A 57,671-nucleotide genomic window follows, 5' to 3' on the forward strand; every position below is an offset into this window, starting at 1 on the left:
AGTGGCGCCCCACCCTGCGGCCAACCACGAAATCCGGAGCACGCAGACGCCACTGCTCATCACAGACCTGTTGGGCACTGGCAGGCGTCCACCCGGTCCCCGGAGCACGCAGATGATGACGCAGAAAGGCCAGAGTAAAGGCGCGGCGCTGGGCTGGTGTTTCCAGCGCAAACCACTCATTGAGGGTAGCACCGTCTTCATCATGGTAGGTCACCTTGAGCCGCGGCAGACCTCGCCCATTGACGACGGCTTCAAGCTGCATACCCGACACGCGCAACACCCGGGCATCCTTGAGCTTCAGTGCATCCCGTAGTTTGTCGTCGGCATCCACCAACAGTACCTGGCAACCATGACAGCGACGCGCGGCGATATCATTCTCGGCACCGCAGTCACCACAGGTCTTGAAGCGAAAACGAAAGCTGCACTGCTGCCCACTCTTGCCGGGACTATCGAGTGGGTCACCGTGATCATCGACCAGCCCCTGACAGCGGCGACCATAGTGCTCGATCACCACCTCGCCATCACGTTTGCCCCAGAACAGGTTGGCGTGACCACAGGTGGGACACTCGACCTGTACCGGCTCGCTATCTGAATCCGGCTTCGGGCTACCCACTTCCGGTGCGTACAGATCCCAGGGGTTGCCGGCATAGTCGAGAATCAGGCAGTCCTGCTTGCCCTCAGCCAGTCGCAGGCCTCGTCCAACGATCTGTTGATAGAGCCCCACCGATTCGGTGGGGCGCAGAATGGCAATCAGGTCGACATGGGGAGCATCGAAGCCAGTGGTCAGCACCGAGACGTTGACCAGGTACTTGAGCTGGCGAGCCTTGAACGCCTCGACCAACCGGTAACGCTCATCACTGGCCGTATCGCCGGTCACCAGGGCCGCCTGTTCGGCGGGCAGATAGCCAAGAACCTCCTCGGCGTGGGCAACGGTGGCAGCGAAAATCATCACTCCGCGGCGATCCCGGGCCCGCTCGATCACCTCGGCAATGATGCCGGGGGTGGCGCGGCTGGCGGCCACCACCCGATTCAGTTCCTCTTCCCGAAACAAACCACCGCTGCCGGTAGTCACTCGGGAGAAGTCATAACGTTCGACGGCGGCATCCACCTTGAGGGGCCGGGCCAGGTAGTCCTGCTTGACCATCAACCGCAGGGGCTGCTCGAACACGCAATCACGGAAGAAACAGTCCTCGGCACCACGCACCATGCCGTGGTAGTGGCGATGATAGATAAAGCCCTGCCCCAGGCGATAAGGCGTTGCAGTCAGCCCCAGTACCTTCAGGTGTGGGTTGCGCTGTCGCAGATGGTCGATGACACGGCGATAGCTGGAATCCGCTTCCAGTGACACTCGATGACACTCATCGATCACCAGCAACGTGAAGGGCCCGTGCGCCGATTCACTATCACTGACTGTGGCCAGATGGCGAACCACCGACTGTACCGAGCCGAATACCACCTGGCGGGCACTTTCGCGGCGGCCCAACCCGGCACTGAAGATGTCGGCCTCGAGCCCATAGGCAAGATACTTGGCGTGGTTCTGCTCGACCAGTTCACGCACATGCGCCAGCACCAGCACCCGGCCTCTTGCCAGGCGTGCCAGTTCAGCGATCACCAGTGACTTGCCACTGCCGGTAGGCAAGACCACCACCGCGGGTTCATCACTGCTACGGAAGTACTCCACCACCCGCGACACCGCCTCGCGTTGATAGGTGCGCAGACTCGGTGGCACCGATAAGGGCGTCGCGGTGGTCGGGAAGGTTGTCGCGTGTTCTGTCATCCACCACATCATCGACAGGAAGGAACAGCGCGCACTCTACGTCACCCCCTCAGCGAATGCGAGTCAGCGCTGGAAACGCGGCGGGCGCCCTTCCAGCCTGGCCCTTGTCGCCTCACGCTGCTCGGGGCCACCCAATAGATTGCGCTGCAACTCGGATTCCCGAGCCAGTCGCTGTGGTTCACTGAGGCCAGGCGCTTCGCGCAGCAGACGACGCGCCGCCGACACCGCCCGCGGCGAACGACGGGCAATGGCCTGAGCCAACTCGATTGCCGCCAGCAACGGCTCATCATCCAGTCGGCTGGCAAGCCCCAGTATCACCGCTTCCTCGCCACTGAGGTGGCGGCCGGTCAGCATCAGGTCACGAATCACGTCCTGACGCAGTGCCGCCGAAGTGACCGTGATCCCCATGTCCGACATCAGCCCCCACTCGACTTCCGGTAGCGCCAGGTTGGCCTCGGGATGCATGATGCGGATATCCGCCGCCAGTGCCATCTGCAACCCAGCACCATAGACATGACCGTGCAAGGCCGCCACGACCGGGGCCGAAAGGTCGCGCCAGCCCAGCGCCAGACGTTGGGCCGGGTTCATGGTGGAACCTTCCGCCGTCAACAGCCAGCCGACGCGTTCGGGGCTTGATACGATGCCGGCGACGTCCAGCCCCGAACAGAAGCTCTCGCCTTCGCCACAGAGCACCACCGCCCGCACACCAACCTGCTCGCCAAGCCAGGTCTGAGCCTCCAGCAACGCATCAATCATCGGTGCGTCCATGGCGTTATGGCGGTCAGCACGTTGCAGGGTCACCTCCGCGACATGCTCCTCCAGTACCACCTGAAGCCGGTCGTGAAAGGTCCTCGTTATGGCAGGCATGGCGAACTCCATTGGCAAAGGCGCTACATCGGCAGGAACACTGGACCGACGGGAACATCAGGTCGACAGGAACACAGGGCCGATGAAAAAGATTATCTCTATCACACTAGAGCAAAGAGATGCCTGCCTCCAGCTCAAGGTGAACGCTGTTTCATTACGGCGTAGTCTCGGCTGACATGCCTATTTCACTCGATGTACATAAACCATACACAGCTGTACACTCAGTCCGTTCAGGCACATCCGTTCTGATGTTCCTCTGACCGGAGAAACTGTTTCGATGCAAACCGATGATAGTCGCCATACCCGGGGCTCCCGTGACGCCTGGTTGGAAGCCGCCTTCGAATTACTGCTCGAGTCCGGTGTCGACAGCGTGCGCATCCTGCCATTGGCCAAGCGATTGAACTTGTCGAGAACCAGCTTCTACTGGTTCTTCAAGGATCGGGAAGCACTGCTGGCGGCTCTGGTCGAGCGCTGGCGAGAGAAGAACACGCTGGGGTTGGCTGGGCAGACCGAAGCCTATGCCGAGACCATCAGCGAGGCGATTCTCAATGTCTTCGACTGCTGGCTGAATCCTGCACTATTCGACTCGCAGCTGGAATTCGCCATGCGTAGCTGGGCGTTGCAATCAAACGAGGTATCACATGAGATCGAGACAGCCGACAAGACCCGCATTGATGCCCTGACCCGGATGTTCACACGCTTCGGTCATGATGAGCTTGCCGCCAATGTCCGCGGGCGTACCATCTACCTCACCCAGATCGGTTATATCTCGATGAACAGCCAGGAGTCTCTGGAAGTTCGCATGCAGCGCATTCCTTCCTATGTAGAGATCTTTACCGGTCAGGTCCCTCAACAGCGCGAACTGCGCCGCTTCTATTCCCGGCATGACTATCAGCTCCCGGGGGGTTAGTGACAGGCCTCCCCCTGCTGTCATTGCTACGGCGCTGCGTCATGGAAATTCCAGGATTCATTTCCGCGGCGAACATGCCGCCCGATGGGCCGCATCGAGACCATGCTTGACCACATCACTGAGCCTTCCGTTGATCATCTCGCTCAGCCCTTTCGCTGTCGTACCGTCATAATTGATCAGGCGTTCCACCATATCGCCTGGATCGCTACCCAGGTGCTCCAGCAATTGACTCCCTCCGACCAGGGTCTGCATCACCGCTTCAAGAGCGATGTCATCGGGAATTCCATTAGTCTGCGCATGTTCCAGCATGGCCTTGGCAAGCAGGGCCGGCCAGGCTGGACCGGCGCCACTCAGTGCCGTTAGATAGTCGATGTCGCGCTCCGCAGGCAGTTCCCGGGCCATACCGCAACTTTCCAACAACTCCTGCACCAACTGCCTCTCCGATGGATTCACTCCTTCTGCAGCAAACCAGGGAAACCAGGCGCGGCGAATCTTTGCGGCTGCATTGGGCATGGCACGCACGACCCGGTCGCTTCCGAGCTGGTGAGCGACCTGCTTGACTGAAGCCATCGCCAGCAGCGAGATAATCAGCTTGCCCTTGCCTGCATCACCAATATCAATACCGGCAAGATCCTGTGGCCGAACCGACAGTACAATGACATCCGCGAGTGCAGCCAGCTCACGATTGTCCCGGACACAGCGGACATCAGGCCAGTTGCAGTAAGCATCACTGGCCCCGGAGCGGGATGAAACCACCAACTGGTCGGCGGACAAGATATTCCGCTCCAACAGGGCAATGCCCAATGACCGCCCCATCCAGCCATGACCACCAACAATTCCCAGCACCATCTTCTGACTCACCTGCCTGTCCTCCTGGAGAATGCGAAACAGGTTTTCGCGTCCCTTGTGGTATCTCTGCCATTCCCACGACCTTGCCTACATGCCATGTTCCGGGCAGCTGAAGAATGGCGCTATTTCAAATAGCTCATCCTGATCGATTTGATTCTCGTCCGCACCACACTGGCGCAGATGCGCGGATCTGCTGGGGTGGTGCGGTCTCGCGTCGGCCTGATGGCCGACGGCGGCACGTCCCTGTGCCGCCATTGACCCAACATGAAAGCATGCCGGGTTAATAAGCCGGCCCTTACCCAATGCAGGACAGCGCCGGAACCAATGCAGTCCTCTCGTCTTTTCCTTCACACAAAATGTACATCAATGAACTCATAATTGACATCAATGTACATTCGCGACTAGCGTTGTCAGGAACACAACAAGATGGAGGCCCGACCGTGACTAACGACCCACTGCTGCAACCCTTCCAGCTCAAGCATCTCACCTTGCGGAACCGTCTCATGATGACGGCGCACGAGCCGGCCTATCCCGAGGGTGGGATGCCCACCGAGCTCTACCGCGCCTATCACGTCGAACGCGCCCGAGCGGGAATCGGCTTGACCATGACCGCAGGGTCCGCGGCGGTAGCCAGGGACAGCCCTCCGGTGTTCAACAATATCCTTGCCTACAAGGACGAAGTGGTTCCCTGGATGCGCGAGCTGACCGACGCCTGTCATGAGCATGGCACCGCTGTCATGATCCAGTTGACCCACCTCGGTCGACGTACTCGCTGGGACAAGGGGGACTGGTTACCGGCGGTATCCCCCTCCCATCGTCGCGAAGCCTCTCACCGCGCCTTTCCCAAACAGGCTGAGGACTGGGATATCGAGCGCCTGATCCGCGACTACGCCGATGCCGCCGAGCGCATGCATGCGGCCGGGCTGGATGGCATCGAGCTGCAGGCCTATGGCCATTTGATGGACCAATTCTGGTCACCGCTGACCAATACCCTCGATGCCCCCTATGGCGGCAACCTCGATAACCGCTTGCGCTTCACCTTCGAAGTATTGCGCGCCATCCGCCAACGCGTCGGTAACGAATTCATCGTTGGTGTCCGCTATACCGGTGACGAGATGCTGGAAGGTGGCCTGAACGCCAGCGACGGAATGGAAATCTCGCAGCGTTTGAAGGACAGCGGCTTGATCGACTTTCTCAACGTGGTTCGCGGTCATATCGACACCGACCCCGGACTGACAGATGTCATTCCCATTCAGGGGATGCCGAGTGCTCCGCATCTGGAGTTCGCGGGCGAGATCCGTCGCAAGGTCGACTTTCCCACCTTCCATGGTGCAAAGATCCAGGATGTCGCCACGGCCCGCTATGCGATTTCCTCGGGTGCCGTCGACATGATCGGCATGACCCGGGCGCATATGGCCGACCCGCATATCGTGCGCAAGATCGTTGAAGGTCGCGAAGAAGAGATTCGTCCCTGTGTGGGTGCCAACTACTGCCTGGATCGCATCTATCAGGGCGGCGCTGCCTACTGTATTCACAACGCCGCAACCGGTCGTGAAACCAGCATGCCGCACTCCATCCCGAAAGCAGTACAGCTCCGCCGCGTAGTCATCGTCGGCGCCGGTCCCGCGGGACTGGAAGCAGCACGGGTGGCTGGAGAGCGAGGCCATGACGTGCTGGTGCTGGAAGCCTCCAGCGATGCCGGCGGCCAGGTACGCCTCACCGCCCAGAGCGAACGGCGTCGGGAAATGATGGGCATCATCGATTGGCGCCTGGCTCGCTGCGAGGCATTGGGCGTCGAGATTCGCTACAACGTCTGGGCCGAGGCCGAGGATGTGCTGGCGGAGAAGCCAGATGTGGTCATCGTGGCCACGGGCGGTTACCCCATGGATGAGCAGCCCGCCATCGGCAGCCAACTAGTGGTCAACACCTGGGACGTATTTTCCGGCCATGTCACTCCCGGCCAGAAGGTATTGCTGTTCGATGATGCTGGTGACCATGCCGCCATGCAGGCGGCCGAGATCATCGCTGCCACTGGTGCAGAACTCGAGATCATGACCCCCGATCGAACCTTCGCGGCAGACATCATGGCCATGAACCTCGTACCCTACATGCGCTCCCTGCAGCGCCCCAATGTCACCTTTACCCCCACTTACCGCCTCAAGTCAGTGGAACAGGATGGCGATGCCCTGTTGGCACGCATAACAAGTGACTACGCACCTCAGGATCAGTTGGAGCTGGATCAGCAGCGACGTATCGACCAGGTGGTGGTCAATTACGGTATCACGCCGATGGCTGACATCTACTTCGACTTGAAGCCTCATGCCAGCAATGGCGGGGAAGTGAACTACGATGACCTGATTGTCGGCAGACCACAGTCGGTCGTCCGCCACCCCGAAGGAGGCTTTCAGTTGTTCCGCATCGGCGATGCCGTGGAATCACGCAATACTCACGCCGCCATCTACGATGCACTACGGCTGGTCAAGGACATCTGAAACGTATGCTTTCGATACCAATGTCGAGGTTGCTGTAAAGCCTTCATCCGACCGCATCGCCCCCTTCGTTGCGGTCAATGGGTGGGTCGAATATCGCAGAGCGGGTAGAGGGATCACCTCAATAGATGGCGTAGCCATCATTATTTCAACACAGGGGCCCAAAGTGCAGAAATGCACAATAACGTGCATGAGTCGCGCCTATTACAGCATAGACATCGGCATGGAGATACCAGGCATCCACCAAGGCCAACCTTACCGAAACACTACTATAATCCTATAAATTCATTGAACAAATATGCAGGCTCATGCGCGACAGGATTCGCCATCAATGCCCCTCCTATGCCAATTCGACATTATTCTCGCCGCAACATTCCGCCAACATTGCACTGACATAATCTTCCGTACGAGACTACAACACTCCTGGTAGCAACCAAGACACCCAAAAACCAGAGAGCATCAATAAATACTTATAATTCCCAGCTCCTGGACCAGTGGTATTCGCCAAGCGGCACCAAGGAAATGTTCGCGAAAAAAGCAACTCAACTACGGAAGCCAAACCATGGAAAACCCCGCGAGTATGGAAGGCGGAAATGAGGATCTTCGCAGACCAGAGGGACCCACTACAACGGTAGATACCGACTATGTTATCGGTCAGGACAACATTTACCCCAAGGTGTTTGGGTTGAAGTTTGACCTCCATGGTAGTGTATTCACCATATCCTCTCTGGTTATCCTTGCCTTTGTTCTCCTGACTCTTGCCCTTCATGATCAAGTAGAGCCTCTCCTCAATGGCATCCGGGATTGGCTGACAGGAAATCTGACCTGGTTCTTCATTCTTGCCGGAAATATCTTTGTGGTCGTTGCTCTGGCGCTGATCGTAACGCCATTGGGCAAGATCCGTATTGGCGGGCCTGATGCAAAACCTGACTATTCCTATGCCGGTTGGTTCGCGATGCTGTTCGCCGCCGGGATGGGCATCGGTCTGGTGTTCTATGGTGTCTCGGAGCCGATGAGCCATTTCAGCAGCTCTCTCGCCGGCACCACAGTCGGAGAAAGTGGACTACGCACCGACTGGGCACCGCTGGGTGGCGCTCAAGGTGACCAGGCCGCGGCACTGTCGCTGGGCATGGCAGCCACCATCTATCATTGGGGCCTGCACCCCTGGGCCGCCTACGCGCTGGTTGCACTGTCACTGGCCATCTTTGCCTACAACAAGGGGCTGCCGCTGACCATGCGCTCGGTGTTCTACCCCATCCTGGGTGAGCGTGTATGGGGCTGGCCGGGACACGTCATCGACATCCTCGCGGTCTTCTCCACTCTGTTCGGCCTGGCTACCTCGCTGGGGTTCGGCGCCAAACAGGCGGCAACCGGCCTCAACTACCTGTTTGATATCCCCAATAACGACGCCTCACTGGTTATTCTCATCGCCGGCATCACCGCCGTCGCGCTGTGCTCGGTCATGGCTGGTCTGGACAAGGGCGTGCAGCGGCTGTCGATGATCAACATGGCCCTGGCCTTCCTGCTGCTGTTCTTCATCATCGCCGTAGGGCCAACATTGGCCATTGCCACCGGGTTCTTCGACAATATCGTCTCCTATCTGGAGTACATACCTGCCCTGTCGATGCCCTTCGGCCGTGAAGATGCCAACTACAGCCAAGGCTGGACGGCCGTATACTGGGCCTGGTGGATTTCCTGGTCACCGTTCGTGGGTATGTTCATCGCACGCGTCAGCCGTGGCCGCACCGTGCGCGAGTTCCTGATATCCGTATTGCTGGTACCGACGCTGGTCTCCATCCTGTGGATGACAGCCTTCGGCGGAACCGCTATCGAACAACTCGTCAGCACCGGCTTCACCGGTGTTCAGGATGCGGCGCTGGAACTGAAGCTGTTCGAGATGCTGAACCAGCTTCCTCTCGCAGCGATCACCTCAAGTGTCGGCATCGTGCTGGTCATCGTATTCTTTGTGACTTCTTCTGATTCCGGATCACTGGTCATCGACTCGATCACCGCCGGCGGCAAGATGAATGCACCTAAACCACAGCGGATCTTCTGGTGCATCATCGAAGGCGCCATCGCCATTGCCCTGCTGCTGGGCGGTGGGCTCGGTGGACTCCAGGCCGCCACGGTATCGACGGGGCTACCGTTCACCCTGGTACTGTTGATTGCCTGCTACGCCATCATCAAGGGGTTGATGTCCGAACCTACCGAGGGTCGATTGGTCCGCAGGACACGCACCTGAATGGTGTCAGTACATCCTCCTCGTTCGTACTCATGAAAAACGCCGCCCCGAGGGGCGGCGCTTTCGTCTACAAGGGTGTGACTGATCCCGTTCGTCTATCCCAGCCAGACGCGTGCATTACGGAACAGACGCAACCAGGCACCGTCCTGCTGCCATTCTGCCGGACGCCAGGAGTTGGTGACGGCCCGTACTACACGCTCCGGGTGCGGCATCATGATGGTGACGCGGCCATCCGGCGTGGTCAGGCCGGTGATGCCCGAAGGTGAGCCATTGGGGTTGTACGGATAACGCGTGGTGCTTTGCCCATAGTTGTCCAGGTAGCGCAAAGCTATCTGACCGGAGCTCTGCATGCTACGCAGGTGAGCGCTGTCGCGGAACTCGGCACGACCTTCCCCATGGGCCACAGCGATAGGCAGCTGTGAACCTTCCATGCCGGCCAGCAGCACCGAGGGCGACTTCTCGACGCTGACCATGGCCACGCGGGCCTCGAACTGTTCAGATTCGTTGCGTACAAACCTCGGCCAGCTATCGGCACCGGGAATCAGCTCCTTGAGCTGCGACAGCATCTGGCAACCGTTGCATACCCCCAGGGAGAAGCTGTCGTCACGGGCAAAGAAGTCAGCAAACTGCTCCCGAGCCCGCGTATTGAACAACACCGACTTGGCCCAGCCACCACCGGCGCCCAGTACATCGCCGTAGGAGAAGCCACCGCAGGCAGCCAGTCCCTTGAACTCCTCGAGGCTGACGCGGCCTTCGAGAATATCGCTCATGTGTACGTCAACTGCCTCGAAGCCTGCCTTGTCGAAGGCCCAGGCCATTTCCAGATGGCCATTGACCCCCTGCTCTCGCAGGATGGCAGCGCGAGGACGAGCGACGTTGACGAAGGGCGCAGAGATATCCTCATCGACATCGAACGTTGTGGTCGCCGACAGACCGGGGTCACGAGTGTCCAGCAGATTGTCGAACTCGTTCTTGGCACAGTCGGCGTTGTCACGCAGAGCCTGCAGGCGATAACTGGTTTCCGCCCAGGTACGCTGGGTCAGCTGGCGGGTAGTCTCCAGCAGCGGCTCTTCAAACAGGGTCACCCGGATCTGATCATCGTAACGCGGGCGCGCGATGACGCCACAGGTCTCGATACCAGCGGCCGCAAACTGCGCCAGCACTTCCTCGGTGTCGACGCGATTGACCTGGATGACCGCCCCCAGCTCTTCGTTGAACAGCACCCGGAAGGCATCCGCCGCCTCGTCCACCAGCCAGTCCAGTTTGATCTCCAGGCCGGCGCGAGCGGCAAAGGCCATTTCCAGCAGGGTCACCAGCAGGCCGCCATCGCTGCGGTCATGGTAGGCCAACAGCTTGCCGTCGGCATTCAGGCCCTGGATGACACTGAAGAACGCCTTGATATCCTCGGCGTCATCAACATCGGGGCACTCATCACCCACCTGGCCATAGACCTGAGTCAGCGCCGAGCCACCAAGGCGATTGCGACCGCCACCCAGATCGATCAGCAGCAGATCGCTCTCGTCTTGAGCCAGGTCGATCTGCGGGGTCAGGGTACGCATGGCATCCACCACCGGTGCAAACCCGGTGATATTGAGGGTCAGCGGTGAAGTGATCGACTTCTGCTCGCCGTCTTCCTGCCAGGCAGTCCGCATGGACATGGAGTCCTTGCCGACCGGAATGGCGATACCCAGATCGGGACACAATTCCATGCCAATGGCATGGACCGCTTCAAACAGCGCCTGGTTCTCGCCCGGGTGGTCTGCCGCGCTCATCCAGTTGGCCGACATCTTGATGTCACTGATGTCGGCAATCGGCGCAGCGGCCATGTTGGTGATCGCCTCGGCGACCGCCAGACGTGCACTGGCAGCGGGATTGATCAGCGCCACCGGAGCTCGTTCGCCCATGGCCATGGCTTCGCCAGCGTGGGTGTCGAAGCTCGCCGTGGTCACAGCGACATCGGCAACCGGGACCTGCCAGGGGCCAACCATCTGGTCGCGCGCCACCATGCCGGTAATCGAGCGGTCACCGATGGTGATCAGGAAACTCTTCGAGGCCACAGTCGGCAGACGCAGGACACGATCCAGTGCCTCGCGCAGATCCAGGTTGTCGAGCATCACGCCCGGCATTTCCAGTGACTGTCGCTGGAACTCGCGCTGCATCTTCGGGGGTTTGCCGAACAGCACGCTCATCGGCAGGTCGACGGGCTTGCTGTCGAAATGACCGTCCACCACCTGCAGGTGATGGGCCTCCTGGGCCTCGCCGACTACCGCGTAGGGGCAGCGTTCACGCCGGCAGAGGGCATCGAAGATTTCCAGCTGCTCCGGTGCCACCGCCAGTACATAGCGCTCCTGAGCCTCGTTGCACCAGATTTCCAGCGGGCTCATGCCCGGCTCGGCGTTGGGAACCGCGCGCAGATCAAACAGCCCTCCACGCTCGCCGTCCTTGACCAGTTCCGGCAACGCATTGGACAGGCCACCTGCTCCCACATCGTGGATAAAGCAGATCGGATTGTTGTCGCCCAGCGACCAGCAGCGGTCGATAACCTCCTGGGCACGGCGCTCGATCTCGGGGTTGTCACGCTGTACCGAGGCAAAGTCGAGGTCAGCACTGGAGGAGCCAGAAGCCATGGACGAGGCCGCACCACCCCCAAGGCCAATCAGCATGGCCGGGCCGCCCATGACGATCAGTTTGCCACCCACCGGTATGGTGCCCTTGGCGACGTGATCCTCGCGGATGTTGCCATAGCCACCGGCCACCATGACCGGCTTGTGGTAGCCACGCCTCTCGATGCCGTTGACGCCGAGTGCATCCTGCTCGTAGGTCCGGAAGTAGCCGGTCAGGTTGGGGCGACCGAACTCATTGTTGAAGGCGGCGCCCCCGATGGGGCCCTCCAGCATGATGTCCAGTGCACTGACAATGCGCTCGGGTTTGCCATAGTCGAAGGCTTCCCAGGGTTGGACGAACTCGGGAATCCGCAGATTGGATACGGTGAAGCCGGTCAGGCCCGCCTTGGGCTTGCCACCGATGCCGGTCGCGCCTTCATCACGAATTTCACCACCAGCCCCTGTTGCAGCCCCCGGATGCGGTGCAATTGCCGTGGGGTGGTTATGGGTCTCGACCTTGGTCAGGATGTGAATCGGCTCGACATCGCCACCATAGGTGGCCTTCTCACCCTCCTTGCCGACCAGTGGCGTCGGAAAGAAGCGGCGTGCCTCGGAGCCTGCGATGACAGCCGCATTGTCGCTGTAGGCAGAGAGAATATTGTTCGGCGATGCCTGGTAGGTATTCTTGATCATCTTGAACAGCGAATGGCTCTGGGCCTCGCCGTCGATCACCCAATCGGCATTGAAGATCTTGTGTCGGCAATGCTCGGAGTTCGCCTGGGCGAACATCATCAGCTCGACATCGGAGGGATTGCGACCCAGCTCGGTGAAGGCCTCGACCAGGTAATCAATCTCGTCCTCGGCCAGCGCCAGTCCCAACTCGTCATTGGCCGTGGCCAGCGCCTGGCGGCCACCACCCAGGATATCCACCTGGCCCAGCGGCGCCGGGTCATGATGGGCGAACAGTTGCACGGCATCGGTACTGTTTGTCAGTACCGTTTCGGTCATGCGGTCATGCAGTGCGGCCACGATCGCATCAAAGTGAGCTTCCTTCAGAGAGCCTCTCACACCGACGCGCCAGGCAATGCCACGCTCGAGTCTCTTGATCCGGGTCAATCCACAGTTGTGGGCAATGTCGGTAGCCTTGGAGGACCAGGGCGACTGAGTGCCGATACGCGGCACGACAAGCAGCAACAGCCCTTCCGACGACGATGCCTCGCGAGCAGGGCCGTAGTCCAGCAGTTGTTCGAGCAGGGACAGTTCTGCATCATCGAGATCGCCATCCACGTCCGCGAAATGCACATACTCGGCATGCAGAGTATCGATCTCGGGCACGGATTCGCGCAGGGTGGCCAGCAGCCTGGCATGACGGAAGGCAGATAGGGCGGGCGCACCTCGCAGTTCGAGCATAGCCTGGAGCCTCTGAATTTCAGCGATGGAAGATGGGCCGCGACGAGCGACGAAGACGGCATATGATACTGGAAACAGGCTGGGTCGAGAAATCGACATGGATGACAGCCAGGCATCCTCTGGTTAAGGTGTCGACTTTGTCGTTGACGACAAGGGGTCCATGACCACGTCTCCTCCTCTCCTCAAGCGCTGGCGTCGCACCCTGCTGGCACTCTCGGGTACCGCATTGGCGCTGTGGCCGATCGACCCGACGCCCCCGCCAGGCAAGGCCATGGAGGGCGTTCTGTCACGCGACTTCATTACCATCCACACGCGCAACACTCCTCTGACCTATTATGAAGGGCGCCAGGGCCCGACCGGGTTCGAGTATCAACTGATGCGTCGGTTCGCCGACTCCCTGGGCGTCAGCCTCAACCTTGATGATGATCACTTCGTCCCCACCGTACTGGATGCTGTGCGCCAGCAAGGCGACCTGGGTGCTGCCGCATTGCCACTGGAGTCCGACGAACCCGGTCTGATCTACTCCCGCTCGATCATGCCCATGCAGCCGATCGTGGTCTATCGGCGCGGCCTGCAACCACCCGACAATATCGACGATCTGGTCGGCCTGCAGGTCGGCATTCTGCAAGGCGCGGGTATCAGTCGCATCATGCACGAGCTACAACTCCAGCAACCAGCATTGAGCTGGAAGGAAGCCAGCGACCTGGAAGCCTCAGCGTTGTTGCGACGTATCGAGAGCGGAGAGCTTGACGCTGCTGTCGTGTTCGAGCACCAGTTCCGCCTCAATCGCCTGTTCTTTCCGGAAGTCGAGGATGGCTTCAAGGTTGGCGACCCATTGTCCATGGCCTGGGCCTTCCCGGCCAATCAGGGGCTGGGGTTGATCAATGCCGCCAATGCTTTTCTCGATGAGCTCAAGGCCAATGGCGAACTCGACCAATTGATCACACGCTATTTTGGTCATGATGATTATCTTGAATACGTCGGTGCACGAGTGTTCATCCATCATGTTCACCAGCGCCTACCTCGCTACGACGCCATGTTTCGCGAGGCTGCCCGGCGTGAACAGTTTGACTGGAAGCTGTTGGCCGCGATCGGCTATCAGGAGTCGCACTGGAACCCGACAGCAACCTCTCCCACAGGTGTGCGTGGCATGATGATGCTGACCAATGTCACTGCCGATGAAGTCGGAGTCGCCGATCGCCTCAATCCGGCAGAGAGTATTGAGGGTGGTGCACGTTACCTGCGCAGCATCGAACAACGACTGCCGGAGAGCATTACCGGTGAGGATCGACTGTTCATGGCCCTGGCAGCCTACAACGTTGGCCTCGGCCATCTGTATGATGCTCGTGATATCGCCCGCTTGCAGGGCTCCGATGCCGACAGCTGGGAGGCGGTCCGTGAAGCCCTGCCACTACTCCAGGAAAGCGAGTGGTACAGCAAGACCCGCCACGGCTATGCTCGAGGTGGCGAGCCAGTGATTTACGTACGCAATATTCGACGATACCTGGAGATCCTCGAATACGTTGATCGTAGTCAGCAACAGTTTCATCAATTGAATGCCAGACTGGCTGATTACCCGGAGAGCGAGACCTTCGAGGTCGTCCCTCCCAAGCCATAACCAGTTGCACATAACCAGGTCCGGGGATGATTCGAACAGCCCTTCTGCTCAGTCTGCTCGCCGCAGTGCTTGCTTGTGTCGTCCCGCTGGCGGAGCCCTCCCTCCTTGCACAGGAGGCTCATGCCAGTTGGGCCATGCTGGTCGCACTCGCCCTGTGCCAACTGCTGTGGTACTGGCGAGGTAATCGCCTGGCGCGAGTGACCACACTGCCGCTGGCGCTGATTCTGGGCGCCATGCTCACCAGCTACCTGATGCCCGAGCACTGGATTTCCGTGGCTACCTTCAACAACTGGGCCGATCACCTGGTTCCGGGCAGCGACATCGACAACTGGCGGCCACCACTGCTGGAGCTGGCAGCATTGATGACACTGACGCTTGGCCTGCTGTCACGTACCCGGGCCAATCTTGGTGTGCCACTGCTGCAGGTGCTGGCAGCGCTGTTGCTGTTGGCCGATACCAGCCTGCAGGTAGTGGGTAACGACTTTGCCCCGCTGGTTCGTCGTGGCAGTTTCTATACCGGCTCGCTGCTGGCACTGCTGCTGCTGGCACAGTTCATCGGCGTCGTGCAGGGTTGGCGCCATACCCACCAAAGCCTGACACGCGCCCTGTGGCCATCGGCTATCCTGGCCGTGGTCACTATCGCCTTCTGGTATCAACAGAGCCATCTGGCCGATACCAAGCTGCATCAGAGCGTCGATGTGCGTTACGAGCGTATGGCCGAGCGGTTGACCACCGAGATCAATGCCCACGTGACCGCCATGCGTCGCTTTGCCGACTTCTGGGGCATTCTCGACCGCCCTCCAGAGGATGAAGAGTGGCGGGCACAGGCCGAGCGCTACTACCGTGATTTCCGTTACTTCCTCAATATTGCCTATATCAACGAGGGCGGAGAGATCGCCTATGTCTATCCAAGAGATCCTGCCAATACCAGCCTGATCGGCATGAATATCGAGGAGTCGCAGCGCCCCTACTCGGATCGGCTTGCCCGCGCGCTCAAACAGCGCACCGAGGAACAGACCGGGGTACTGCCGCTGCTGCAGAATGTGCCCGGGCTGATCTACTACCTGCCCATCAACTCACACCAAGGCGGCAACGCCCTGGGGGTTGCCGTCATGGTGGTAGGACTGCCGTTGCTGGCCGATACCCTGTATCACGAAGGTCACTTCGATAGGGTGCGACTCTACCTGGGCCTGTTGAACGGCGATGCTCCCCTCAAGGAATGGCACGTCAGCGGTACACCAGGGCCATGGCGAGTGGAAAGTGACGTTATCTTCGGCCATGTCACCCTGACCCTGGTAGCTCAACCGAATCGCGAACTGCTACTGAGCGAGCGCTCACGTCAGCCGTCCGTGAGCCTGACGATGGGTCTGATCCTCACCTACCTCTTGTACCTGGTACTGTTCGGGCGTCATCAGATGGCACTGCAACACCGCTCTGTTCATCGCTCCAATGAGGAACTGCGACGCGAAGTACGCAAGCGTACCCAGCTCCAGAGCGAGATCGAGTGGCTGGCGGGACATGATGAATTGACTGGCGCCCCCAATCGCCGCCACTTCCTGAGAGCTGTTCAGGAGCGAGCCGAGCAGACGCCACTGACCGTTCTGCTGTGTGACATTGATCACTTCAAGAGCATCAATGATCAATTGGGGCACCAGGCAGGAGATCACACCCTGGTCCGCCTGGCCAGCATCGGGCAGCAACTGACACCATCAGAAGGGCTATTTGCACGCTATGGCGGCGAAGAGTTCGTGGTACTGCTGCCCCGCACCAACGAGCACCGCGGTATGGCCATCGCCGAACGACTACGCGAGGGAGTTCTCACCTCAGGGCTGGAGCATGCGGATGGTCGGCCGGTGACCATCAGCATCGGGGTTGCCGTCCACAGCGAAGGTACACTCAAGGTCGAGGAACTGCTGCACAAGGCAGACCTCGCGCTCTACGAAGCGAAACACGCCGGACGTAATCAGGCACGACTCGCGTCTACCGACGCAATGCCAGACAGCTGAAGGACGCCAGCCCCGGCTCAAGGGCAGCGACTGGGGCAATGATGAGGCAGCTAGTCGCTGGAACGACGCTCGGAGAAGAACTGCTTGAGCAGACGAGAAGCGCGACTTGCCAGTACCCCGCCACAGACTTCGACTCGATGAAAATGCCAGGGCTGGGCAAGAAGGTTGGCCTTCGACTCCACCATACCGGTTCGCGGTTCTGGCGCCCCGTAGACCACCCGCTTGAGCCGTGCATGCACGATCGCCCCGCTGCACATCATGCAAGGCTCCAGCGTGACGAACAGTGTGCACTGTTCGAGGCGATAGTTGCCGAGATGAGCGGCGGCATCGCGTAGTGCCTGGACCTCGGCATGGGCGCTGGGGTCATGGAGTGAGATGGGCGCGTTGAAACCCTGGCCAATAATCTCTCCCGCCGCATCCACCACCACTGCGCCCACCGGAACCTCCCCGGCCTCGGCAGCCTGATGAGCGAGTTCCAGGGCTCGGTGCATGTAGAATTCATCGCTGCGCAAGATTGAAGGCTCCCCAGCAGACAAGATTGATGGCTTTCCAACAGAGAACGCTGATGGCTATTCAACAGATCAACAGAGAACGCTGATGGCTCACCAACAACGGGTGAAACGGGCGTACAATACACTGAAACGCTCGTATGATAGCCGGTCATCCAAGGATACCGGCAACAGTTTCCTGCAACCATTCTTGTGCAATCACCATCTGCCACCGGGAGGATACCCCAATGTCGGACGCCCTTGACGGCCTGGTCGATCTACTCGGCCTGGAAATGCTTGAGGAAAACCTGTTCCGGGGCCGCAGCCAGGACCTTGGATTGCCCCAGTTGTTCGGTGGCCAGGTATTGGGACAGGCCCTGTCCGCTGCCACTCAGACCGTTCCGGAAGAGCGCCAGGTGCACTCGCTGCACGGCTACTTCCTGCGTCCCGGCGATGCCAGCATGCCGGTAGTCTACCAGGTCGACCGCGTGCGCGACGGCGGAAGTTTCACCACTCGCCGCATCACGGCCATCCAGAAGGGTCGTCCAATCTTCTTCTGCAGTGCCTCCTTTCATGGCGAGGAGAATAGCTTCAGCCATGAGGTACAGATGCCAACACTGCCTGGCCCCGGCTCTCTCGATAGCGGTGCGAACATCCGGCGTTTTGATGGCCACCCCATCGAGTTCCTGCATCTCGAGGACACCGCCGAACCCGGACAACCCGCCCGCAAGCGGCTGTGGTTCCGTCTCAACGGCGAGCTCCCCGATAACCCCGCCCTGCATCGCTATCTACTGGCCTACAGTTCCGACTTCAATCTGCTGACCACCGCTCTGGTGCCCCATGGCATTCGCTTCGGCGACCCGGCCCTGCAGATCGCCAGCCTTGACCATTCGCTGTGGTTCCACCGTGATGTCAGCGTCAATGACTGGTTGCTGTACGACATGGATAGTCCCTGGGCAGGCGGCGCCAGAGGTCTAGCTCGCGGTAGTATCTATAACCGCCAGGGGCAATTGGTGGCCTCCAGCGCTCAGGAAGGCCTGACACGCATCCGCGAGCGTCCTGCGGAGTCTTGATTCCTGACCGATCCACCGCCGACCGCACTGCGGTCGGCCTCAGGGTTCATTCTGCCCTGTAGCGACTCCGACGGGCTACTGGATGACTTGCAGCCAAGGCGCACACGGAGCATTCACTCACTACTGATATCCGTCTTTCCATACTCCCGTTCGACCCGGCAGATACGCGTACGGAAGGCCTTGTACCAGCGCTCATGTCCCTGACGTTGAGCCTCACGGTGCTCGATATTGGCCTTCCACGCGGCGATGGCTTCACGACTGGACCAGTAGGACACCGTAATCCCCAGTTGCTCCCGCGCCGACTCCACCCCGAGAAACCCCGGTTGCTGAGCGGCCAGTTCCAGCATGCGCTCGGCCATTTCACCATACCCCTCGTCATCCTCAGCCTTGAGAGAGCTGAAGATCACCGCGTAGTAAGGAGGTTGCGGCGTCAGTGCCAGATAGTCCGTTGCCGTTTCCCCACCTTCCATTGTGTCGCCTCGAGTCATCGAACATTCCCCGGTCAGATAACGAGCCATGCAGTTCACGAGCCACGGTCAGGCTCATGGTTCAGTGTCTGCTTCGGTCCTCCCGGTCTATCCATGCTGTCGGCAAACACGCCCGATCAGCCGGCCTGGCCTAGATGAACCGCCAACGCTTCAACAGTATCACTTCAATCGCCACCAGCCCCACCAGACTGCTGGAGAAGACGGTAAAGGCCAGCGGGTTATCGATGCCCGGCATACCGGCGATGTTGATGCCGAACAGACCGGTCAGGAAGCTGATCGGCAGGAAGACTCCCGACAGGATCGACAACAGATAGGTGTTGCGATTGACCTTCTCGGAATGCCAGCGCGCCTGATACTGGCCGACAAGAGCGATATGCTCGAGGTAGAAATCAATCGACTCGTTGATGCGCGCCGCGGTATCCCTGGCATTGGCCAGCGCCAGGCGCTTGTCGAGCAACAGTGCGGGAAGCGTCTCGAGCATGTCCTCCAACGCGAAGCGCTGCGGCTTGAGAAAGCGCCGCAGTTTTATCAGGCGCTTGTTGAGCGGCATCAGCTCGCTCTCCTCGGTACTGTGCTCATCTTCCTGTTCGGCGATGAGCGTCTCGGCAGGCTCGACAAAGTCCTCGATACGCTGATGCAGCTTGTCGATGATCGCCACCAACACCTCGGCCAGATCGCGGGGCCCAAGGCCCTCGGCCAGCTCACTGCGAATATCGGAAATCGCCCGTGACGGAAACTTGCGTGTTGAAATCAATACGCCGTTATAGAACAGGATACGAATACTGAGCATGTCATCCGGCGTTTCTCCTTCATTGAGATTGACACCACGCAGATTCAACAGAAAGTTGCCGTCATCGAGCAGCTCGAATCGTGGTCGTGTGTCCTCGGCCAACACACTGCAAATGGCCGATAACGGTATCCCCGCCAAGCGAAGGCGCAACTCCGTATCTTGCGCATCACGCTGAAAATGGTACCAACAGCCCGCTGCCAGGGGACCAGGAGAAGGTTCCGGCAATTCGCGAACACCATCGACAAAGGACCAGCCGGCGATAAAGAAGGGTAGATTCATTCAGGTTCCCTACAGCAGCATTCCAGAAGCAGCTTACGTTCCGTTGTGCCTCATCACCAAGCCCTCAGCGCAGAGCAGGAATGCCATCATCCAGCGGCACCGGGGCCCCGAACAGATAGCCCTGGAAGCGTAGGCAACCATGCTGCAGCAACCAGGCACGCTGCTCTTCGGTCTCGACACCTTCAGCGATCACTTCCAGCTCAAGGGTCTGTGCCAGGGCAATGGTGCTGGCCACAATGGCTGAGCTGGTTGAGTTGTCGAGCAGATCGCGCACAAAGGATTGATCCACCTTGATCTGATCGAGAGGTAGGCGCTTCAGGTACGACAGAGAGGAATATCCCGTACCAAAATCGTCAAGCGAGAAGGTGACACCCAGGCTCTTGAGCTCTTCCATCATTCGGCGAATATCATCACGGTCATCGACAAACAGGGATTCCGTCACCTCCAGCTTGAGTTGTGACGCAGGAGCCCCGGTACGCGCCAGGATCTCTCGCACCTGCTCCACGAAAGAGGGCTCCTGAAACTGTCGTGGACTGACGTTGACCGACAACGTCAGCTCGGTCAACGCAGGCTGCTGCGCCCAGCTCACCAGCAATCCACAGACCGACTCGATCACCCAGAGACCGATCTCGTGAATCAACTCTCGTCCTTCCGCCAGAGGGATGAACTCTACCGGAGAGACCAGGCCACGTTCTGGATGCCTCCAACGCAACAGAGCTTCGGCACCAACAACGTCCCCATGTTCATCGACCTGGCGCTGATAGACCAGGAACAACTGACGTTTCTCCAACGCCAGGCTGAGGTCATTTTCCAGTTGCGTTCGCTCGATAAGTCGGGCCTGCAGCTCCGGATCGAAGAAACACACCTGGTTACTGCCCAGAGATTTAGCCTGGTAAAGCGCCATCTCGGCCTGACTCTGTAGCGCATCAGTGGACACCTGATCGCGAAACAGCGCGATACCAATACAGGCACTCAACGAAAAGCTGCTCTGATTCTGGACGAGCGGAGTCGCCAGTGCGCTCAGCAACTTCTGGGCCTTACGCTGGGCCACCACTCCCGCTCCCCGTTCATCACTACCCTGTTCACGGATCAGGGTTACGAACTCATCGCCCCCCAGGCGGGCGAGCATGTCACTATCATCCAGCGCCGATGATATTCGCCGGGCCGCCGCCAGCAGAATGTCGTCCCCACCATGATGCCCGAGGCTGTCGTTGACCTGCTTGAAGTTATCCAGGTCGAGCAGCAATAGCGCACCGTATTCCCCGCTCTGCTCACTGCTGATCAAGGCCTGCTCCAGGCGATCAAGCATCAACCGTCGGTTGGCCAGGCCAGTAAGCGGGTCATAGAACGCCAGTTGATGGATCTCGCGCTCGGCAGCCTTGCTTTCAGTGAGGTCACTGAGTGTCCCGACATAATGTGTCAGGATGCCCCGGTCATCACGAACGGCGCTGATCGTCAGCCACTGAGGATAGATCTCACCGTTCTTGCGACGATTCCAGATTTCCCCCTGCCATGACCCACGAGTGTCGACCTGCTGCCAGAGACGCTGATAAAAGGCAGCATCGTGGCGTCCTGCGCTGAGCATTCGAGGATTCTGGCCAAACACTTCGGCTTCGGTGTAGCCCGTGATCTGGGTGAAGGTACGATTGACCTTGAGAATAGCCCGACTCTCATCCGTGATCATCATTCCCAGGTGAGTCTCGAACGCCGTGGCAGCAATACTCAACTGCACCTGCTGAGCACGGTCCTCGGTAATATCGCGGACCACCGCTAGAATCGACCCCATCCTGCCACTGGCATCAAGCACCGGTGTCAGTAACGCAGAAAACCACGCAGGAGCGGACTCGAGCTCCAGCCGATAATCGACGCGCTGAGGCTCCCCCGATGCCGCCAATCGCTCCACCGCCTCACCGATATACTGACTGACAGGCTCAGGAAGCAGGTCACGATAGTGGCTGCCGATCATTTCTTCAGGAGGCACCAGCAAGAGCGACTCGTCACCGGCATGAGCATAGGAGAAGCGTCCATCCACCGTGAGCACAAAGACCATGTCCTGCATCGAGTTGATCAACGCCTGCAACTGCGCCTCCTCCCTCTGCGCGTCCTGCTCCGCTTTCTGCCGCTCGACAACTTCCCTACGCAAGACCTGCTCGATGCGCCACTGAGCCAACAGGTGACGCAACAACAGCCATCCAAGCAGAGACAGCAGGAGACTGGTCAACAATAACGGCCACAATCGCTCCACGAGGCCGGTCAACAGCTCGCTCGTGCTCTGTCCCAGCACGACCCAGAGCGGGAGACCACCCACCCTTCTTGTCACGTACAGACGGCGCTGGTCATCAACGGGAGAGTTGACCGTGAACTGATGCTCCAGGGCGCCATCACGCAGAAACTCAATGGTACCAGTCGCCTCTATGACATCGCCCAGATGAAAGCTCGACGCTGGACGCCTCGCCAATAGCTGAGCTCGCTCATCGATAATGGCAACGCTTTCGCCTGCCCCCAACTCCAATTGCTCAACCAGCTTGATGAGCATATGCGGATCAATGCGTGCCATACCAACAGCCACGACCTGTCCCGTAGGTCCCTTCAGCCAACGGGCAATCAACATCCGATAGTCTGCCGCACTCTCCGACCAGAACAACGGCGTCACCACAAAGTCGTGCTGGGTTTTCAGCAGACGCTGATAGAGTTGAGACTCGCGTATCGTGAGCGGTTGGCCAACACGTGGATCGGATCGAGCCACAATTCGGCCTGAAAGGTCGGCGATGATCAGGTCATCAATGTAGGGCAGGGTTCGGTCATGATCACCGAGTCGTTCGCTGAGGGCCGTCTGCTCGGGGAGTTCGCCGGAGGCCAGCATATCGGATAGCCCGAACAGCGACTGTCCGCGAGTGGAAAACGTGCTCTCGACCAGATCCACCACCAGCGCGGCCTTGGATTCCAGGCGTTGCTCGGCGACTCGAAACTCCGCCTGGTATTGAGCCCGGATCACCGAGGCGATACCCAGCAGCAGCAGGAGCAACGACAGCCCGTACAGTAGAACTGCCTTCCAGCGCCGTCTCGATACCGAGCCAGCCGAGTTCGGCATGCTGTCATCGCCAGCGGGCATAGCAGGTCCTCAAGGTGGTGCGGATCACGTAGAAAGGCCGCCATGGCCTTTTGATCGATCGGTATGGGCATGCACGGCGGCCCAGGCAAGCAAGACCCCTGAGCGAACCGCATGACCCAGCGCACCAGGATGATAATAACAATACTCGATATACTGACCTGTATCGGCCATGGTCGCGACGTTTCGGGTCACTGCATTCTGGGTCGCCACTATCCACCAATTACCACACCATAATATTGTCACCGCTCAAGGATGAAGATCAGTGATGACAGCAGGAACCAGCCTTTTCCTACAGACACTTCCGATATCTCACCGAGCAACACACTTCGGCTCGCAGCGAATCGTCTTGAGTGCGCTCCAGACCGAAAATCACAACGATGACCCCGTGTATATCACCATAGCGCAAACGCTGTGATCCCGAGCAGGACTGCGTGGATCAACCGCCCCGATGGCATGGAGTGAGCTGGCGATGGCGTGTCACACGATATTTCACCGTCATGCACTATCAACATGGCAATCAAATAGCTCATCCTGATCGATTTGATTGTCGTCCGCACCACACTGGCGCAGATGCGCGGATCTGCTGGTGTGGCGCGGTCTCGCGTCGGCCTGATGGCCGACGGCGGCACGCCCCTGTGCCGCCATTAACCCAACAAGAAAGCATGCCGGGTTAATAAAAGCAGACCGACAAGCAGCCCCCAGGTCACACTTTCGTCGATAACGGCACCAGATCTCGACCCCAGAACGGAAATAAGGCTGTTCGCTCCCCGCTGGGTTTCGTAGAATCCTGTCTCGTGTTTCTACGCTACAGGACAATGCAATGGGTAGGGCCTTCCAGAACCGCAAGGAATCCATGGCCAAGACGGCCGCCGCCAAGACCAAGGTGTACAGCAAGTACGGGCGCGAGATCTATGTCTGCGCCAAGTCAGGTGGCTCCGACCCCAACGGCAATCTTTCCCTGCGCGGTCTGCTGGATCGTGCCAAGAAGGACCAGGTGCCATCTCATGTCATCGACAAGGCGCTGGAGAAGGCTGCCGGTGTCGGCGGCGAGGACTATTCGGCAGCGCGCTACGAGGGATTCGGCCCCGGCAACGCCATGGTGATCGTCGAGTGCCTGACCGACAACCCGAACCGCACCTTCGGCGACGTACGCGCCTGCTTCACCAAGACCAAGAGCAAGATCGGTACGCCCGGCAGTGTCAGCCATATGTTTGATCACCTGGCGATCTTTGCCTTCGCGGGTGACGATGAAGAGGCGACGCTGGAAGCACTGATGGAGGCGGAGGTCGATGTCACTGACATCGAGAGTGAAGGTGGGCAGATTACCGTCTTTTCCCCCCCGACCGACTTTGCCCGGACTCGCCAGGCACTGCATGATGCCTTTGGCGATATCGATTTCGAGGTCGAGGAAATCCAGTTCCTCCCCCAGGCAACAACACCGATCGAAGGTGATGACGTTGCGCTGTTCGAGAAGCTACTGGACATGCTCAACGACCTGGATGACGTGCAGAATGTCTACCACAGCGCAGAGCTTCCCTGATCACGACACTGCCCGGCCCCACGACAGGCGCCGGGCACACGTCAGTTCGCTCTTCCCGCCCTTCAACCATGCGTTACCTGGCTCTTCTCACCCACCCGGGCCTCCTGACGCCGGGTATGTGACGCACAGTTTGCGTGGTATCTCGCGCCCTCCAGGTTGATCGTCATCTGCTAGATTAATGACTGAAACTATCTTCTAATATTACCTCATGCGCATGGCTGCACTCTGTACCATCATCGCGCGAAGCCTGCACCGCCCGAGGAGTCCTGTTCCCTGAACGACGGAAACCGGAGCCAGTCCACAACCAGAGCGACCATGCATGCGTGAGACTTTATTTGCCGCCCACATTTCCCGAGACAAGCCACAACGGGTTCGCAGTCAGGACTACCTCAAGTTCTTCCTGATCCACTGGTCAAGCATTCTCGGAGCCATTACTCACCTCAGCTTCATCGCTCTGTTCCTGGCCTATGATCACCCCTGGCTTGCCGCTCTCAACGTTATCAGTGTGCTTATGTGGCTGGGTGCACTGGTTGCCAACTATCGAGGAAATCACAACCAGGCCGTCTATCTGATCGCCAGTGAAGCCGGTGTTCACGCAGCCATCATGGCCATGACACTGGGCACCGGCGCCGGCTTCCACTACTACCTGTTGCCGCTGTCCTGCCTGGTCACCCTGAGTCCCAACATGCCCAGGTGGCGGTCGGTACTGATTGGTCTGCTCGGCATGTGCGAGTTCATGGTGCTCGAGCGCCTGCCTGTCGATGCAGTACCGCTGGCCACAGCCTCCAATCTGCCACCACTGGCCGCCACCGTGAACCTTGCCGTGGCGCTGACGGTGATGGTGCTGTTTGCAATGCTGGTACGTAGCGTCTATGAGATGCAGTCGCGCAGCCTGACTTCCATGGCCACCCGCGATGCATTGACAGGGCTGTTCAACCGCCGCTTTGCCAGCGACTATCTGCGTCAGACTTCCATGCAGCAGCAACGCAACAAGTCACCGTGCAGCGTTGCCCTGCTGGATATTGATCACTTCAAACACATCAATGATCGTTATGGGCACAAGGTAGGAGATGCTTGCCTGGTACAAGTCGCCAGCAAGCTGTCGAAACACTTTCGCAGTTCGGATGTACTCTGTCGCTGGGGAGGTGAAGAGTTTCTGCTGATCTTCCCCGATGCCAGCGTCGACGAAATCCTGCCGGTCATCGAAAGCTTCCGCCAGTATCTGCATAATCACCCGATACAACACTACGGGGCACTGATTCCGCTGACCATGAGCATCGGCGTCACCAACCTGCCCCCCGGGGTACCCTTTGATGTAGTCATCAACCGCGCGGACCGTCTGCTTTACCGTGCCAAGGCTACAGGTCGTAACCGCATCATCAGCCAGCATGTTGATGCCCGGCAGGAAATCGTCGAGACCAACCCGGATCAGTCTCTGGCCGCGGGCGACCAGGTTCACTGAAACACTCTCCAGACGACCAGACCGGTTTATGGGTGAGTCGGCTAGAAGTGGACAACCTCAAGGCTTGCCACCACATCCCCGGCTTCATTGCGCAATTCGAGATGATTGGCCAGTATCCGCCAGCTTGAGGTGGAGTACAGCGCCTTCTCGAACGCCTGGGCCATGTCCGCCACTTCAGGGTGACAGGCACGGCGAGTCGAGGCCAGCTCACCAAAATCGATGCGTGCCCCTTCCCCGAGGCTGTATGTTCCCATCAATCGATTGCAACCATTGCTGCCCGCTACACGCAGTTCACTGGAGTGCAGTACCAGGTGAGGTTCCCGAGTGAAGGCTTCACTGACTTCCACCGCCCGACCACCAACCTCCAGCAGGCGCCAGTAACGATCTTCCAGTGGTTCGCCGAGATACTGTGGAAGCCGCACCAGACGTATCGCGTCCTCACTGCCATCAGTGGCGGGCATCAACAGATCGCCATTCTCGGCGACCTGCCAGTCACTGACCAATTGGCCAGCAGCATCGTGCAATGACAGGCGGCGAGCATCGTTCAACAGCCAACTACCCCGGATGGAATCACGGCGAGTTTCGCCCGGGCCAAGATAGACCCGTTCCAGCACCAGCGCGCCATCCGCGAACAAGGCAAGCTCTTCGCGGATGGCATTGCAATCGGCACAGGGAGTGTTGCCACGATAGCTGGCCGGCAATTCGCCGAGCATGTTCTCATCACCAGCATCCGACGCAGGTGAGCAACCTGCCAGCCACAACAGAGGCGCTACCAGAGCGACCAGTCGAATCATCCCTTTCATTTCAGTCCTCTTGATTCACTGGCCCGGCCTACTGGTCACCTTGCCAGCTACTCCACAGTGATCGTGATGACATCCGATGCCAGCGGCGGGTCGAAGCTGACATGACGGTAATCGTTGAACAGCAGCTGGAGCTGGTGTTCGCCCGGTTCCAGTTCGATGCTGGTTTCGGTCTGCCCACCACCGAAGTGGACCATATTATCGGTTGCCGGCAATGCCTCGGACAAATCGACTTCATCCAGGGGAGTATCGATGAGCAGGTGATGATGTCCGGTGGCTTCTGCCTCGACTCCGGCGGGTGCGACACCCATGCCCTCGAGCCCCATGCGTATCGTCACGGGGCTCGACACGACAGCGCCGTCCTGCGGTGAAATCATGTACACACTGGCACCCTCCGGTGCCGTCAGACGTTCGAGTTCCGCTGCCTGCGTCAGGGCAGGCAAGACCAGAGCGGTCCCCAGTACCACTGGAAGAATCCTTGTCGTGAATCGCATGATGATACCTCCTTATCGCTCATGGATGTTGCCGCCCCGCCAGGAGCACAGCAACACATTGAACCTGGAGTGTAGCAACATCATGCGCCGTCCATCAGCAAAGTCTTCTGGACTCCCTTTCCAGTAACGTAGCCCCCGTGCTACGAAGGCCCAAGCCCACTCACTCGAGCGGTATTCCTCGGCCGCCCTGGCGCATATCCGCTCAACTGCATATTGCGCGATGGCCTGCCTATACTTTACATGCTGATGTTGATTCCCTGCCGATACCTCTGGATAGATATCAGCGCCCCCACCTTCGAGGGCTGGCTACGACACGAGACATGCATAAGCTGAAGTCAGAGCAACACGAGGACACACATCACCGGAGACTCTGGAGGGCACTCCCATGAAGGTGTATCGACCCCAGTGGCGCTGTACGCTCAGCATCAGCGCCAGAGCGCTGGCCTCAGCACGATGGTCAGAACGCCTGGCGTGGTGGCTACGCAGCCTGGCGGATCGTCTGGATGGCAGTACCTGTACTCTGGCAGTCGCACTCAACGTCCGTCCTGCCCTCAGCTCGGACGACATTGATACCTGCCTGGCAAAGGGGTTCGCCCTGTCTCAGGGACTGATGACCTCTCTCGCCCAGCAGGCTGCCTGTGAGAGCGTTCTTCGTGAAGCCAGATCCGAACTGTTCGACAGCAAGTCCTGAGCCTCATTACGCGTGGTCTGCCCAAAGTCGTCCCTGGTGCCATGCCGTAAAGCCGGTCATGCGCCTATCACCGCAGGATCGACCATGATCTATCAATGGCGTCGTCTGGATGAGCCCGGTCTGGAAACACTCAGGCTGGAACACAGCTCCCACGGATACCGTGCAGTCTCGATCGTTGCGACCTTTGGTGCCGTGCCATTCACGCTCTGTTACCAGTGGCAGCTTGATCGCCGATGGCGCACTCAGCGGCTGATGCTCCAACTACTGAAACCGCATGCCGAAGATATGCAGATCGAGCGCCATGGCAGTGACTGGTGGATCAACGGACACCAACGCAAGGACCTGTCGCACTGCGAGGAAATTGACCTTTCGGTGACGCCATTCTGCAACTCGGTAGCCATCCAGCAACTACGCGAAAGTGCCACACTGACAGCGCTGTTCATTGATGCCCCGACAATGGAAATCCTGCCGTCCCGTCAACGTTATCAACGCCATGACGACGATAACTGGCACTACATCGATGAAGGTGTCGCCTGCGGCTTCGAGGCCAGTCTCAAGCTCGACCATCATGGCCTTGTCACCCACTACGAAGGACTATTCGAGGTCATCCAATGAAAGGGTTACAGGAACTGCTGCAACTTCTGGATACTCGCTTGTTGACCGGGCAACCACCAGCCAACGATGCACGGACACTCAGACCCGCACCTCATCCCCCGCGGCAGGGAGTATGCTGCCCACCCTGTGTGCGCCACCACCAGCGGCGACGTCATCCGGCACCGCGTTATCCAGCGCCCAGACAGTGCGAATGAGAGCGTCCGGAAAGAGAAGTCCGGAACGGGTATCGGACAGAACAGGAGCCCGCCCGAATGCTCGAGCAGGCCGGGACATTACATCTGCGCCTGAAGATAATTGGACAGACCCAGCATCCTGATCAGGCGAAGCTGCTGCTCCAGCCAGTATGCGTGGTCTTCCTCGGTATCCGTCAGCAAGGGCATCAGCACATTACGTGTCTGGTAGTCCTGTTCCTGTTCGCACAGGGCAATCGCATCCTTCAGCGCATCACGCACTTCGTACTCAAGCTGCAGGTCGAAGCCCAGCATCTCTTCCACATCCTGACCAACACGCACTTCTGTACGAGTACGGATGTCAGGCTTGCCTTCCAGAAACAGGATACGCTCGATCAGGACCTTGGCATGTCCCTTCTCATCATCGAACTCGTGGGCGATACGCTCGTGCAACTTGCTCAGCCCCCAGTCAGCGTACATCTCGGAATGAATGAAGTACTGATCCATGGCGGCAAGCTCCGCTGCCAATAGACCGTTGAGGGCATCGATGATGTGCTGTTTGCCTTGCATATGAATGCGTCCATGAGTCGTGGATAGAAAGACGGAAAGACATCCTATAACCGAACTCATGGAATATCAATTTTTTCAATAAATTCAGCTATTTGAGATAAATCCTGCGTACGATTCGCATTAGTTTTTCGTTCCGGTCGGAGCGCTGGACACCTGATCTCCCCCACAGACCCACGGAGGCTCTCCCGGCTGGACCTGTCGGGAGAGCCGTCTACCTTACCTTGTCCTCAGTCAGCCGCGACCAGCGACTTGAGGAACTGACCAACATTGGAGTGATGCTGGATCGAGGATACCGGCAGGATTGTCTCCGCCGGCCCCCAGGCAAAGACATTCACCGGCGTATGGGTATGGGTTCCAGTGCCCCAGACGACATTCTGTGAGGTCCCGAGGATACGTCCCAGAACATCACCGCGATCGTTGTAGGGATAGAACGCATCGACATCCGCGATGGCGGGAACTTCCTCTGCATCGAGATAGCTGTGTCCCTCCACATGATGGGGGTTCGGCTTGTCGGTCAGTACCGCTTCTGCCTGGGCTTCGTCGATCTGGAAGTCACTGTTGGCATTGACCATTTCCATCAGGCGAGCGGGTGTCTGCTGCTCCTTCTCGAGAGCCTCGAATTCATTCAGCAACACCCAGAAACTATTCTTCTGCTGATAGATCGAGTCGAGCAGTCCAAAGCCACCAAAGTTGAAGTTGGGAGCATAATCCCGCTCGGCGAAGGCCGGACCTGTCCTGGCCTGGGGCTCCGGCAGATTGGCTGCAGAATAGCTGAGCCCGAACGAGCCCGTTTCATGGTCAGCAGTGACCAGAATCACGGTATCCTCACGCCCTTTGGCCCAGTCGTAAACGCCTTGAATGGCCTCGTCGAACTTGACCAGCTCATTGAGCATGGTGCCAGCATCATTGGAGTGTGCTGCCCAGTCGATCTGACCGCCCTCGACCATCAGGAAGAAGCCGTCTTCATCCTGTTCGAGAATACTCAGAGCCTTCTGGGTCATCTCGTGCAGCGATGGCTCCTGGCGTTCGGGGTCATCCTTCGTATTGCGATAGGTGATGCCATCGGCCATCCCGGAGTTGGCAAACAGGCCCAGCAGCTTGTTGCCTTCGTAGGCATCGAGTTGGTCGCGACTGAAAGCCAGGCCGTAACCACTGTCGGCCGCCTCCTGGAGCAGATTGCGATCATCCTCGCGTTTCGAGGCCGGCTCGAAGGCCCCGCCCATCAACGTCTCGACCTGCCCGGCCACCTCACTGTCCTCGCTCACGGACTGTGGTACCCAGTAGCGCAAGCCTCCGGAGAGCATGACATCAGGACCGGTCGCCAGCATATCCTCAGCGATCGCATTCTCCAGTGAGCGATGTGGCTGATGAGCAGCAAAGGCCGCCGGAGTGGCATGCGTCAGACGAGTGTCCGATACCAGCCCCGTGGCCTTGCCCTGAGACTGGGCCAGCTCCAGTACGGTTTCGACCGGGTTGCCATCGGCATCGATACCAATCACTTCGCTACCGGTGTAGATCCCCGTCGCCAGCTGAGTGGCAGAACAGGCAGAGTCCACCACCACGGCATCCGCAGGGTGCGTCAGGGAAAAGCCCACCACACCTTCGTCAGCCAGTTGGTGAAACGCCGTGGGCTGACCATCGTAGATGGAGTCTGGCGCCTGATTGGCATAGGTTTCCAGCAGCCCTACCTGCTGAGGTCCCATGCCATCGCCTATCATCAGGATCACATTCCTGATTTCAGCGGCACTGGCAGGTGCCGCGGCGCCGACAAGCAACAGACCGCCGAAAAGCGCGCCGATAGCCGGTGTTTGCTTCATGCAATATCTCATTGTTCCATCCTTATTGTTGTCACCATTCTGTCGATGGCCATCAAGGGGGAAGGCTCATCCTGCGCAGGTCTCCCCCAGCCATCGTTTCCTGCAGCCACCGCTTCCTCAACGTCAAGGGCATGTCTGAACCGTCCTGAATATTCAGACACTTGACTGGCCTACCCAAGCAGGAGACAGCCAGCCTTCAAGCCGGTTGCCTCGCCACAGTATCAAACCCGGTGGATAACGAATCGCAATTCATGAATATTTTATTTCATTTTTGTGACGTCGAGAAAACGAGCGACACCTCTACGCCTCTGATACCACTGCGCTCTCCCCCGCTCCAGGTGCAGCATCAGATGGTCGACACAACAGAACGCCGCATACCACAGGAAAGAAGAACGGCACATATCAAGGCCACTGCCGCGGTGACATGAAAGACATGGTTAGTGCCCCAGGCAGCCGCCACGATGCCGCCCATCATCGGGCCTGCCACCTGGCCGATATACTGAAAGGACGTCGACAGTCCCATGACGCGTCCAAGACTACCGGCATCGGTATAGGCATGCTTGAGCGCTGATTTCAGGCAAGGCAGCACACCACCCAGCGCCAGACCCATGGCGAAACGCAGCAACGTCAATACATAGACGTCCGTCACAAGAGCCTGAGGAATGATCAGCAAGGCACCGATACCGAAGCCATATACGGCAACGCGCATGGCACCATAGCGATCGGCCAGACTACCGAGCATCAACGATGACAGCAGGCTACCCAATGCCGTGGCAGAAAGGACGATGCCTGCCGCCGATGTCGTCTCGAACGGATGGTGACTCAAGCTCTCGACCACGCTATAGATGATCGGCTCGATCGACAGGTTGGCCACCAGCAATCCCATGGTCGCAATCAGCAACGTCCAGATCCTGAAATCGAATGGCACGACAATTGGTTGCAACTCTCCACGTGACCTCGGCGGAACATGGTCTTCGCTGACCAGAAAGACGGTTGCCAGAACATTGAAGAGGATCATGCCACCGGAAATGAAGAAGGCCTCGCGCATGCCGACATGAGCGGAGATGAAGCCACCCAGCACGGGGCCAGCCAGACTACCGCCAAGAATGCAGGCAAAAAGCACCCCTTGCGCCTGTCCCGAGCGGGATTCGGGAGCTTCCTTCGCCATGAGAATGGTCGCGCCCGAGGTATAGCCGCCGGCAATGCCCGCCAACAGGCGCAGTATTACCATCTGCCAGGCGCTGGTCGCCAGGCCCATCAAGGTCATGCAGATCAGCATGCCGACGCTGGCACGCACCAGGTTGACCTTGCATCCATAGCGGTCGGATAACCGTCCCCAGAGGGGCGCAAACAGCGCTGCGGTGATGAAGGTCGAGGCATAGACCAGGCTTGACCACAGCCAGGTCTCCCCTTCCGAGTAGTCACCCAGGCTACCGAGATAGTGGGGAAGGAAAGGCAACATGATCGTCATGGCGATCATGTTGATGAATGACCCTGACCCCGTAACCCAGAGGTTCACCTTCCATGCAGCGATTTGTCCCGGCATCCTCTTCTCCATTGAGGGAATGGTTCCAGCAGGCGACAGGAGCAGAGCTGACTGCTCCCAGCCAACGCCGGGAGGCGATGTTAGAGGAAGGATATTGATAAAAACAATTCATATACTTTATGAAATACATTCCATAAAGTTATTAACAAACACACCGTGAAACCATCTGAGTTTATTGATCCCTGAATTGACTCACTGAAAGTAAGCTCACCGCTGACAAGCTGGTGCGTCAGTTGATCCGTGAATGGCAAGCTGGCAAGTCGCGCCCTCGCAATCGCCTCTTTCCTCGGCGAGAACTGGCTTTTCTGCAGAAATGCCTTATCCACGCATCATCCTCCATCATGATGGCGCAGGAGTTATTGATGCAATTGGCGGGACGTGCCAACCATACAAACGCAGGGTCTATGCCACCACCCAAGCCTTGGCCAGTACCTGGACCAATCCTGATCATGATCAGGTGGCGCTGATAATGACCAGCAACAGCCAACGCAAACCCTTCATGAAGGCCCGGGTCGACTCAGTGCATGACGACCATCACCGCCAGCACCACCGTCAGCAATAGTAGGTACACCCCGGCATGAATGCGATCGGGGATGCGCCCGATCCATAGCGACCCCAGACGGATACCGAGCCATGACCCCACCGCCAGCGCCAGCAAGGCGCGCAGATCCACATACCCCGCATACCAGGCGCCCAGAGCGGTATTGCTGGCCGACAGCAACACATAAGTTGCGGTGCCACTTACCGCCATCGGCAACGACAACGGATTGGCCATCGCCGTGGCCGTGGTCATGCTGGCCCCTCTGCGGCGCATCAGCGGCACAGTCATCACGCTCCCGCCCACACCCAGCAAGGCGGCGACTGTGCCGATGAACGTGCCTGTCATCGCTGTCACCAGGCGGGGCATGGGACGTACATCGCCACCCGCCTGGTGCAGGAAACCGGGCCTCAGGATGGCATCCGCAATGGTGATCGCCAGATAGCCGATAAACGCCCAACGCACCCAGTCCCCACTCAGCGATACTGCCGCTGCCGCGCCAAGCACGGCACCGATAGCGATATAGCCGACCAGCGGACGTACCAGATGCCATTGCACTGTCCGTCGTCGATGGTGACGCCACGTCGACAGGGAAGCGGCGAAGATCATCAGCGCGGTCGAGGTGGCAACCGCGATATGCATGGCCTCCAGACCGGCTGCGCTATCCGGCCCATGGACGGAAATCAGCAAGGTATACATCAAGGGAACAACGACGAAACCGCCACCAAAGCCGAACAACACGGTGGTGACTCCGGCCACCCCGCCGCAGAGAAGCAATACGCTATACACCGGAACTCTCCTGTTGGAACTCAACGACAGGAACGATATTCCGATATGAGCTGGCCGACATTCGCCGCTTGGACAATAATCGTTGTATTTCGGCCAGGCTGACGACAATGCTTAATATTTCTCTATCAGACGTGGACCATGTGGCACGGCCCATCGTAGCCATCGGTACTGACTACAGCCTCGGTACTTTGCTCGACTTTCATACCCATCGCCGTGCCCAGTTTCTCTATGGCATGACGGGCTTGATGGAAGTCGACACCGATGACGGAACCTGGGTAGTGCCTCCCTACAGCGGTGTCTGGTTGCCTGCAGGCAAGCGTCACCGGGTGCGCATGAACGGCGTAAGCACCCGCAGTCTGTATATCGAGTCCCACGCGGCCCCACGTTCCTCCCCCAGCTGTGAAGTGCTGGTTGTCACACCTCTCCTGCATCACCTGCTGCTGGCCTCAGCCAACATGCCCGCGCTTTATGACGAGACCGGTCGCGATGGCGCCCTCGCCCAACTGCTGCTGTACGAACTGCAACTGGCTCCGGCGCTGCCGCTGTTTGCTCCTCTGCCCCGGGATCCCCAATTGGCCAGCCTGTGCAGAGACTTTCTCGGCCAACCGCACATCCACAGTCTTCCCGAGAGCTGGGCCCGGCAACTGCATCGCAGTCAACGCACCTTCAATCGCCTGTTCCGTCAGCAGACCGGTATGTCCTTCGCAGTATGGCGCCAACAGGCCTGTCTCATGGCAGCCCTCCCGAGACTGCTGTCCGGTAGTTCCGTTACCCGAACTGCACTGGAACTCGGCTACGACAGTCCGGGTGCCTTCTCCAACATGTTTCGCAAGGTGCTCGGCCAGTCCCCCACATCCTTCGTCCGGTCGGCGACCCGATTGGCGGGAGAATTGCCTAACCACAGTCCGTAGATATTGATTGGCCTGTCATTCACTTACTGTGATTTTCGCTGTCGTTCGACTTACTCATTGAAGTAGGCGTTAAGAGCATCGACGAAGCCTGGCGACCAGGCCGGCAACAAGCTCTTCCGACTTATTTGCTCACAACAGTCTTCATGGGCATATCTCATCTTCATGAAAAGTAACAGGATCGAAGCTCCTGTTCATTTCCTTCACCTGGACGAGCCACCATGAAGCGCTGCATTCCCCCAGCTGTGCAGAGTATTCTGCTTGATGCTTGATATTTTCCATTCACTTTCTATCTTACCGAGAAGGAACTGATAGCTTCCGCATGAATGAAAGAAGTCCTTTTCCGCTGTTGAAAACTCTCGAGATAGTGCAAACCTCATAATCAGATAGTTGCACCTTGCACTGACAACCTTTTCATCTGGTTGTGGGGTAATGAGCAGATTGGAAAAACCATGCTGTTTGCTCAAACTATCGACGGCATTCTGCCGGCGTCTGACGAAGTCATCACCACTCATCGTAGAAGGTGGTTCTCGCCCCGAAGAGGAGTAATCGATGGTGACCTGAGGCGCCAGGCACTCGGCCATGGTTGGCCAATCCCGCTGGTCAAAGGAAAGAAAAAAGCGGCAAAGGACATCATTGATCTGTACGAAGACATCCGGATCGACGGTTCTCACAATACACTCCCATGGATTGAGCGGATCGCTCAATGAGTTACAGGGCTACAAGGCTCATGCAGGCCCCCACCAGGAGCGCTGCACCAGCCGCCCACAGTGAACCACTGAAGCCATGACCAACTGAGTAGAGGCTACTCGCCACCAGGGGGCCGGCAATCTGACCGAGACTATAGATCACAGTCATGGTGGCGAGCAGGTTGCCACGAGCGTGACGTGCCATCCGTTGCGCTGTCGGCATGGCAATCGTCACCGTTCCCATGAAGGAGCTCCCCACCAGTAGTGCGCTGCTCAGATAACCCGTGCCATTGGGGAGAATGATGGGCAGCACCACACCGAGAGCTTGAACGCCCAGGTTCAACGCCAATGACTTTCGCGTTCCCAGCCGCAGGCATATCCGGTGCCAGAGGAAACACGAGGGAGCCGCTCCCAATCCGAAGACTGCCCACACATGCGCGGAGTCCATATCCGGAAGTGCAGTCTTGACCAACAACGGAAGATAGGTCGCGGTAATGATGTAGCCGAAACCTGCCAGACCATAAATCATCACCAGAGGAACCGACCTGACAGTATCGTCACCTCTCGATGTGGTAGGCACCTGAACGAGGTCAGCCTCACCACTTGATTTCAAGCCGGGCACTGCGAGTCCCGCCAGCGCGAGGCTGCTGATGCCGAGCATCAACCAGAGCTCATGACTGTTCAGGCCCAAATGTGCCGCAAGGACAACCAACTCGGCAGATAGAGCAATGCCAGCCCCTACCCCAGCGTACAGCAGCGGCGCGCCATGCAAATGCTTGCGGTGCTCAAGCAACCAGAGCGAAGCGGCAACCATGGAAATCGCACTGAAGGCACCGGCAATACCACGTACCGCGACAATGGCCCAGGTCGCATGGAGAAATGCCAGAACCGCCAGACATGCCACGGTGCCGGCTATCGCCCAAAGACAGAAACGGTACGAGTTGGATGGCCTGGCCTTGATCGCCAGGAGCGCCCCGATGAGATAACCCGCGTAGTTGGCGGAGGCCGCCAGGCTACCTCCGCTCAAGCTGAGCACGCCTTCCTCTACCATATGCGGATAGAGCGCCGTATAGGCGAAGCGACCGACCCCCATGCCTATAGCCATGACAAGTGCTGCCTCAATGGCAGAGCGTGTTCCCGAGGTGAGGGACTTCATGCATCCCCCTGAATGAATAGCTGGCCAAATTTCTGAAATGCCGGGATCTCATAACCGCTGCGCCAGATGAGATGGGTACTTATCGATCCCAGGTCCAGCGTCGCCAGATCAGCCGGAGCACGACTCAGTTCCAGCACACTGTGCGGCAGCAGGGTCACACACGAGCCAGCCGCAACAGCCGCAACCATCGCGTGATAAGAGCCCAGTTCCTGAATCTTCCATTCGCCTCCGGCCACTATACCAAGCCGTTCCTCGGCAATAGTCCGGTAGGTGCACCCCAATCGGAATGCTGCCAATGAGCGAGTACGTACTTGCTCAGGTGTCGTTGCGGCGACGTCCGTGGCTGGTAGCAGCAACAAGAGCTCCTCGTGCCAGACCGGGACGCCCTGCAGTCCCATCTCGGCCAGGCTTGATGGGTCCTTTATCGTTGCGGGAAGTGCTACGAATGCGCAATCCAGCTGCCCGTTGCGCACTTGCTCGACAAGCTGCCCCGTCGGACCTGTGTTGACCTCCAGCCGGGTTGTGGGATTGGCCTGGTGGTATGACGCCAAGGGCGCAGGAAGCCGACTTGCCGCCGTGGATTCCATACTACCGATGCGCAACGTGCCACCACTATTGCCTCCACCGACTACGTGCCGAGCCTCATCCTCCAGGGCAAGCATGCGTTGCGCGTACTCCAGGAAACGCTGCCCCGCAGTAGAAAGCGTGATGCGTTTCCCCATGCGGATGAAGAGCTCCGCTCCCAACTCCGCTTCCAGGTGCTGTATGCGCGTCGTGATGTTGGAAGGCACTCGTCCAAGCCTGGACGCGGCTCGAGTGATACTCAATTCAGCGGCGACTGCATCGAATATCTTCAAGGTTTCCAGATCCACTGCATTCACCTTTTGAAAACGATAGACATAGTATATTCTCAAAAACAGAACAATTCATACCCATTGTTCTCGATACGTTCCTCGATCCGTCAGTGGAGTCATCTGAAATGAGCACCTCAAGCCCGCTTGCAGCCCGGCTGCGTATATTCCCCATCATTCAGGCACCGATGGCTGGCGTGGCTACGCCCGAACTGGCCGCCACCGTATCGAATGCTGGAGGACTGGGTTCTCTGGGCATCGGCGCCAGCAGCGTGGTCCAGGCCAGGCAGATGATCGAACGGACGCGCGAGCTGACGACACGTCCCTTCAACGTCAACGTCTTCTGCCATGAACCTGCCTTGCGAGACGAAGGGCGAGAGGCAGCCTGGCTTGAGCACCTGAAACCGCTATTCCAGGAATGCGGGGCGGACTTGCCAACCTCACTCGACGAAATCTACAAGAGCTTTGTCGATGATGATGAAGCGTTCGAGATGCTGCTCGAGACTCGACCAGCCGTGGTCAGCTTTCACTTCGGATTACCCACCGTGGAACAGGTACGTGCCCTGCAGGACGCCAACATCTATACGCTTGCGACGGCAACCAGCCTCGACGAGGCAATGCAGATTCAGCAACGAGGTATCGATGCGATTGTGGCCCAGGGCATTGAAGCGGGTGGACATCGCGGTATCTTCAACCCCGATGCGGTTGATGAACAGCTGAGTACGTCCGTACTCGTTCGGCTGCTCGTCGAGAAGCTTGACCTACCGATCATCGCCGCTGGTGGCATCATGGATGGTCAAGGAATCAAGGCAGCTCTGGAACTGGGCGCAGCAGCAGCCCAGCTTGGTACTGCTTTCATACTGTGTCCCGAATCGGCTGCCAACGAGGGTTATCGATCAAACCTCAAGAGCGAGCGAGCAGCTGTGACTCGCTTGACCTCAACGCTGTCAGGGCGACCGGCACGTGGCATCCTGAACCGATTCATCGACCACGCAGATCTCGCCACAGGGGTAGAACCGGCTGCCTACCCCGTAGCCTATGACGCGGCCAAGCAATTGAACGCCGCGGCTGCCAGACTCGGCAGCCATGAATTCGCAGCGCATTGGGCAGGCCAGGGCGCATTGATGGCACGCGAACTCACCGCTGACGAGCTGATGCGTCAGTTGATCCGTGAATGGCAAGCTGGCGAGTAGCGTCCCTCCATCGCAGCCGCCCTTTACCCGGCGAGTCTTGCTGGGCTTATCCAGACCTTCTGGTTGCCGACCTCACCCCAGCTTCATTCCCCCAATGGCACGCCGAGTTCATCTTCAGCTCATCTTCTCGAGCGACGCTAGCGCGTCAGCTTATTCAGGAGAGAAGGAATGCGAGCGAGACATAGATGGCAACGCGGCCTTGCTTCATCAGCACTGATGATCGGCGTGCTTCTCGTTGCCAGCGTTGCCTCGGCCCAGAGCCTCTTCGGGCAGCAGCAGGATTTCCTGTCGCCCGATCAGGCCTTCAAGCCGACAGTGAGCCAGGACGGTCAAAACCTCGAGGTCAATTGGGAGATCGAGCCCGGTTATTACCTCTATCGTCACAGCCTCAACGCAGAAGCCGAGGGTCGTGAGCTGACGCTCGACCTCCCCGAAGGGGAGATGATCGAGGACGAGTATTTCGGAAGCTCCGAGGTATATCGCTACGCCCTCAGCATGACGACACCCGTCGATGGCGCTGATCACATCACGTTGAGCTGGCAGGGCTGTGCTGATGCAGGGCTCTGCTACCCGCCACAGACACGCACCTTCGATCTGAACAACGTTTCAGCAGACTCGGATACTTCCGTAGAGTCCGCCCTACTGGACACGGACACTGATGCGGATACGGATACGGATACGAGCGCAGCATCTTCTCCCTCATCTTCCGCCGACGTAGATCTGGCCGACGATCAGCGTCTCGCCGCACAGCTCGCCGAAGGAAATGGGCTCTGGACGCTAGCGGCCTTCTTCGGCATGGGTCTGTTACTCACCTTCACGCCCTGCGTGCTACCGATGATCCCTATCCTGTCGAGTCTGATCATGGGACAGCAGCAACGGGAAGGTAAACGATGGACGACGGGGCTTGTGCTTTCGCTTGCCTATGTCCTGCCCATGGCCGCCACCTACGCATTGCTGGGCGTTGCCGCCGCCATGGCCGGGGCCAATCTGCAGATGCTGTTTCAGAATGTCTGGTTCATCGGCCTGTTCTCGGCGCTCTTCGTACTTCTCGCCCTGGCCATGTTCGGCGTGTTCAACCTGGAGTTGCCGAACGCTCTGCGCCAACGCCTGGATAGCTGGATGGCCCACCAGCGTGGTGGAAGACTCAAAGGCGTCGCCTTGATGGGTGTGATATCGGCAGTGCTCGTTGGTCCCTGCATGACCGCACCGCTGGCGGGAGGGTTGCTGTTCATTGCAGAAACCGGCGACCCCTGGCTGGGCGGAGCTGCACTGCTTGCGCTGGGTCTGGGTATGGGTGCTCCGCTGGTTCTGATCGGCACTGTCGGCGGTCACCTGTTACCCAAGCCCGGCGCCTGGATGGCCCGTGTCAGAGGTTTCTTCGGCTTCGTTATGCTGGGCATGGCGATCTGGTTCGTCGCTCGCATAACGCCCGATGCCATCGTACTTGGCCTTTGGGGCGCACTGGGCCTGGGCCTCGCTGTCTCTCTACGATTCCTGGCCCGAGGCATCGCCACTGGCGGAGTTCTTCCCCAGCTCACCTCGGCCAGCGCTCTCATCATCGGACTGTGGAGCGCTCTGGTCCTGATCGGCGCTGCTGGCGGTGGGGAGGATCCGTGGCGACCGCTGGCGGTATATACGCCTGGTGTCGCAGCTTCCACCGAAGCAACACCGCAGGCCCTCTCGTTCGACAAGGTCGATGATCTCACCACACTCAAGAACCGCGTTGCCACAGAGGCAAACAATGGCCGGATGACGCTGGTCGAGTTCACCGCCGAATGGTGTGTTTCGTGCGAAGTCATCAAACGCGAGGTGTTTGGCGATCCTGTCGTGCAAGCCGAGCTGCAGGATGTGCAACGTCTGAGCGTTGACGTGACGGATTACGACGCAGATGACAAGTCGATCATGCAGCACTTCGGCGTCGTTGGCCCACCGACACTCATGTGGTTCGGTCCCGACGGGGAAGAAGTCCGCAGCGCGCGCATCATTGGCGAGCTGAGTGCCGAGGACTTCCTCGAACGCTACGCCCAGGCCAGACAAGTTCCCGGCACAACGGCGGAGGGGTAATCCATGAACCTACTGGATCGCAGCATTGTCCTTGGTCCCATGGGTGTCAGTCTGGGCCACCTGCTGTTGGTGCTGGCGATGCTGGTTGCCCTCATGGCAGGCGCCTGGGTCGGTCGCAAGCGGCAGGTACACATCGGTGACAGCCTGTTCAACGCCCTGCTCATCGGCGTCATCGGCGCGCGCATCATCTTCATTGCGCGTTACTGGGACAGCTACGACTCGCTCTGGTCCTGGTTCGACATCCGCGATCGAGGTTTCGAACCTCTGGCAGGACTGGCGTTTGCATTGATCTACCTTGGGTGGCGCCTCTGGCGTCACCCGGGCGAGCGGCGCCCTCTGGGTGCCGCCATGATCTCGGGGGCTCTGGTGTGGTCTCTGACGGCAGGTGCGCTGGTACTCATGACACCACGCGGCGCGCCCCTTCCCGCTACGCCTCTGACCACGCTCGACAGCTCCGAGGTGATGCTGCCAAGCATACAGAACGAAACCGGGCAGCCAATGGTCGTCAATCTCTGGGCCAGTTGGTGTCCGCCATGCCGTCGAGAGATGCCGATGCTTGAGCAGGCCCAACAACAGCTCGGCGACATCACCTTCGTCTTCGTCAACCAGGGCGAAAGCCCGAGTGCCCTCGCCACGTTCCTCGAACAGGAGTCACTCAATCTCCAGCACCTCTATCGAGACCCGAACATGACCTTCGGACAACAAGTCGGCGCGGTAGCCATGCCAACCACGCTCTATTACGACGCTGACGGCAACCTCGTCGACACCCACTTCGGCGAGCTATCCCGCGCCACCCTGGATCGCAGCCTCGAACGTCTGCAATGACCCTTTTTTCCACGAAGCCTTTGCTCCACGAAGACCTTTTTTCGCAGAGCCCTTTGCCCATCATGGAGATGATATCCGTGCAAACTCGAAATCCTTTCTCAGCATCGTTCAAGACCGTTATCGCGCTTGCCGCCAGCCTTACCCTACCGGTAAGCCTGCCGGCTCTGGCGGAAGACTGGCCCGCGCCCATCAAGCAGATCGAGACACAGGGGCTGACGATTCATGGTGAGTTCGATGCGCCTGGCGGACTCAAGGGCTATGCCGCCAGCATGCGCGGCCAGGCTGTTGCCGCCTACCTGACACCGGATGGCGAGCATGCAGTGGTCGGCACCCTGATCGATGCTCAGGGACAGAATGTCGCAACGACGACACTGGAACAGCTCGTCTACGGGCAGAGGAATGCGGAACTGTGGCAACAGATGGCCGATCACCACTGGGTGCGCGACGGCGAGGCAGATGCACCACGCATCATCTATACCTTCAGCGACCCCAATTGCCCGTACTGCCGCCAGTTCTGGGAGGACGTACAACCCTGGGTGGAAAGCGGACAGGTCCAGGTTCGCCATCTGATGGTGGGGATTCTCAAGGCCGACAGCCGCCAGAAAGCCGCCGCACTGCTCGCCGCCGATGATCCGGGCGCCGCGATCGCCGAGCACTATCGCAACGACGCCATGCCGGACAATGCAGGTAGTGATCAAAGCGAGCAGCGGGTCGACGAAAACACGCAATTGATGCGTGATGCTCAACTCCATGCCACCCCTGTGACCTTCTATCGCGGCGACGACGGTGTTCACCACGTGATGGGGGCTCCCAGGCCGGATCAGCTTCGCGCGATCACGGGTAGCGAGGCTCCCTGAGCAGCGAATGCCTCATCTCTCGCTCTTGATCACGGGAAACTGGAGAGTCACCCGCAGCCCAACGCCATTTCCTGAAACCATCGTCATCCGGCCACCGGCGCGGATGACGATGGCCTCGACAATGGAAAGCCCCAGGCCACTACCCTGCGGGTGGTTGCCTCGGAGAAAGCGTTCCGACAACCGTGCCAGACGGTCCGGCGGAATGGTATCGCCCTGATTGGCAATATCGATGCTCAGCATGTCGACACCAGCATGAATGTCGATGTCGATCGGACCACCAGGTTCGCCATGTCGCATGGCGTTCTCCAACAGATTGCGCAGAGCGGTCACCAGCAGCGCTCCCGAGACCTCGGCACGCCATTCCGTATCAGCACCATTCACACGGCAGCGGTCGCGACTTGCTGTCTCGTTCATCGCGGCCTCGAGTGCCTCCTTGATGGCAACGGGTTCGAGTTTCCCGCGTGCCATCTCCTCACTCTCCATCCGCGCCAGCATCAGGAGTTGATCCAGGGTTCTGGTCAAGCGCTCCACTCCTGCCTCGGCCTGCTGCATCGCCTCCCTGCGCCGATCACCCTCGACTCGATCGGCGATCTGAAGGTGTGTGCGAATCGCGGTAAGCGGTGTGCGCAGTTCATGAGCGGCATCGTCGGTGAAACGCTGCTCCATCTCGAGCATGCGCTCGGTGCGCCCCAGCAGCGTGTTGAAGCCATCAATCAGTGGACGTATCTCGCTGGGCAGACCGCGCACAGGCAGTGGTGAAAGATCACCGTGATCGCGCCCGGAGAGCCGCCGCTGAAGCCTGGAGAGCGGAGCCAGCCCTCGAGTCACTCCCCACCACAAGGCGACAAGGCTGCCCACCAGGGCAAGCAGGAAAGGATAGAAAGCGGCGCGACGTACCTGAGACAGCAATGACTCCCTCTCGCGTATTCTGTCCGCCACGGTAATGCGCTTGTCGTCATCGACCAGCGTATAGACGCGCCAGCGTTGACCGTTGTGATCGCGATAGCTGTAGCCTTCAGCATCGGCCTTGAGCACATCATTCAGTTCAGGGTGGGTCCCCGCAATCACCTGGCCACGCAACGACGAGACACGGCATGCAACACCGCCTGGCGACGGGATGAGTGAGGGATCGTTGCTGTCACCAAGCGCCGCGGCAGGCACATTCCTCAACAATCCCGCCACCATGTGGGCCGACTGAGCCAGACGCTGGTCCAGGGAGCGCTCGATCTGTGTCGAGACATCGCGCATCAACCACGCGGCCATGATCCCCCAGAGCAGAACCAGTGTGATGCCCAGAGTGGCGACAAGTCGTAGACGAAGGCTCATGAGGAAGGTGCTTCATTGGCGGCGCCGAGGCGATAACCCACGCCTCTGACGGTTTCGATCACGTCACGCCCGAGTTTGCGACGTAGTTGGTAGATGTGCACGTTCAGCGCATTGCTCTCGACTTCATCGTCGATACCATACAGGCGATCCTTCAATTGATCCGTGCTGAGGATCCGCCCGCGAGCACGAATCAACGCCTCGAGCAGCATCAGCTCGCGGCGCACCAGTACCACGGGTTCGCCATCCAGCGTCACACTGCGGTCAATCGGGTCGAAAGCGATGCGACCGTGGTGGATCGCACGATCCACCTGCCCCGCTGCTCGACGCAGTAGTGCCTGCAACCGCGCAATCAGTTCATCAAGATCGAACGGCTTGACGAGATAGTCATCAGCACCGCCCTGAAGCCCCTCGACTCGGCTGGCCACGGCATCCCTGGCGGTAAGCATCAGCACCGGAGTGGCAATTCCTGAACGCCGCCACTGACCGAGCAGCGTCAGTCCATCGCCGTCGGGCAAACGCCGATCGAGGATCACGGCATCATAGTCCATCGTCGTCAGCGCACTTCGAGCAGCGGCCAGTGTCATCACACCATCAACCACGAAATCGCTCAACGCCAACCCCGCCTCGATCCCCGCCGCAACCAGAGCATCATCTTCAACGAGCAGCACTCTCATGACATCACACCCAGCACAGCAAGAAGACGACTACCAGTGTCGCCCACGTTCATTAAGCGAGGATGATTTCCGGTCTCACCCATCCATTGAAAGATGAACTTCACAAACGCGCTTGAAAGACGAACTTGAGAGACGAACTTGAGAGATAAGTTCCGGCACGCCCCGCACGGCGATCTTCAGTATGCCACTATTAACCCGGCATGCTTTCATGTTGGGTCAATGGCGGCACAGGGACGTGCCGCCGTCGGCCTGATGGCCGACGCGGGACCGCACCACACCAGCAGATCCGCGCATCTACGCCAGTGGGGTGCGGACGACAATCAAATCGATCAGGATGAGCTATTTGATTGCCATGTTAATAAAGCGGCCCCCGCTCCGGGGTCGGATGTAAAACGATGTATCGCCCACCCGGCCCGATGCCGCAAGGACTTCGGTGGGCAGACGAAGAGACCTACCATGCGCTGTCAGGGAAAAATGGGCCGCCATGAAGATGACGGCTCCTGGTCTCAGAATGAGATAATTTCGCCATCGGCGGGGATCGAGACATGATCCTGGATGCCCTCTTCCTGCACGTAATCGGACAGTTCGTCACGGCTCAGCGTCATATGGTTCACCGCGTCCATATGCACCGCGATGATGGTGGCATCCGGGGCCGCCTGATGGGTACGCAGTGTATCTTCCCTGCCCATGATGATGGGGTCACCTTCGAAGCCGGTCACCTCGGCGGCGCCAGTATTCAACACGATCACCTCGGGGTTGTAGCGCTCCAGCGCCTGTTCGACTTCGTCACGCCAAACGGTATCGCCAACTACATAGGTGGTCTTCTGTCCCGGCGCCTCGAAGATCACGCCCATGACATCGCCGAGCGATTGGGCCAGTTCGGGGACGGCATAGAGGGCATCGGAGCCGTGTTGACCACCTGTCTTGTGGAGCTGCACCCCACCGAACTCAGCGTCATCATCGAGGATGCGCACATCATTGAAGCCCTGAGAGCGAATCAACTCAGCATCGGCGGCATTCTGGGCGAATAGGGGAATGTCCTTCGGCAGCAGCTCCTGGGCGGCGGCATCCCAATGGTCGAGGTGGGTGTGGGTGACAATCACGGCGTCCGCGTCACCAATCACATCCTCTGCTGGCATTGGCAGCCCAACCAATGGATTGCGCAACTCGCTGCGGTAGGTGTTCTCGAAGCCCGGATAGGCACTCTGTTCGGCCAGCATTGGATCGATCAGGAAGGTGGTATCCCCATAGGTGATCTTCACTGTGGCATTACGGATCTGCTGCACCTGTTGTGTTGCCTCCCGAGAGACCGAGTCCGCGGATGCATTGCCGGCGATAAGGGCCGTGGTCAGGGCCAGGGAACTGGCGAAGGTCTTGCTCAGCATATGAGTGCTCTCCATTACGTTTCTGAGGTGATGGCAAGCAGTCTAGAGGGACCCGGCCGAGCAAAAAATTGGCCTGAAAGACAATAATCGAAACTTTCGGGCCACGGTGGCATAATTCAGGAGAATGAACCTCAGGAGTCACGCCTTGTCGCTGCCCAGCGTTGGACTGATCCTTCACCCGAATATCAGCCCCTTCCATTTCTCGGTGCCCTATACGGTGTTCGGTATGGCCTCGCCCGACCGCCCGCTGTTCGATCTATCCATCGTGGCGCTGGAGGGAAAGCCGCTGCAGGCCGAGCGTGTAATGACACTACGGCCCGACGGTGGCCTGGAACTGCTGGATAGAGTTGATATCGCGGTGGTACCTGGCTGGCATGACCTGAATGAAGCACCACCGCCAGAGTTGTCCGAGGCGCTCGTCCGCTGCCATGAGCGGGGCGCTCATGTGGTGGGGCTCTGTTACGGCACCTATGCCCTGGCTTACGCCGGGCTGCTGGACGGCAGGCGAGCGTCGACTCACTGGATGGCCGAGCAGGACTTCAGTGCCCGCTTTCCCGGAGTCAAACTGGACACCAACGCGCTCTACGTGGAGGAGGACCGTCTGGTGACGTCTGCCGGTACCGCTGCCGGCCTGGATTGTTGCCTGTTCCTAGTACGCGAATATTACGGTGCGCAGGTTGCCAACAAGGTAGCCCGTGCCATGGTGGTCCCACCGCATCGAGAGGGTGGACAGGCGCAGTTCATTGAGCAGCCAGTGGCCACTTCCACCCAGGATGCCCATATCAACCGCCTGCTCGACTACCTGCGAGAACACCTGGCGGAGTCGCACACCATTGACGAGCTCGCTGCCCGTACTGCCATGAGCCGGCGTACCTTCACGCGCCATTTCCACAAGGCCACCGGCATGACAGTAGTGGCCTGGCTGGTGAGCGAGCGGTTACGGCGCGGACGCGAACTGCTGGAGACCACGTCCCTGTCGGTGGAAGCCATTGCGGAAAGGGCCGGTTTCCAGACAGCGACATCGTTTCGGCAACATTTCAGGCAACGCCATCAGGTCAGCCCCCGCGACTGGCGCAAGACCTTCGGCGAGCCAAAAGACTGACCATCGCTGGGCCCACCAGCTTCCCCCTTCAACCCATTTCTCAACATCGGCCAGGCGTCACACGACGTCTCCGATGGCCAGGACCATGCGACGCGAAAATTCTCTGCGCTGTTCCAACGTTGTGATTCGATTGATTGACGGGAAGCACTGTATAGCGGGCACTTCAGTCAGCAGCATGAATAAACCGCGTGATAGTCACATCAACCGTAATCGTCAGTGCCTCCAGCGCGGCGGCACGTGCCCGACCTTCGGCACTGGCCCGATGCAGATGTGGCGTCATTGCCAGCAAATCAGCAATCTGCTCGGCACTCTCCAGCTCTGCCGTATAACGCAACGTCTCACGACCCACTCGTGAAAAACCTTCCGGCGCCCCGTCATCTTCGACACGAGGGGCTTTCAGTGAGGGATAGATGACTTCGCGAAGCTCACGCAAATGATCAGGCCCGGCATCGACCTGGATCAGTTCCCCTCCCGGCTTCAGCACCCGGGCAAACTCGGCATAGGCCGGAAACCCAAACATGCAAAGCACACGATCCAGACTGCTCGTCTGAACAGGTAGATGCGCATTGGTACCCACCACCCAGGTGGCAGCTTTCTGGCGTTTGGCAGCAGCCAACACCGCCCACTTGGAAATATCGACTCCAAGTAGCGCCAGCGCCTGTGTATCAGCCGCACTTTCCAGCCCACGCAGGTAGTAGCCCTCGCCACACCCCGCATCCAGGCAGCTCAACGTTGCATCCGGCGCTACGCTCACCAGCACCGTACGCGCCACGGCTTCGGCAATGGGTTGATAATGGCCCGACTCGAGAAAGCGTCGCCGCGCCGCCACCATCTCCTTGCTGTCTCCAGGATCATGTGAGCGCTTGCGTTGCACCGGCAGCAAATGCACATACCCCTGACGCGCAATATCGAAGCCATGACCTGTCTCGCACTGCCACGCGCCACCTTTCCGATGCAACGAATCACCATCCAGCGGACAGATCAGCGCCTCGAATGATGTGGTACTCATTTACGGCCCACCCTCTCCATTTCCTGCGGTTATTCCATGAATCCAGGTTCCACACCAGCGCAAACTGGAGGCTACCTCTGCTTTCCGCTCAACCTGTGATACGCCACACATCGGCTGCCATCCGGCCAGGAGGGGTTATTGTCTCGTCTCTTGAGGTTCAAAGCGAGATGCCTGAGCATGCCCCAGGTATCTCCGAGAGCAGTACGAGGCCGAGTTACGGGAGACCAGAGAGGTATTGGACGAGGCCTACTTGCAGATCCAGGTGCTATCAGAGACTCAAGCACCTGTTCCGGCCGAGCCACCGGCCTTCCGCTCCGTCAAGGTGCGGTTGGATCTTCAGGTTGTGTCGAACCATCTCCCAGCCAACCAGATTGATGCTGTCTACCGTGCTATCTCTGCTGAGATTGCGTGGCTACAATGATCCCGACAAGAGATTCCGAGATTACCATGCCTATTCAAATCAGATTGGCCCGACCATCCGATGTCGGGGGAATTTTCCGTGTCCGAACCTCGGTCAACGAGAACGTCTTGACCATGAGCGAGATGGCCGAGATGGGGATCACCGAGGCTTCGGTGACGGAGATGATTCAGAGCGCTCCCTGCGCCTGGGTTGCTTGCGAGGACGCACAGATTGTTGGCTTTTCCATGATTGATTCTGACGAAGGATCACTGTTCGCAGCATTCGTCCTGCCTTCGTACGAAGGCAAAGGGATCGGCAAGAGATTGGTACAAGCTGCTGAGGAAGCCTTGTTCTCGAAGCACGCTCTTGCGTGGCTGGAAACTGCCGAGGCAAGTCGCGCCGCTGGCTTCTATCGCCATATTGGATGGAGCAATGAGCAAGACATTGGCGAAGGCGATATACGCCTCGAAAAGCGCCGCCTCTGAATGCTGCAAGCCATACCACCTCATACCTCAAGACGACGCGCCCAGCCACACAATGAAGTACACAGAAACGTGCCGCGAATGGGCAACCATCATGAGCGCGCCTCCTACCGACGTTGCCTGAAAGCGCCGACTCGCTACGTCGTTGCGATCGGAGGCCCGAACCAGGTTGTCAGTGCATCAACGAGCCCCTGCTGGGTCTGGTTTCCCACCCAAGCCACATATCCATCGGGCCGAATCAGTACGGCAGCGGGAGCAGTGACCTCTCCGATTGCCGGAAGCTCCCACGTACCGGCGTAAGCAGCGTCGACCAACTGAACCCGATCTGCCCAGGGGCTGATATCAAAGCTACCAGGCGCTCCGAGGTTGAGTAACACCGGGCGTGCACCGTGCAATAGGGCGAAGACTCGCAGTGGGCCGTTGGGCGTGATCAGGTCGAGATCAGGCATCCGGCGCCCAAGCAGCGGGTGCCCCTCGCCGAGGTCGTAATGAATGTCCAGACCGAACATCATCGCGGCAAATCGCCTGCGAGGCTCTTCTGCGCTGAGGAGTTCAGCAATGGTGTCGCGCAAGGCTTCCACACGTGCGTCCGGACGGCGGAGTGCGACATACGCCATTGTGGTGCGCAATATGCGAGCGGTAACCGGGTGACGTTCGTTATGGTAGGTATCCAGGAGGCTAACCGGGGATGTCCTGTTGACTACCTGAGCCAGCTTCCATCCCAGATTCATTGCATCCTGCACGCCAATCTGGAGGCCCTGGGCACCTTCCGGAGCATGCACGTGAGCGGCGTCACCAGCGAGCAGAACCCGTCTGTCTCGGTAGGCAGCAGCCTGCCGGGTCATATCGGTGAATCTGGAGATCCAGGTGGGGCTGTGAACCCCGTAATCTGTCCCGTAGACGGCGATGAGCGCATCGCTGAGATCCTGCAGAGTGGGCTCGCTCGCGGGACCAATGTGCGCTTCGGTGACCATGACTCGTACCGGCCCGCTGTCCGCATAGACCACCTCCCCGTTGCGGATCTCATAATCCACTCTGCCGAGACCGTGCACGCCGAGTGCGTCCTCCCGAGTGCCCCATTCAGGGACCTCGGCCAACTCGACCTCGGCGATCAGGCTGCTCATGGTTGGATCCCATCCCGGGAACTCGATGCCGGCTGCCTTGCGGACCACGCTACGTCCTCCGTCGCACCCGACAAGATACTCCGCTCGTAGCGATTGGCCGTCGGACAGCGCAATGTCGACGCCAGTCTCGCTCTGTGTGAAACCGGTCACCTCGACCTCGCGATAGATCGTCACCGCCAACTCACCGACCCAGCCGGCCAGTATGCGCTCAATGTCGTTCTGCCAGAGCCCGAGCGAGTAGGGATGTCGGGAGGGGAAGTCGCTGATATCCAGGGTCACCCCGGCGAACTGCCCAACCTGAGCCACCTGCCCCTCCGAGAGAAACCGCTCGACGATTCCGCGCTGATCGAGGATCTCAATGGTCCGCGAGTGCAGACCGCCTGCTCGCGTTCCGGCAAGCTCCTGATTGGCGCGTCGCTCGACAATGGCAACATCGACTCCCGCCAGGGTCAGTTCCCCCGCCAACATCAGGCCAGTTGGCCCAGCCCCGGCGATCACCACGGCATGCTCATTAATCAATTTGCCCATTTTTGCCTCTCACCTGATAAATAGAGACGGAAATTGAACACCACCAGCAGGGGCTTGCCACAAGCCCCTGCTGGTGTAAGATATTGAAATGGGAAATGAAGAATGTTCGCCCGCGATGGATCCATAGCTGCCCCTTAGCATACCTGCCTGACTTCGAATGAATCTGCACTAGCTCCCCTCCCTCCCCCCGCTGGAGTGACTTGGTGTGCGCGCGACGGACAACCCGTTCTCCCCAGACATCCGTTGCCGTGTCCTCAAGCGCCCGGAAAAACGCGCCCTGTGGATGCTGAACTCCGGGGACTGGCTGCAGGTCTGGAGACACCGAGAAGAACCGCGGATCCTGCAGCCAGCGCTCGTCATAGCGGAAGGCGCTACGCTTGCCACTGCCCAGTTACAGGCGTCCGATGAGTTTGCCATCCGCACCGAGATGGATGTCGATATCCTGGCGTTGTGTTTGCCCGGTAGCGATCAGAAGCCCTCGAACTCATCGTCACCAGTGGTCTCGCCTCCTTTCACCATCACCTCCGATGACCTTTCCTTCGGTTTCTTCCCACTGGCTGACCGCACCCGTTTAGGCAACTGGTCCACGGCCAGTTCTAGACCCAAGGTATCCTGCTCCAGCGCCATGACCTTGACCACGTCCTCGAGGCGACCGAGTACATGCAGAGCGCGCAGGAAGGTGTGCAACGCGGTCCCGGGATGACCGTCTTCCATGCGTCTGACCGTACTCAGCGATGTACCGATACGCTGCGCCAGGTCCTCCTGTGTCAATCGACGCATGCGACGAGCCGTTGATAAATCATGACCGAGATTGCGCAAGGCACGTGCCACGGGTGGCGGCATCGCCACCTGAGTGCCGGAACGTTTGGAGACTGAGGACACCATGCCTAACTATCCAAATATGAGTGATATACACTTATAAGAGTTCAAATCTAAGCTCTTATGATCAATTATAGATCAAACATAGATGCTTATGAGAATTCTGTTGGCTGGAGATGGGTGTATCGACACAGATCCAGTGAGTACATCCAGGCTGTTTTCTTCTGCAGCCATCACTCCGGGACCGGACATGAAACATCGTCTAGCCCGTCCGGTTCGCTACCGCAACGACCGAGTGATTGGCTATGCGGTCAGCAGTTCCATACCTCTGTGGTCACGCACAGGATGACGAATCGCCTCCTTGGTGATATTCACTTCCAACGCCACCTTCGCCGCTTCCAGTACGCCAACATCTATTTGGTAACCCCCTCGCGCCTTGAGCCAGTCAAGCACCTCTGCCAGATGCCAGATCGAGGCGCTACCTTCGTGAACCGGCACAGGAAACGTCGCTCGGTGTGCGAGCATCAATTTCCGCATTGCCTGCCGGGAAATGCCCACGGCGTCCGCCACATCCGTCAAACCAACAAGGTCTGGCAAAGCCTCGATCAGGCGCGCGGAAGGAACCGCACTTTTGACATCGGCCAGAGCAGTACGAAACGCCGCTTCAGCGTTATCCGCCTCCCGGGAGAACTCCAGCGCCAGGCGCCCCGGCAGCCCCACGCCCACCAGGGCGTCATCACAACCGGCAGCGCCCAAGCGCTCCACCAATGCATCCAGATCACTGTCGTGGTCAGCCAACTGGTATTTCAGCGTAAAAATGTATTCCATGGCTCAATCCTCCGGTTTCGCCTCGCCCCGACGCTTGTGGGTGGAGCATTTGTCCACCACCCTACGAAGCGCCCGGGCGTGGCTGCCGGGATTTCTCGGCGTACTCCACACACTCGCGATACAGAACTCACCGCATCGGCATTCATCATCATTGTAGGGACAGTAGATCCTGCCCCAAGCGTGACTACCGCCCGCCTCAACACGCCACCCTTGAGCCTCGGCATACTTCAAGACTTCTTCGATCTCCTTCCTGGAATGAAAGGGCCGGGACATCGATGCTCCTTCAGTATCAGAATAGAGCGAAGGGTTGTCAACTGACAACTCTTCGCTAAACACACCAAGGCATTACACTCTGCATTTGAGTCAAAACCACCTCAGCAGGTCACCTCTCAACTTTAGCGGAACCTCCTTGTCAGACACCGCGCCACGCGTGATACAGCAGATAGCTCCGAAATTCTCTCCAGTAGTTGATCGGTATCGATGTGGCTGTCATATGTTCACGCACCATTGAAAAAGCCGCCGGTGATCTCTCACCGGCGGCCTAGCCTTCAAGGTACTTGATCGGCTGCGCTAGCTCATATCAACAGGAGTTTATTCCACTCTAATATCAACGAGAGGAAAATCAATCTAAATAACAGTTAGTTAGAAAGGCGACCTTTCTCGATACCATCATCTATACCATGCGCAGAGTTTTTTTTGCTGCTCGTCGCCGCTTTAACTCTGCCTTAGCCCATGCTGATGCTTCTGCTATATCCCGGCGAAGGTGCTCTATCTCATCGGAGGTCAATCGACGCACTGTTCACCACTCCTTTGTTGCTGTCTGAGGGTACCATGCTGCGAACTCGCCTTCGCCAAAAAGCGGCGATTTCACGATTATTAAACGCAGATACGTAATGCCTCATCGCGATTTCTATCTATCGGTTTAGAATACCGACGCCTGCCCTTGAGACATCAGAATGTGGTGCCATACTGTGTCTGTGTACTACAAAAACAACTCTTTTGGCGAAAAACATAACTGACTCGACTTAACGATGAAATCTAATCAGGCATAATATCATCAATGTTATCTTTAAAACCATCTAACAGAAAGTAAACAATGTACTTCGTCGGCGCATCAAAAACAGGGAAAAACAATGACACCAATAGAACAAACACAGACATGGATTGAAGATAAACCTATATGGTGGAAACACAGCATTAAACTAGCACTTGAACACGGAGAATTAGATCAGAGTGACCTCGATGAAATCTACTATATTGCTCGTGTTGAACACCAACTAGTCCACTCAGAAGAATGCTCTACTTCTAGCAGCCACGATTTAGACTTCACCGGACATACTAGTGAACAAGGAAAAGTCAATCTACTATCATTATCCGAAGTGTATGGTGTTGGTGCTCTTATTGAAAAACAAGTTCTAACATTTTCCAGAGATGGCATCTTCATAGTTTATGGTGACAATGGAGCAGGAAAATCCAGCTACTCCAGCATAATGAAAAATTCTTGCCTAACACGCGGTTCGTGCCCCAAAATATTAGGGAATGTATTTGAACAAACCAATCCTTCGCCTAGCGCAACGATCAAAATCTTAGTAGACGGGAAGGACGAAACTCACCCTTGGAGCTTGAACTCTTCAAGCATTGCCCCCCTGAAGGCAATTAGGGTTTTCGATACAGACTCAGCTCATCATTACGTTAACAAAGAGGATGCTCTAGGTTTCAAGCCTTCTGGCTTAAACTTATTAACAGAGCTGACTAGAGCCATCAACCAAGTCAAAGCTATTGTTGAAGAAGATATAATACCAGGAAACGGACTTATCTCATTAAAACCAATAAATTCCGAAACCAATACAGCACAATTCTTCAACGGAATATCTGCCGACACTAAAGAAGAAGATGTGCAAACTCATAGAGCTACGACAGAGGATCTTGAGAATATAGAACCTCTAAGACAAGAAATTTCAAAAGATAAGCTACAAACACCAGAAAGTCTAAAAGCCAACCTCAATCAACAAAAGCAAATAATAACACCGCTGCAAAGATTTATTAATAACGCTTTGAAACCTCTAAGCGATAAAGCTTTTGACAGGCTTAAAGAACTGCAAGAAGATTACAACACAAAGCAGAGAACTGCCGACAAAATAATGCAGGCCACTCTACAAGGCCTACCTCTAGAAACTGTTGCAGGTATAAACTGGCAAAGCCTATGGAGTGCAGCAAAAACCTTCATTGAAAACGAGCCGAATTCTCACAACTTCCCACCTATCCAAGGTGAAAATTGCCCTCTATGCCTCCAGGAAATCTCAGAGAACAGTAGTAAGCAGCTGGCCTCATTAAATAGTTTCTTGGCCGACAATGCTGCTACAGAAGCAAAAAAGGCTCATGACTTATTGAGCAATGCTATAAGAATGATTTCATCACAAGACCTTAGCTTGGAAAACTATAAGGCGGCACTAGAAGAATCCAACAAGCTAAAGCCCGGTATAAACGAAAAAATCATAGCTCTGTTTGAAATTTTAGCCGAGCGCCAAAAGATATTTACCACCTCCTCAAAATTGCCCGATCTTCAATCCACACTAGATATTTCATCTTCAGTTGACATAAACGCAATATTAAAAAATATTGATGAGCAAATAGAATCAGTTAAAACCAACCAAGACTTAGCTGAGCTCATCAAAAGGAAAGAAAAAAATTTACAGGACCTATCAGACAAAAAATATATCAACGATAACCATGAATCAATAGTAAAAAACATACGCCGTTATAAAGTCATCAGAAAGATGGAAGCAATAAAGAGTGAATGCAACACTCGCAAAGTTTCCGATCTTTCTTCAAAAATTTACCAGCAAGGAGTCATAGAACCTATTATCTCTGCTTTCAGGGACGAACTTAGAAAATTTGGATTCACGCGCTTCTCGGTGGATGTTCAAACAAGAAACACCGGAGGACAACAACAATTTAAGTTAGCAATCGCAAATGCTGGCGAACCAATAGTTGCTAAAGTTGCTAGCGAGGGGGAACAAAGATGCATTGCAATTGCAGCTTTTTTAGCAGAGATGAAAGCAGATAACAGACTGTCTGCTGTCATATTCGATGACCCTGTGAACTCACTAAGTCATCAGTGGAGTAGCAAAGTAGCCGCCAGACTTATTTCAGAATCACTTTCTCGGCAAGTCGTCGTATTTACTCATGACATAGTTTTCTTCAAGCTTTTACTAGAGCAAGCCGAACTCCAAGGAGCCCAGCATGCAAGCGTCGCATTGGAGCGTTCTAGAAAATTCGCTGGGATAGTAAGGGATAGTGCTCCATGGGAAGCACTAACAACATCAAAGCGCATAAAACATCTAAATACAAAATTACAAGGTTTAAGGAAGTTGGATAGAGATGGAACTGAAGCTGATTTTCGTCAAGCATCCCGGGCATTTTACGGCTTACTCAGAGAAACTTGGGAACGATTAGTTGAGGAAAAATTGCTCAATAAGGTAGTAAGCAGGTTTGAAAGAGGGGTTTACACACAACGCCTATCTCGCCTTGTTGACATTTCAGACGATGATACAGCTAAAGTAGATAATGCAATGGGAAAATGCAGCACCTATTTCACAGGACATGACAGCGCTCCGGCAGTAGGTGATCCGTATCCGACAATAGAAGAAATTGAAGATGACCTGAAAAACATCAAAGATTTTCTAGATGAATTACAGGGAAGCCGTAAGAGGACCTGACCAGTTCAATACCTCTCCAAAAAGGCGGCCCACCAAGCCATGTCAAAACGAGACCTGCTATGGGTCGCTCATGAAATCGCCCCTCGCTACGCGGGGCGATTTCATGTTGCCAAGTCCTATCGGATAGACAGCCGGCCCGGACTTACTGATGAAATTGCCGATTTGGACGTCATGATCAAGGCCATCGTCGATGAGCTGGCACCAGACTTGATGTCGCGCAGAGCAGTAGGTTACGCGTCGGCAGCACAGTTGCTGATCACGGCAGGCGACAATCCAGGCCGTTTAGGCTCAGAAGCCAGCTTTGCGGCGCGATGTGGCGTTAGTCACATTCCCGCTTCGTCAGGCAAGACGCAGCGGCACCGGCTCAACCGGGGCGGCGACCGGGCCGCCAATAGTGCGCTGCATATCATTGCCATCGGGCGACTACGCCTGGATGCCAACACGCAGGCATACATTGCCCGGCGGGTGGCAGAGGGTCACTCCAAGCTGGAAGCTATCCGCTGTCTGAAACGCTATATCGCCCGGGAGCTGTACTATGTGTTGCACAACCGTCACCGGGAGATCAATCAGACCCAAATCGCCACTTGACACTTAGAAGGGCGTCCAGGGTAGTCCATATGGCAGGGCCCGAATTCAACCGAGGCTGTGGTGCCACCGGATGCAGCAGAGCATGAGCTGTCGAGGGAACGTTCCGCTAAATCTCATCCCTGTTATCCAACTTTCCATCTACCTGAGTTTTTTCAGTGCACAAGCGCTTTGAACAACTTAATAACTCATCCACTCTCGAACATAATCAAACGTTTCTTTGGAAACATCTTGATTATGTCCGGCCTTTATCTCACTTATATGATACTTACCATCATTCTTCTTTAGTTCTAGGGTTGCTCTTTCAGGATAAAGAACAGAAAACAGAACTGAATTACCAGAAGCCGCTTTTTCCACATATACGGCGGCACAGTTCTTCATAAACCTAGCCTCCTCAATCAGTTGATTGGCAGACGATATCCATACTATATGATCATTCTCTGGAAGACTACACTCAGGGAAATTTAAATCTGGATCATAAAATTCTTTTGACTTATTCATCTTAATAACCCATGCATCATGAAGCCTTTTAAGATCAGCTTCACTTTTACATTTAACAACTAGTTTTTTCGCATTTTTAAAACTCAAAGACTCACCCAATCGCACAGTATCTTCTGCAATTTTATACAAATCACCTATAGCTTCAAGGCTATGACATAGTTTCACCCTATTTCTCTCAAAAAAATCCTTCAGAAAAATAGCCCCAGAAACCAAGCCCCTCCTATCACTTACATATACCGCTTGTATAGGAACACTGTCCCAGTGCCTAAATTTTGCCATTAAATCAGGTTTAATCAAAGATGCCTTAACAACGTCCAGCTCAAACCTATTACCTTCAAACAACAATATTTTTTTTAAAAAACTTACTGAACCAGCAACAGCTTCGCCTGCGATAAACTTGACAATTTCCTGTCGCTTCATCCCCAACAACCTTACAACATCACTACTATTTGCATTATAAGAGCAGAGAAAGTCAACCATAAGCCAAAGCAATACTTTATTGGAGAAGAACATCTGCAGGCCTCTTCGACTGATCACGCATGCTCTCACAAGCCCCACCTGCATAACTTCAAATTCCAGCAACTCTCTTTTAACATCGTATTGCAAACCGTCA

Annotated in this window: 47 protein-coding genes and 1 pseudogene (2 of these 48 only partly in view); 21 read left to right on the top strand and 27 right to left on the bottom strand. The window is 57.6% G+C overall.

The genetic code is table 11. The annotated features are described in order from the left end of the window. Both BUE38_RS12450 and BUE38_RS12455 read right to left on the bottom strand, forming a co-directional pair. Window positions 1-1,777: the 5' portion of a DNA repair helicase RadD gene (locus BUE38_RS12450; RefSeq protein ID WP_073435546.1), read on the bottom strand. 65 nt of this gene lie to the left of the window's left edge; 1,777 of the gene's 1,842 nt are visible here — the first part of the coding sequence; the start codon lies at window positions 1,775-1,777; its stop codon lies beyond the left edge, outside the window. 63 nt (window positions 1,778-1,840) lie between these two features. Further along, a complete protein-coding gene (locus BUE38_RS12455; protein WP_073435547.1) occupies window positions 1,841-2,644 on the bottom strand; it encodes a crotonase/enoyl-CoA hydratase family protein in 804 nt (267 codons plus the stop codon). A gap of 277 nt (window positions 2,645-2,921) precedes the next feature. Here BUE38_RS12455 and BUE38_RS12460 point away from each other — a divergent pair, with 277 nt between their 5' ends. Then, window positions 2,922-3,554 (top strand): TetR/AcrR family transcriptional regulator, encoded by a 633-nt coding sequence (locus BUE38_RS12460; RefSeq protein ID WP_073435548.1) that lies wholly within the window; start codon window positions 2,922-2,924, stop codon window positions 3,552-3,554. Between the two features lie 57 nt (window positions 3,555-3,611). Here the strand turns inward: BUE38_RS12460 and BUE38_RS12465 are convergent, their stop codons facing one another. Together BUE38_RS12465 and BUE38_RS22960 are read right to left on the bottom strand one after the other, a co-directional pair. Further along, complete coding sequence (locus tag BUE38_RS12465; RefSeq protein ID WP_073435549.1) at window positions 3,612-4,415, bottom strand: pyrroline-5-carboxylate reductase family protein; 804 nt, start codon at window positions 4,413-4,415, stop codon at window positions 3,612-3,614. A gap of 75 nt (window positions 4,416-4,490) precedes the next feature. Further along, a complete protein-coding gene (locus BUE38_RS22960) occupies window positions 4,491-4,658 on the bottom strand; it encodes a hypothetical protein (RefSeq protein WP_159438883.1) in 168 nt (55 codons plus the stop codon). Window positions 4,659-4,843: 185 nt separating this feature from the next. On the opposite strand from BUE38_RS22960, the gene BUE38_RS12470 reads away from it, so the two are divergent. Both BUE38_RS12470 and BUE38_RS12475 read left to right on the top strand, forming a co-directional pair. After that, on the top strand, window positions 4,844-6,895 hold the full coding sequence (locus tag BUE38_RS12470; protein ID WP_073435550.1) for an NADH:flavin oxidoreductase: 2,052 nt from the start codon (window positions 4,844-4,846) through the stop codon (window positions 6,893-6,895). Between the two features lie 559 nt (window positions 6,896-7,454). Further along, a complete protein-coding gene (locus BUE38_RS12475; protein WP_073435551.1) occupies window positions 7,455-9,134 on the top strand; it encodes a BCCT family transporter in 1,680 nt (559 codons plus the stop codon). Window positions 9,135-9,229: 95 nt separating this feature from the next. Here the strand turns inward: BUE38_RS12475 and purL are convergent, their stop codons facing one another. After that, the gene (gene purL / locus BUE38_RS12480) at window positions 9,230-13,147 is read right to left on the bottom strand and encodes a phosphoribosylformylglycinamidine synthase (protein WP_073435670.1); all 3,918 of its coding nucleotides are present in this window, start codon (window positions 13,145-13,147) and stop codon (window positions 9,230-9,232) included. Window positions 13,148-13,307: 160 nt separating this feature from the next. Here purL and mltF point away from each other — a divergent pair, with 160 nt between their 5' ends. After that, complete coding sequence (gene mltF / locus BUE38_RS12485; protein WP_073435552.1) at window positions 13,308-14,765, top strand: membrane-bound lytic murein transglycosylase MltF; 1,458 nt, start codon at window positions 13,308-13,310, stop codon at window positions 14,763-14,765. A gap of 26 nt (window positions 14,766-14,791) precedes the next feature. Further along, the gene (locus BUE38_RS12490) at window positions 14,792-16,771 is read left to right on the top strand and encodes a diguanylate cyclase (RefSeq protein ID WP_073435553.1); all 1,980 of its coding nucleotides are present in this window, start codon (window positions 14,792-14,794) and stop codon (window positions 16,769-16,771) included. 50 nt (window positions 16,772-16,821) lie between these two features. Here BUE38_RS12490 and tadA read toward each other — a convergent pair whose 3' ends face one another. Next, the gene (gene tadA, locus BUE38_RS12495) at window positions 16,822-17,283 is read right to left on the bottom strand and encodes a tRNA adenosine(34) deaminase TadA (protein ID WP_073435554.1); all 462 of its coding nucleotides are present in this window, start codon (window positions 17,281-17,283) and stop codon (window positions 16,822-16,824) included. 224 nt (window positions 17,284-17,507) lie between these two features. On the opposite strand from tadA, the gene BUE38_RS12500 reads away from it, so the two are divergent. After that, complete coding sequence (locus tag BUE38_RS12500; protein WP_073435555.1) at window positions 17,508-18,332, top strand: acyl-CoA thioesterase; 825 nt, start codon at window positions 17,508-17,510, stop codon at window positions 18,330-18,332. 113 nt (window positions 18,333-18,445) lie between these two features. On the opposite strand, the gene BUE38_RS12505 is transcribed toward BUE38_RS12500, so the two are convergent. The 4 genes from BUE38_RS12505 to BUE38_RS22965 form a co-directional block, all read right to left on the bottom strand. Beyond that, window positions 18,446-18,820: an antibiotic biosynthesis monooxygenase family protein gene (locus BUE38_RS12505; RefSeq protein WP_073435671.1), complete on the bottom strand. Its 375-nt coding sequence runs from the start codon at window positions 18,818-18,820 to the stop codon at window positions 18,446-18,448. A 130-nt stretch (window positions 18,821-18,950) separates the two neighbouring features. Beyond that, window positions 18,951-19,889: a CorA family divalent cation transporter gene (locus BUE38_RS12510; protein ID WP_073435556.1), complete on the bottom strand. Its 939-nt coding sequence runs from the start codon at window positions 19,887-19,889 to the stop codon at window positions 18,951-18,953. Between the two features lie 64 nt (window positions 19,890-19,953). Beyond that, complete coding sequence (locus BUE38_RS12515) at window positions 19,954-22,980, bottom strand: bifunctional diguanylate cyclase/phosphodiesterase (protein ID WP_073435672.1); 3,027 nt, start codon at window positions 22,978-22,980, stop codon at window positions 19,954-19,956. 516 nt (window positions 22,981-23,496) lie between these two features. Then, window positions 23,497-23,646 carry a hypothetical protein gene (locus tag BUE38_RS22965; protein ID WP_159438884.1) on the bottom strand — a complete coding sequence of 50 codons (150 nt, stop codon included), beginning with the start codon at window positions 23,644-23,646 and terminating at the stop codon, window positions 23,497-23,499. Between the two features lie 175 nt (window positions 23,647-23,821). On the opposite strand from BUE38_RS22965, the gene BUE38_RS12520 reads away from it, so the two are divergent. Both BUE38_RS12520 and BUE38_RS12525 read left to right on the top strand, forming a co-directional pair. After that, window positions 23,822-24,541: a YebC/PmpR family DNA-binding transcriptional regulator gene (locus tag BUE38_RS12520; RefSeq protein WP_073435557.1), complete on the top strand. Its 720-nt coding sequence runs from the start codon at window positions 23,822-23,824 to the stop codon at window positions 24,539-24,541. A gap of 319 nt (window positions 24,542-24,860) precedes the next feature. Beyond that, entirely contained in the window at window positions 24,861-26,003 is a 1,143-nt protein-coding gene (locus BUE38_RS12525; RefSeq protein ID WP_073435558.1) for a GGDEF domain-containing protein, read from the top strand. Window positions 26,004-26,044: 41 nt separating this feature from the next. On the opposite strand, the gene BUE38_RS12530 is transcribed toward BUE38_RS12525, so the two are convergent. Next, window positions 26,045-26,806: an META domain-containing protein gene (locus tag BUE38_RS12530; RefSeq protein ID WP_073435559.1), complete on the bottom strand. Its 762-nt coding sequence runs from the start codon at window positions 26,804-26,806 to the stop codon at window positions 26,045-26,047. A 47-nt stretch (window positions 26,807-26,853) separates the two neighbouring features. Continuing rightward, window positions 26,854-27,297: a DUF4399 domain-containing protein gene (locus BUE38_RS12535; protein WP_073435560.1), complete on the bottom strand. Its 444-nt coding sequence runs from the start codon at window positions 27,295-27,297 to the stop codon at window positions 26,854-26,856. 385 nt (window positions 27,298-27,682) lie between these two features. Between BUE38_RS12535 and BUE38_RS12540 the strand changes: the two genes are divergently transcribed. After that, window positions 27,683-27,988 (top strand): hypothetical protein, encoded by a 306-nt coding sequence (locus BUE38_RS12540; RefSeq protein WP_073435561.1) that lies wholly within the window; start codon window positions 27,683-27,685, stop codon window positions 27,986-27,988. Window positions 27,989-28,072: 84 nt separating this feature from the next. Beyond that, on the top strand, window positions 28,073-28,603 hold the full coding sequence (locus tag BUE38_RS12545) for a putative glycolipid-binding domain-containing protein (RefSeq protein WP_073435562.1): 531 nt from the start codon (window positions 28,073-28,075) through the stop codon (window positions 28,601-28,603). Between the two features lie 272 nt (window positions 28,604-28,875). Here the strand turns inward: BUE38_RS12545 and bfr are convergent, their stop codons facing one another. From bfr to BUE38_RS12565, 3 genes are all read right to left on the bottom strand, one after another. After that, window positions 28,876-29,343, bottom strand: a complete 468-nt coding sequence (gene bfr / locus BUE38_RS12555; RefSeq protein WP_073435564.1) for a bacterioferritin — start codon at window positions 29,341-29,343, stop codon at window positions 28,876-28,878. Between the two features lie 227 nt (window positions 29,344-29,570). Continuing rightward, the gene (locus BUE38_RS12560; RefSeq protein ID WP_234986948.1) at window positions 29,571-31,160 is read right to left on the bottom strand and encodes an alkaline phosphatase; all 1,590 of its coding nucleotides are present in this window, start codon (window positions 31,158-31,160) and stop codon (window positions 29,571-29,573) included. A 346-nt stretch (window positions 31,161-31,506) separates the two neighbouring features. Next, window positions 31,507-32,631, bottom strand: a complete 1,125-nt coding sequence (locus BUE38_RS12565) for an MFS transporter (protein WP_159438885.1) — start codon at window positions 32,629-32,631, stop codon at window positions 31,507-31,509. Here BUE38_RS12565 and BUE38_RS22970 point away from each other — a divergent pair. Then, window positions 32,621-32,866, top strand: coding sequence for a hypothetical protein (locus tag BUE38_RS22970; protein WP_159438886.1), 246 nt, complete (start codon window positions 32,621-32,623; stop codon window positions 32,864-32,866). The genes BUE38_RS12565 and BUE38_RS22970 overlap by 11 nt on opposite strands. Window positions 32,867-33,223: 357 nt before the next feature. Here BUE38_RS22970 and BUE38_RS12575 read toward each other — a convergent pair whose 3' ends face one another. Beyond that, entirely contained in the window at window positions 33,224-34,033 is an 810-nt protein-coding gene (locus BUE38_RS12575; RefSeq protein ID WP_073435568.1) for a sulfite exporter TauE/SafE family protein, read from the bottom strand. A 140-nt stretch (window positions 34,034-34,173) separates the two neighbouring features. Between BUE38_RS12575 and BUE38_RS12580 the strand changes: the two genes are divergently transcribed. Continuing rightward, a complete protein-coding gene (locus BUE38_RS12580; protein WP_234986956.1) occupies window positions 34,174-34,944 on the top strand; it encodes an AraC family transcriptional regulator in 771 nt (256 codons plus the stop codon). A gap of 200 nt (window positions 34,945-35,144) precedes the next feature. Here BUE38_RS12580 and BUE38_RS12585 read toward each other — a convergent pair whose 3' ends face one another. From BUE38_RS12585 to BUE38_RS12595, 3 genes are read right to left on the bottom strand one after another with little or no spacing between them, the layout of a single operon-like run. Continuing rightward, window positions 35,145-35,615 carry a nuclear transport factor 2 family protein gene (locus BUE38_RS12585; RefSeq protein ID WP_073435570.1) on the bottom strand — a complete coding sequence of 157 codons (471 nt, stop codon included), beginning with the start codon at window positions 35,613-35,615 and terminating at the stop codon, window positions 35,145-35,147. 37 nt (window positions 35,616-35,652) lie between these two features. Further along, window positions 35,653-36,786, bottom strand: coding sequence for a YbfB/YjiJ family MFS transporter (locus tag BUE38_RS12590; RefSeq protein WP_073435571.1), 1,134 nt, complete (start codon window positions 36,784-36,786; stop codon window positions 35,653-35,655). Then, window positions 36,783-37,658: a LysR family transcriptional regulator gene (locus BUE38_RS12595; RefSeq protein WP_073435572.1), complete on the bottom strand. Its 876-nt coding sequence runs from the start codon at window positions 37,656-37,658 to the stop codon at window positions 36,783-36,785. The genes BUE38_RS12590 and BUE38_RS12595 overlap by 4 nt, the downstream gene beginning before the upstream one ends. Before the next feature lie 107 nt (window positions 37,659-37,765). Here BUE38_RS12595 and BUE38_RS12600 point away from each other — a divergent pair, with 107 nt between their 5' ends. The 4 genes from BUE38_RS12600 (at window position 37,766) to dsbG (ending at window position 42,576) form a co-directional block, all read left to right on the top strand. Further along, complete coding sequence (locus BUE38_RS12600) at window positions 37,766-38,830, top strand: NAD(P)H-dependent flavin oxidoreductase (RefSeq protein WP_073435573.1); 1,065 nt, start codon at window positions 37,766-37,768, stop codon at window positions 38,828-38,830. A gap of 168 nt (window positions 38,831-38,998) precedes the next feature. Then, the gene (gene dsbD, locus BUE38_RS12605) at window positions 38,999-40,894 is read left to right on the top strand and encodes a protein-disulfide reductase DsbD (protein ID WP_073435574.1); all 1,896 of its coding nucleotides are present in this window, start codon (window positions 38,999-39,001) and stop codon (window positions 40,892-40,894) included. Window positions 40,895-40,897: 3 nt separating this feature from the next. Further along, the gene (locus BUE38_RS12610; protein ID WP_073435575.1) at window positions 40,898-41,719 is read left to right on the top strand and encodes a redoxin family protein; all 822 of its coding nucleotides are present in this window, start codon (window positions 40,898-40,900) and stop codon (window positions 41,717-41,719) included. 77 nt (window positions 41,720-41,796) lie between these two features. Beyond that, a complete protein-coding gene (gene dsbG, locus BUE38_RS12615; protein ID WP_159438887.1) occupies window positions 41,797-42,576 on the top strand; it encodes a thiol:disulfide interchange protein DsbG in 780 nt (259 codons plus the stop codon). Window positions 42,577-42,588: 12 nt separating this feature from the next. Here the strand turns inward: dsbG and BUE38_RS12620 are convergent, their stop codons facing one another. Both BUE38_RS12620 and BUE38_RS12625 read right to left on the bottom strand, forming a co-directional pair. After that, window positions 42,589-43,902, bottom strand: a complete 1,314-nt coding sequence (locus BUE38_RS12620; protein ID WP_073435577.1) for a HAMP domain-containing histidine kinase — start codon at window positions 43,900-43,902, stop codon at window positions 42,589-42,591. After that, window positions 43,899-44,576: a response regulator gene (locus tag BUE38_RS12625; protein ID WP_073435578.1), complete on the bottom strand. Its 678-nt coding sequence runs from the start codon at window positions 44,574-44,576 to the stop codon at window positions 43,899-43,901. Before BUE38_RS12625 ends, BUE38_RS12620 begins: the two co-directional genes overlap by 4 nt. A 219-nt stretch (window positions 44,577-44,795) precedes the next feature. Between BUE38_RS12625 and BUE38_RS22550 the strand changes: the two genes are divergently transcribed. Further along, window positions 44,796-45,125 (top strand): hypothetical protein, encoded by a 330-nt coding sequence (locus BUE38_RS22550; RefSeq protein WP_143166306.1) that lies wholly within the window; start codon window positions 44,796-44,798, stop codon window positions 45,123-45,125. Here BUE38_RS22550 and BUE38_RS12630 read toward each other — a convergent pair. Beyond that, window positions 45,083-45,961, bottom strand: coding sequence for an MBL fold metallo-hydrolase (locus BUE38_RS12630; protein WP_073435579.1), 879 nt, complete (start codon window positions 45,959-45,961; stop codon window positions 45,083-45,085). The genes BUE38_RS22550 and BUE38_RS12630 overlap by 43 nt on opposite strands. A 145-nt stretch (window positions 45,962-46,106) precedes the next feature. Here BUE38_RS12630 and BUE38_RS12635 point away from each other — a divergent pair, with 145 nt between their 5' ends. Beyond that, on the top strand, window positions 46,107-47,063 hold the full coding sequence (locus BUE38_RS12635) for a GlxA family transcriptional regulator (protein WP_073435580.1): 957 nt from the start codon (window positions 46,107-46,109) through the stop codon (window positions 47,061-47,063). 163 nt (window positions 47,064-47,226) lie between these two features. Here BUE38_RS12635 and BUE38_RS12640 read toward each other — a convergent pair whose 3' ends face one another. Next, a complete protein-coding gene (locus BUE38_RS12640; protein ID WP_073435581.1) occupies window positions 47,227-48,072 on the bottom strand; it encodes a putative RNA methyltransferase in 846 nt (281 codons plus the stop codon). A gap of 447 nt (window positions 48,073-48,519) precedes the next feature. Here BUE38_RS12640 and BUE38_RS12650 point away from each other — a divergent pair, with 447 nt between their 5' ends. After that, the gene (locus tag BUE38_RS12650) at window positions 48,520-48,957 is read left to right on the top strand and encodes a GNAT family N-acetyltransferase (protein ID WP_073435673.1); all 438 of its coding nucleotides are present in this window, start codon (window positions 48,520-48,522) and stop codon (window positions 48,955-48,957) included. Window positions 48,958-49,091: 134 nt separating this feature from the next. Here the strand turns inward: BUE38_RS12650 and BUE38_RS12655 are convergent, their stop codons facing one another. The 3 genes from BUE38_RS12655 to BUE38_RS12670 all read right to left on the bottom strand — a co-directional run bounded on the left by BUE38_RS12655 (window position 49,092) and on the right by BUE38_RS12670 (window position 52,253). Continuing rightward, window positions 49,092-50,606, bottom strand: a complete 1,515-nt coding sequence (locus BUE38_RS12655) for an FAD-dependent monooxygenase (RefSeq protein WP_200802181.1) — start codon at window positions 50,604-50,606, stop codon at window positions 49,092-49,094. Between the two features lie 468 nt (window positions 50,607-51,074). Continuing rightward, entirely contained in the window at window positions 51,075-51,491 is a 417-nt protein-coding gene (locus tag BUE38_RS12665; protein ID WP_073435583.1) for a helix-turn-helix domain-containing protein, read from the bottom strand. Between the two features lie 237 nt (window positions 51,492-51,728). Continuing rightward, on the bottom strand, window positions 51,729-52,253 hold the full coding sequence (locus BUE38_RS12670) for a helix-turn-helix transcriptional regulator (RefSeq protein WP_073435584.1): 525 nt from the start codon (window positions 52,251-52,253) through the stop codon (window positions 51,729-51,731). A gap of 1,133 nt (window positions 52,254-53,386) precedes the next feature. On the opposite strand from BUE38_RS12670, the gene BUE38_RS12680 reads away from it, so the two are divergent. Then, window positions 53,387-55,972: an AAA family ATPase gene (locus BUE38_RS12680; protein ID WP_073435586.1), complete on the top strand. Its 2,586-nt coding sequence runs from the start codon at window positions 53,387-53,389 to the stop codon at window positions 55,970-55,972. 141 nt (window positions 55,973-56,113) lie between these two features. After that, a pseudogene (locus BUE38_RS12685) lies at window positions 56,114-56,560 on the top strand (transposase); the annotation flags it as partial. Window positions 56,561-56,737: 177 nt separating this feature from the next. Here the strand turns inward: BUE38_RS12685 and BUE38_RS12690 are convergent. Next, window positions 56,738-57,671: the 3' portion of a PcfJ domain-containing protein gene (locus BUE38_RS12690; RefSeq protein WP_084541915.1), read on the bottom strand. 188 nt of this gene lie beyond the right edge of the window; only the last 934 of its 1,122 coding nucleotides appear in the window; its start codon lies off the right edge, out of view; its stop codon occupies window positions 56,738-56,740.

The sequence above is a fragment of the Halomonas cupida genome (genome assembly GCF_900142755.1).
GTDB classification, from domain to species: Bacteria; Pseudomonadota; Gammaproteobacteria; order Pseudomonadales; family Halomonadaceae; genus Halomonas; species Halomonas cupida.

What these genes read in the sequence shown, in the direction of transcription:
- BUE38_RS22970 (WP_159438886.1), top strand. Translation starts at nt 32,621, where the DNA reads ATGATCGTCATGGCGATCATGTTGATGAATGACCCTGACCCCGTAACC.
- bfr (WP_073435564.1), bottom strand. Translation starts at nt 29,343, where the DNA reads ATGCAAGGCAAACAGCACATCATCGATGCCCTCAACGGTCTATTGGCA.
- dsbD (WP_073435574.1), top strand. Translation starts at nt 38,999, where the DNA reads ATGCGAGCGAGACATAGATGGCAACGCGGCCTTGCTTCATCAGCACTG.
- BUE38_RS22550 (WP_143166306.1), top strand. Translation starts at nt 44,796, where the DNA reads ATGGCGGCACAGGGACGTGCCGCCGTCGGCCTGATGGCCGACGCGGGA.
- BUE38_RS12680 (WP_073435586.1), top strand. Translation starts at nt 53,387, where the DNA reads ATGACACCAATAGAACAAACACAGACATGGATTGAAGATAAACCTATA.
- BUE38_RS12630 (WP_073435579.1), bottom strand. Translation starts at nt 45,961, where the DNA reads ATGCTGAGCAAGACCTTCGCCAGTTCCCTGGCCCTGACCACGGCCCTT.
- BUE38_RS22965 (WP_159438884.1), bottom strand. Translation starts at nt 23,646, where the DNA reads ATGGCGGCACAGGGGCGTGCCGCCGTCGGCCATCAGGCCGACGCGAGA.
- BUE38_RS12600 (WP_073435573.1), top strand. Translation starts at nt 37,766, where the DNA reads ATGAGCACCTCAAGCCCGCTTGCAGCCCGGCTGCGTATATTCCCCATC.
- BUE38_RS12545 (WP_073435562.1), top strand. Translation starts at nt 28,073, where the DNA reads ATGATCTATCAATGGCGTCGTCTGGATGAGCCCGGTCTGGAAACACTC.
- BUE38_RS12655 (WP_200802181.1), bottom strand. Translation starts at nt 50,606, where the DNA reads ATGGGCAAATTGATTAATGAGCATGCCGTGGTGATCGCCGGGGCTGGG.
- purL (WP_073435670.1), bottom strand. Translation starts at nt 13,147, where the DNA reads ATGCTCGAACTGCGAGGTGCGCCCGCCCTATCTGCCTTCCGTCATGCC.
- mltF (WP_073435552.1), top strand. Translation starts at nt 13,308, where the DNA reads ATGACCACGTCTCCTCCTCTCCTCAAGCGCTGGCGTCGCACCCTGCTG.
- BUE38_RS12500 (WP_073435555.1), top strand. Translation starts at nt 17,508, where the DNA reads ATGTCGGACGCCCTTGACGGCCTGGTCGATCTACTCGGCCTGGAAATG.
- BUE38_RS12510 (WP_073435556.1), bottom strand. Translation starts at nt 19,889, where the DNA reads ATGAATCTACCCTTCTTTATCGCCGGCTGGTCCTTTGTCGATGGTGTT.
- BUE38_RS12525 (WP_073435558.1), top strand. Translation starts at nt 24,861, where the DNA reads ATGCGTGAGACTTTATTTGCCGCCCACATTTCCCGAGACAAGCCACAA.
- BUE38_RS12670 (WP_073435584.1), bottom strand. Translation starts at nt 52,253, where the DNA reads ATGGAATACATTTTTACGCTGAAATACCAGTTGGCTGACCACGACAGT.
- BUE38_RS12565 (WP_159438885.1), bottom strand. Translation starts at nt 32,631, where the DNA reads ATGACGATCATGTTGCCTTTCCTTCCCCACTATCTCGGTAGCCTGGGT.
- BUE38_RS12475 (WP_073435551.1), top strand. Translation starts at nt 7,455, where the DNA reads ATGGAAAACCCCGCGAGTATGGAAGGCGGAAATGAGGATCTTCGCAGA.
- BUE38_RS12610 (WP_073435575.1), top strand. Translation starts at nt 40,898, where the DNA reads ATGAACCTACTGGATCGCAGCATTGTCCTTGGTCCCATGGGTGTCAGT.
- BUE38_RS12455 (WP_073435547.1), bottom strand. Translation starts at nt 2,644, where the DNA reads ATGCCTGCCATAACGAGGACCTTTCACGACCGGCTTCAGGTGGTACTG.
- BUE38_RS12665 (WP_073435583.1), bottom strand. Translation starts at nt 51,491, where the DNA reads ATGGTGTCCTCAGTCTCCAAACGTTCCGGCACTCAGGTGGCGATGCCG.
- BUE38_RS12590 (WP_073435571.1), bottom strand. Translation starts at nt 36,786, where the DNA reads ATGAAGTCCCTCACCTCGGGAACACGCTCTGCCATTGAGGCAGCACTT.
- BUE38_RS12490 (WP_073435553.1), top strand. Translation starts at nt 14,792, where the DNA reads ATGATTCGAACAGCCCTTCTGCTCAGTCTGCTCGCCGCAGTGCTTGCT.
- BUE38_RS12620 (WP_073435577.1), bottom strand. Translation starts at nt 43,902, where the DNA reads ATGAGCCTTCGTCTACGACTTGTCGCCACTCTGGGCATCACACTGGTT.
- BUE38_RS12560 (WP_234986948.1), bottom strand. Translation starts at nt 31,160, where the DNA reads ATGAAGCAAACACCGGCTATCGGCGCGCTTTTCGGCGGTCTGTTGCTT.
- BUE38_RS22960 (WP_159438883.1), bottom strand. Translation starts at nt 4,658, where the DNA reads ATGGCGGCACAGGGACGTGCCGCCGTCGGCCATCAGGCCGACGCGAGA.
- BUE38_RS12530 (WP_073435559.1), bottom strand. Translation starts at nt 26,806, where the DNA reads ATGAAAGGGATGATTCGACTGGTCGCTCTGGTAGCGCCTCTGTTGTGG.
- BUE38_RS12520 (WP_073435557.1), top strand. Translation starts at nt 23,822, where the DNA reads ATGGGTAGGGCCTTCCAGAACCGCAAGGAATCCATGGCCAAGACGGCC.
- BUE38_RS12625 (WP_073435578.1), bottom strand. Translation starts at nt 44,576, where the DNA reads ATGAGAGTGCTGCTCGTTGAAGATGATGCTCTGGTTGCGGCGGGGATC.
- BUE38_RS12535 (WP_073435560.1), bottom strand. Translation starts at nt 27,297, where the DNA reads ATGCGATTCACGACAAGGATTCTTCCAGTGGTACTGGGGACCGCTCTG.
- BUE38_RS12540 (WP_073435561.1), top strand. Translation starts at nt 27,683, where the DNA reads ATGAAGGTGTATCGACCCCAGTGGCGCTGTACGCTCAGCATCAGCGCC.
- BUE38_RS12515 (WP_073435672.1), bottom strand. Translation starts at nt 22,980, where the DNA reads ATGCCGAACTCGGCTGGCTCGGTATCGAGACGGCGCTGGAAGGCAGTT.
- BUE38_RS12505 (WP_073435671.1), bottom strand. Translation starts at nt 18,820, where the DNA reads ATGACTCGAGGCGACACAATGGAAGGTGGGGAAACGGCAACGGACTAT.
- BUE38_RS12640 (WP_073435581.1), bottom strand. Translation starts at nt 48,072, where the DNA reads ATGAGTACCACATCATTCGAGGCGCTGATCTGTCCGCTGGATGGTGAT.
- BUE38_RS12650 (WP_073435673.1), top strand. Translation starts at nt 48,520, where the DNA reads ATGCCTATTCAAATCAGATTGGCCCGACCATCCGATGTCGGGGGAATT.
- BUE38_RS12460 (WP_073435548.1), top strand. Translation starts at nt 2,922, where the DNA reads ATGCAAACCGATGATAGTCGCCATACCCGGGGCTCCCGTGACGCCTGG.